Source organism: Pseudomonas sp. GCM10022186 (assembly GCF_042656385.1).
Classification (GTDB): Bacteria; Pseudomonadota; Gammaproteobacteria; order Pseudomonadales; family Pseudomonadaceae; genus Metapseudomonas.
Map to the genome: position 1 here is coordinate 166178 of NZ_JBHSOU010000010.1, position 53884 is coordinate 220061.

55 protein-coding genes and 1 pseudogene (2 of these 56 cut by a window edge) are annotated in these 53884 nt (G+C 66.4%); 24 read left to right on the forward strand and 32 right to left on the reverse strand.

The window, feature by feature from the left end; all coding sequences use genetic code 11:
* The 7 genes from ACFPU0_RS07315 to hpaI form a co-directional block, all read left to right on the forward strand.
* Positions 1-655 carry the 3' portion of a fumarylacetoacetate hydrolase family protein gene (locus ACFPU0_RS07315; RefSeq protein WP_377692190.1) on the forward strand. 5 nt of this gene lie to the left of the window's left edge, so the window shows 655 of its 660 coding nt (coding positions 6-660); its start codon lies beyond the left edge, outside the window; the stop codon is at positions 653-655.
* Positions 656-665: 10 nt separating this feature from the next.
* Positions 666-1436: a fumarylacetoacetate hydrolase family protein gene (locus ACFPU0_RS07320; protein ID WP_377692191.1), complete on the forward strand. Its 771-nt coding sequence runs from the start codon at positions 666-668 to the stop codon at positions 1434-1436.
* Positions 1437-1441: 5 nt separating this feature from the next.
* Positions 1442-2902 (forward strand): 5-carboxymethyl-2-hydroxymuconate semialdehyde dehydrogenase, encoded by a 1461-nt coding sequence (hpaE, locus tag ACFPU0_RS07325; protein ID WP_377692449.1) that lies wholly within the window; start codon positions 1442-1444, stop codon positions 2900-2902.
* Between the two features lie 86 nt (positions 2903-2988).
* Positions 2989-3912, forward strand: a complete 924-nt coding sequence (hpaD, locus tag ACFPU0_RS07330; protein WP_377692192.1) for a 3,4-dihydroxyphenylacetate 2,3-dioxygenase — start codon at positions 2989-2991, stop codon at positions 3910-3912.
* A gap of 11 nt (positions 3913-3923) precedes the next feature.
* On the forward strand, positions 3924-4316 hold the full coding sequence (locus ACFPU0_RS07335) for a 5-carboxymethyl-2-hydroxymuconate Delta-isomerase (protein WP_377692194.1): 393 nt from the start codon (positions 3924-3926) through the stop codon (positions 4314-4316).
* Between the two features lie 111 nt (positions 4317-4427).
* Positions 4428-5231: a 2-oxo-hept-4-ene-1,7-dioate hydratase gene (hpaH, locus tag ACFPU0_RS07340; RefSeq protein ID WP_377692195.1), complete on the forward strand. Its 804-nt coding sequence runs from the start codon at positions 4428-4430 to the stop codon at positions 5229-5231.
* 93 nt (positions 5232-5324) lie between these two features.
* Positions 5325-6128, forward strand: a complete 804-nt coding sequence (hpaI, locus tag ACFPU0_RS07345; protein ID WP_377692196.1) for a 4-hydroxy-2-oxoheptanedioate aldolase — start codon at positions 5325-5327, stop codon at positions 6126-6128.
* Positions 6129-6300: 172 nt separating this feature from the next.
* Here hpaI and ACFPU0_RS07350 read toward each other — a convergent pair whose 3' ends face one another.
* The 5 genes from ACFPU0_RS07350 to ACFPU0_RS07370 form a co-directional block, all read right to left on the reverse strand.
* A complete protein-coding gene (locus tag ACFPU0_RS07350) occupies positions 6301-7239 on the reverse strand; it encodes a p-hydroxyphenylacetate 3-hydroxylase reductase component (protein ID WP_377692197.1) in 939 nt (312 codons plus the stop codon).
* 101 nt (positions 7240-7340) lie between these two features.
* A complete protein-coding gene (locus ACFPU0_RS07355; protein ID WP_377692199.1) occupies positions 7341-8510 on the reverse strand; it encodes a p-hydroxyphenylacetate 3-hydroxylase oxygenase component in 1170 nt (389 codons plus the stop codon).
* 310 nt (positions 8511-8820) lie between these two features.
* The gene (gene hpaR / locus ACFPU0_RS07360) at positions 8821-9243 is read right to left on the reverse strand and encodes a homoprotocatechuate degradation operon regulator HpaR (RefSeq protein WP_377692200.1); all 423 of its coding nucleotides are present in this window, start codon (positions 9241-9243) and stop codon (positions 8821-8823) included.
* A 105-nt stretch (positions 9244-9348) separates the two neighbouring features.
* Entirely contained in the window at positions 9349-10671 is a 1323-nt protein-coding gene (locus ACFPU0_RS07365) for an APC family permease (RefSeq protein WP_377692201.1), read from the reverse strand.
* Positions 10672-10757: 86 nt separating this feature from the next.
* A complete protein-coding gene (locus ACFPU0_RS07370) occupies positions 10758-11573 on the reverse strand; it encodes a carbon-nitrogen hydrolase family protein (RefSeq protein ID WP_377692202.1) in 816 nt (271 codons plus the stop codon).
* Between the two features lie 134 nt (positions 11574-11707).
* Between ACFPU0_RS07370 and ACFPU0_RS07375 the strand changes: the two genes are divergently transcribed.
* Positions 11708-12496, forward strand: a complete 789-nt coding sequence (locus ACFPU0_RS07375) for a helix-turn-helix transcriptional regulator (RefSeq protein ID WP_377692203.1) — start codon at positions 11708-11710, stop codon at positions 12494-12496.
* 130 nt (positions 12497-12626) lie between these two features.
* Here the strand turns inward: ACFPU0_RS07375 and ACFPU0_RS07380 are convergent, their stop codons facing one another.
* The 5 genes from ACFPU0_RS07380 to ACFPU0_RS07400 form a co-directional block, all read right to left on the reverse strand.
* Positions 12627-12872, reverse strand: a complete 246-nt coding sequence (locus tag ACFPU0_RS07380; RefSeq protein WP_377692204.1) for a DUF2790 domain-containing protein — start codon at positions 12870-12872, stop codon at positions 12627-12629.
* 180 nt (positions 12873-13052) lie between these two features.
* Complete coding sequence (locus ACFPU0_RS07385; protein ID WP_377692205.1) at positions 13053-13964, reverse strand: efflux RND transporter periplasmic adaptor subunit; 912 nt, start codon at positions 13962-13964, stop codon at positions 13053-13055.
* Between the two features lie 7 nt (positions 13965-13971).
* Entirely contained in the window at positions 13972-14172 is a 201-nt protein-coding gene (locus ACFPU0_RS07390; protein WP_377692207.1) for a DUF1656 domain-containing protein, read from the reverse strand.
* Positions 14162-16402 carry an FUSC family protein gene (locus tag ACFPU0_RS07395; protein WP_377692208.1) on the reverse strand — a complete coding sequence of 747 codons (2241 nt, stop codon included), beginning with the start codon at positions 16400-16402 and terminating at the stop codon, positions 14162-14164. The genes ACFPU0_RS07390 and ACFPU0_RS07395 overlap by 11 nt, the downstream gene beginning before the upstream one ends.
* A 9-nt stretch (positions 16403-16411) precedes the next feature.
* A complete protein-coding gene (locus tag ACFPU0_RS07400; RefSeq protein ID WP_377692210.1) occupies positions 16412-17920 on the reverse strand; it encodes an efflux transporter outer membrane subunit in 1509 nt (502 codons plus the stop codon).
* Positions 17921-18099: 179 nt separating this feature from the next.
* Here ACFPU0_RS07400 and ACFPU0_RS07405 point away from each other — a divergent pair, with 179 nt between their 5' ends.
* A complete protein-coding gene (locus ACFPU0_RS07405; RefSeq protein WP_377692211.1) occupies positions 18100-19056 on the forward strand; it encodes a LysR family transcriptional regulator in 957 nt (318 codons plus the stop codon).
* A 275-nt stretch (positions 19057-19331) separates the two neighbouring features.
* Here the strand turns inward: ACFPU0_RS07405 and ACFPU0_RS07410 are convergent, their stop codons facing one another.
* Complete coding sequence (locus tag ACFPU0_RS07410) at positions 19332-20246, reverse strand: LysR family transcriptional regulator (RefSeq protein ID WP_377692212.1); 915 nt, start codon at positions 20244-20246, stop codon at positions 19332-19334.
* Between the two features lie 120 nt (positions 20247-20366).
* Here ACFPU0_RS07410 and ACFPU0_RS07415 point away from each other — a divergent pair, with 120 nt between their 5' ends.
* The gene (locus tag ACFPU0_RS07415) at positions 20367-20966 is read left to right on the forward strand and encodes a short chain dehydrogenase (RefSeq protein ID WP_377692213.1); all 600 of its coding nucleotides are present in this window, start codon (positions 20367-20369) and stop codon (positions 20964-20966) included.
* 7 nt (positions 20967-20973) lie between these two features.
* Here ACFPU0_RS07415 and ACFPU0_RS07420 read toward each other — a convergent pair whose 3' ends face one another.
* Complete coding sequence (locus ACFPU0_RS07420) at positions 20974-21369, reverse strand: DUF488 domain-containing protein (protein ID WP_377692215.1); 396 nt, start codon at positions 21367-21369, stop codon at positions 20974-20976.
* Positions 21370-21435: 66 nt separating this feature from the next.
* Here ACFPU0_RS07420 and ACFPU0_RS07425 point away from each other — a divergent pair, with 66 nt between their 5' ends.
* Positions 21436-22107 (forward strand): COG3650 family protein, encoded by a 672-nt coding sequence (locus tag ACFPU0_RS07425; RefSeq protein WP_377692216.1) that lies wholly within the window; start codon positions 21436-21438, stop codon positions 22105-22107.
* Positions 22108-22204: 97 nt separating this feature from the next.
* Positions 22205-23203: a type I glyceraldehyde-3-phosphate dehydrogenase gene (gene gap / locus ACFPU0_RS07430; protein ID WP_377692217.1), complete on the forward strand. Its 999-nt coding sequence runs from the start codon at positions 22205-22207 to the stop codon at positions 23201-23203.
* Here the strand turns inward: gap and ACFPU0_RS07435 are convergent.
* From ACFPU0_RS07435 to ACFPU0_RS07470, 8 genes are all read right to left on the reverse strand, one after another.
* Positions 23200-23766 (reverse strand): GNAT family N-acetyltransferase, encoded by a 567-nt coding sequence (locus ACFPU0_RS07435; protein ID WP_377692218.1) that lies wholly within the window; start codon positions 23764-23766, stop codon positions 23200-23202. The genes gap and ACFPU0_RS07435 overlap by 4 nt on opposite strands.
* An 83-nt stretch (positions 23767-23849) precedes the next feature.
* Positions 23850-24197, reverse strand: coding sequence for a Na+/H+ antiporter subunit G (locus tag ACFPU0_RS07440; RefSeq protein WP_377692219.1), 348 nt, complete (start codon positions 24195-24197; stop codon positions 23850-23852).
* Positions 24194-24463 carry a K+/H+ antiporter subunit F gene (locus tag ACFPU0_RS07445; protein WP_377692221.1) on the reverse strand — a complete coding sequence of 90 codons (270 nt, stop codon included), beginning with the start codon at positions 24461-24463 and terminating at the stop codon, positions 24194-24196. The genes ACFPU0_RS07440 and ACFPU0_RS07445 overlap by 4 nt, the downstream gene beginning before the upstream one ends.
* A complete protein-coding gene (locus ACFPU0_RS07450) occupies positions 24448-24948 on the reverse strand; it encodes a Na+/H+ antiporter subunit E (RefSeq protein WP_377692222.1) in 501 nt (166 codons plus the stop codon). The genes ACFPU0_RS07445 and ACFPU0_RS07450 overlap by 16 nt, the downstream gene beginning before the upstream one ends.
* Positions 24945-26444, reverse strand: a complete 1500-nt coding sequence (locus tag ACFPU0_RS07455) for a monovalent cation/H+ antiporter subunit D (RefSeq protein WP_377692224.1) — start codon at positions 26442-26444, stop codon at positions 24945-24947. Before ACFPU0_RS07455 ends, ACFPU0_RS07450 begins: the two co-directional genes overlap by 4 nt.
* A complete protein-coding gene (locus ACFPU0_RS07460; RefSeq protein ID WP_377692225.1) occupies positions 26441-26776 on the reverse strand; it encodes a Na+/H+ antiporter subunit C in 336 nt (111 codons plus the stop codon). Before ACFPU0_RS07460 ends, ACFPU0_RS07455 begins: the two co-directional genes overlap by 4 nt.
* On the reverse strand, positions 26776-29571 hold the full coding sequence (locus ACFPU0_RS07465; RefSeq protein ID WP_377692226.1) for a monovalent cation/H+ antiporter subunit A: 2796 nt from the start codon (positions 29569-29571) through the stop codon (positions 26776-26778). Before ACFPU0_RS07465 ends, ACFPU0_RS07460 begins: the two co-directional genes overlap by 1 nt.
* A gap of 231 nt (positions 29572-29802) precedes the next feature.
* Complete coding sequence (locus ACFPU0_RS07470; protein ID WP_377692228.1) at positions 29803-30267, reverse strand: glycine zipper 2TM domain-containing protein; 465 nt, start codon at positions 30265-30267, stop codon at positions 29803-29805.
* Positions 30268-30427: 160 nt separating this feature from the next.
* Between ACFPU0_RS07470 and ACFPU0_RS07475 the strand changes: the two genes are divergently transcribed.
* A complete protein-coding gene (locus ACFPU0_RS07475) occupies positions 30428-30661 on the forward strand; it encodes a hypothetical protein (protein WP_377692230.1) in 234 nt (77 codons plus the stop codon).
* Between the two features lie 6 nt (positions 30662-30667).
* Here the strand turns inward: ACFPU0_RS07475 and pdxH are convergent, their stop codons facing one another.
* The 5 genes and pseudogenes from pdxH to dinG form a co-directional block, all read right to left on the reverse strand.
* Positions 30668-31315, reverse strand: coding sequence for a pyridoxamine 5'-phosphate oxidase (pdxH, locus tag ACFPU0_RS07480; protein WP_377692232.1), 648 nt, complete (start codon positions 31313-31315; stop codon positions 30668-30670).
* Positions 31316-31367: 52 nt separating this feature from the next.
* A pseudogene (locus ACFPU0_RS07485) lies at positions 31368-31967 on the reverse strand (OmpA family protein); the annotation flags it as partial.
* Positions 31968-32199: 232 nt separating this feature from the next.
* Positions 32200-33348: a serine hydrolase domain-containing protein gene (locus ACFPU0_RS07490; RefSeq protein WP_377692234.1), complete on the reverse strand. Its 1149-nt coding sequence runs from the start codon at positions 33346-33348 to the stop codon at positions 32200-32202.
* Between the two features lie 82 nt (positions 33349-33430).
* Positions 33431-35809: a beta-galactosidase gene (locus ACFPU0_RS07495; protein WP_377692235.1), complete on the reverse strand. Its 2379-nt coding sequence runs from the start codon at positions 35807-35809 to the stop codon at positions 33431-33433.
* Positions 35810-35979: 170 nt separating this feature from the next.
* Complete coding sequence (gene dinG / locus ACFPU0_RS07500) at positions 35980-38124, reverse strand: ATP-dependent DNA helicase DinG (protein WP_377692236.1); 2145 nt, start codon at positions 38122-38124, stop codon at positions 35980-35982.
* Between the two features lie 97 nt (positions 38125-38221).
* Between dinG and ACFPU0_RS07505 the strand changes: the two genes are divergently transcribed.
* Entirely contained in the window at positions 38222-38686 is a 465-nt protein-coding gene (locus ACFPU0_RS07505; protein WP_377692237.1) for a CopD family protein, read from the forward strand.
* Positions 38687-38718: 32 nt separating this feature from the next.
* On the opposite strand, the gene ACFPU0_RS07510 is transcribed toward ACFPU0_RS07505, so the two are convergent.
* The 4 genes from ACFPU0_RS07510 to ACFPU0_RS07525 all read right to left on the reverse strand — a co-directional run bounded on the left by ACFPU0_RS07510 (position 38719) and on the right by ACFPU0_RS07525 (position 41389).
* On the reverse strand, positions 38719-39480 hold the full coding sequence (locus tag ACFPU0_RS07510) for a collagen-like protein (protein ID WP_377692238.1): 762 nt from the start codon (positions 39478-39480) through the stop codon (positions 38719-38721).
* A complete protein-coding gene (locus tag ACFPU0_RS07515; protein ID WP_377692239.1) occupies positions 39473-39751 on the reverse strand; it encodes a DUF1145 domain-containing protein in 279 nt (92 codons plus the stop codon). Before ACFPU0_RS07515 ends, ACFPU0_RS07510 begins: the two co-directional genes overlap by 8 nt.
* A 122-nt stretch (positions 39752-39873) precedes the next feature.
* Complete coding sequence (locus tag ACFPU0_RS07520; protein WP_377692240.1) at positions 39874-40599, reverse strand: OmpA family protein; 726 nt, start codon at positions 40597-40599, stop codon at positions 39874-39876.
* Between the two features lie 97 nt (positions 40600-40696).
* A complete protein-coding gene (locus tag ACFPU0_RS07525; RefSeq protein ID WP_377692241.1) occupies positions 40697-41389 on the reverse strand; it encodes an OmpA family protein in 693 nt (230 codons plus the stop codon).
* A 130-nt stretch (positions 41390-41519) separates the two neighbouring features.
* On the opposite strand from ACFPU0_RS07525, the gene ACFPU0_RS07530 reads away from it, so the two are divergent.
* A complete protein-coding gene (locus tag ACFPU0_RS07530; protein WP_377692243.1) occupies positions 41520-42017 on the forward strand; it encodes a DUF6231 family protein in 498 nt (165 codons plus the stop codon).
* A 3-nt stretch (positions 42018-42020) separates the two neighbouring features.
* Positions 42021-42491: a YchJ family protein gene (locus ACFPU0_RS07535; protein ID WP_377692244.1), complete on the forward strand. Its 471-nt coding sequence runs from the start codon at positions 42021-42023 to the stop codon at positions 42489-42491.
* A 44-nt stretch (positions 42492-42535) separates the two neighbouring features.
* Here the strand turns inward: ACFPU0_RS07535 and ACFPU0_RS07540 are convergent, their stop codons facing one another.
* Positions 42536-43105, reverse strand: a complete 570-nt coding sequence (locus ACFPU0_RS07540; RefSeq protein ID WP_377692245.1) for a hypothetical protein — start codon at positions 43103-43105, stop codon at positions 42536-42538.
* 117 nt (positions 43106-43222) lie between these two features.
* Between ACFPU0_RS07540 and ACFPU0_RS07545 the strand changes: the two genes are divergently transcribed.
* The 6 genes from ACFPU0_RS07545 (at position 43223) to nadE (ending at position 49612) form a co-directional block, all read left to right on the forward strand.
* A complete protein-coding gene (locus ACFPU0_RS07545; RefSeq protein WP_377692246.1) occupies positions 43223-43723 on the forward strand; it encodes an LEA type 2 family protein in 501 nt (166 codons plus the stop codon).
* Positions 43724-43730: 7 nt separating this feature from the next.
* Positions 43731-43922 carry an SEC-C metal-binding domain-containing protein gene (locus ACFPU0_RS07550; RefSeq protein ID WP_377692247.1) on the forward strand — a complete coding sequence of 64 codons (192 nt, stop codon included), beginning with the start codon at positions 43731-43733 and terminating at the stop codon, positions 43920-43922.
* Between the two features lie 61 nt (positions 43923-43983).
* The gene (locus ACFPU0_RS07555; protein WP_377692248.1) at positions 43984-44634 is read left to right on the forward strand and encodes a glutathione binding-like protein; all 651 of its coding nucleotides are present in this window, start codon (positions 43984-43986) and stop codon (positions 44632-44634) included.
* Positions 44635-44716: 82 nt separating this feature from the next.
* Positions 44717-47260 (forward strand): penicillin acylase family protein, encoded by a 2544-nt coding sequence (locus ACFPU0_RS07560; RefSeq protein WP_377692249.1) that lies wholly within the window; start codon positions 44717-44719, stop codon positions 47258-47260.
* A 306-nt stretch (positions 47261-47566) separates the two neighbouring features.
* Positions 47567-48772, forward strand: coding sequence for a nicotinate phosphoribosyltransferase (gene pncB / locus ACFPU0_RS07565; protein WP_377692250.1), 1206 nt, complete (start codon positions 47567-47569; stop codon positions 48770-48772).
* Positions 48773-48784: 12 nt separating this feature from the next.
* Complete coding sequence (nadE, locus tag ACFPU0_RS07570; protein ID WP_377692251.1) at positions 48785-49612, forward strand: ammonia-dependent NAD(+) synthetase; 828 nt, start codon at positions 48785-48787, stop codon at positions 49610-49612.
* Between the two features lie 101 nt (positions 49613-49713).
* Here the strand turns inward: nadE and dcd are convergent, their stop codons facing one another.
* Together dcd and apbC are read right to left on the reverse strand one after the other, a co-directional pair.
* Complete coding sequence (gene dcd, locus ACFPU0_RS07575; RefSeq protein WP_377692252.1) at positions 49714-50280, reverse strand: dCTP deaminase; 567 nt, start codon at positions 50278-50280, stop codon at positions 49714-49716.
* 90 nt (positions 50281-50370) lie between these two features.
* Positions 50371-51465: an iron-sulfur cluster carrier protein ApbC gene (apbC, locus tag ACFPU0_RS07580; RefSeq protein ID WP_377692254.1), complete on the reverse strand. Its 1095-nt coding sequence runs from the start codon at positions 51463-51465 to the stop codon at positions 50371-50373.
* 146 nt (positions 51466-51611) lie between these two features.
* Between apbC and metG the strand changes: the two genes are divergently transcribed.
* Positions 51612-53645: a methionine--tRNA ligase gene (gene metG, locus ACFPU0_RS07585; RefSeq protein WP_377692255.1), complete on the forward strand. Its 2034-nt coding sequence runs from the start codon at positions 51612-51614 to the stop codon at positions 53643-53645.
* Between the two features lie 213 nt (positions 53646-53858).
* Positions 53859-53884, forward strand: partial view of an Rnf-Nqr domain containing protein gene (locus ACFPU0_RS07590; RefSeq protein WP_377692257.1) — the 5' portion only. It continues 529 nt past the right edge of the window; only the first 26 of its 555 coding nucleotides appear in the window; its start codon is at positions 53859-53861; the stop codon falls past the right edge of the window.

Here is a 53884-nt window from a genome sequence, read left to right on the forward strand (position 1 = left end):
CCCCGCACTCGACCAAGTCGCCACCGGCACCCTGTTCGGCGTTGAGCTGAACTACCGGGGCCTGCTGGCGAGCCGTCTGGACGAATTCCAGCAGCCGCCCTACCAGAAGCCGCCGGTCAAGCCGGTGCTGTTCATCAAGACGCCGAACACCCGCAACGGCCATGGCCAGCCGGTGGTGTATCCGCAAGGCGTGGAGCACCTGCAGCCGGGCCCGGCCCTCGGCGTAGTGATCGGCCGGAGCGCCAGCCGCGTGCGTGCCGCAGACGCCCTGGCCCATGTGGCCGGCTATGTGATCGTCAACGAGTTCAGCCTGCCGGAAGAGAGCTACTACCGCCCGGCGGTGAAGGCCAAGTGCCGTGACGGCTTCTGCCCCCTCGGCCCGGAATTCGTCCCCGCCGCCGAGGTGCCGGACCCGCACGCCCTGACCCTCAAGCTCTTCGTCAACGGCCAGCTGCGCCAGGAGAACAGCACCGCCAACCTGGTGCGCGGCATCCCGCAGCTGATCGAGGAAATCAGCGAATTCATGACCCTGCACGAGGGCGATGTGCTGATCACCGGCACCCCGGAAGGCCGCGTCGACGTGCAGCCGGGTGATCTCGTGGAAGTGGAAATCAGCGGCCTCGGCCGCCTCGCCAACACCCTGGTCGCGGAATAAGGAGCCCGAGATGAAACACGCACGCATCCGTTACCAGGGCGAAGTCCACGCCGTGACCGTGGAAGCGGACAACGCCGTCCGCCTCACCGATGGTCGCCTGTTGGCCGAAGACCAGGTCCAGTGGCTGCCGCCAGCCACCGGCAGCATGTTCGCCCTGGGGCTGAACTACGCCGACCACGCCGCCGAACTGGCCTTCAAGGCGCCCACCGAGCCGCTGGCCTTCATCAAGTCGCCGGGCACCTACACCGGCCACAACCAGGTCAGCTGGCGCCCGGACAACGTCGCCTACATGCACTACGAGTGCGAACTGGTGGCGGTGATCGGCAAGCCGGCGCGCAACGTGAAGCGCGAAGACGCCCTCGCCTACCTGGCCGGCTACACGGTCTGCAACGACTACGCCATCCGCGACTATCTGGAGAACTACTACCGCCCCAACCTGCGGGTGAAGAACCGCGACGCCACCACCCCGGTCGGCCCCTGGATCGTCGACGCCGCCGATGTGGCCGACCCGATGAAGCTGAAGCTGCGCACCTGGGTGAACGGCGAGCTGAAGCAGGAAGGCACCACCGCGGACATGATCTTCGACATCCCCTACCTGATCGAATACTTCTCCAGCTTCATGACCCTGCAGCCGGGCGACATGATCGCCACCGGCACGCCGGAGGGCCTGGCCGACGTGGTGCCGGGCGATGAGGTGGTGGTGGAAGTCGAAGGCGTGGGTCGCCTGGTCAATCGCATCATCAGCGAAGGCGAGTTCTTCGCCCGCAAGCAAGAGGCATGAGCAGCATGATCAAGCACTGGATCAACGGCCAGGAAGTCGAAAGCAAAGAGACTTTCGTCAACTACAACCCGGCTACCATGGAGCCCATCGGTGAAGTCGCCAGCGGTGGTGCCGAAGAGATCGCCGCCGCCGTGGCCGCCGCCAAGGACGCTTTCCCCAAGTGGGCCAACACCCCGGCATCGGTCCGCGCCCGACTGATGCGCAAGCTGGGTGAGCTCATCGACCAGAACGTACCCCACCTGGCGGAGCTGGAGACCCTGGACACCGGCCTGCCGATCCACCAGACCAAGAACGTGCTGATTCCCCGCGCCTCGCACAACTTCGAGTTCTTCGCCGAGGTCTGCACCCGCATGGACGGCCACAGCTACCCGGTGGACGACCAGATGCTCAACTACACCCTGTACCAGCCGGTGGGTGTCTGTGGCCTGGTCTCGCCGTGGAACGTGCCGTTCATGACCGCCACCTGGAAGACCGCGCCTTGCCTGGCACTGGGCAACACCGCGGTGCTGAAGATGAGCGAGTTGTCTCCGCTGACCGCCAATGAGCTGGGTCGCCTGGCCCTGGAAGCGGGTATCCCGAAAGGCGTGCTGAACGTGGTGCAGGGCTTTGGGGCCACCGCTGGCGACGCCCTGGTCCGTCACCCGGACGTGCGCGCCATCTCCTTCACCGGCGGCACCGCCACCGGCCGCAAGATCATGCAGACCGCCGGCCTGAAGAAGTACTCCATGGAACTGGGCGGCAAGTCGCCGGTGCTGATCTTCGACGACGCCGACCTCGACCGCGCCCTGGACGCCGCGCTGTTCACCATCTTCTCGCTGAACGGCGAGCGCTGCACCGCAGGCTCGCGGATCTTCATCCAGGAGAGCGTCTACGACCGCTTCGTCGCCGAGTTCGCCGCCCGCGCCAGGCGCCTGATCGTCGGCGACCCGCAGGACCCGAAGACCCAGGTCGGCTCGATGATCACCCAGGCCCACTACGACAAGGTCACCGGCTACATCCGCATCGGCATCGAGGAAGGCGCCACCCTGCTGGCCGGCGGCCTGGAGCGCCCGGCCAACCTGCCGGCGCACCTGTCGCGCGGCCAGTTCATTCAGCCGACGGTGTTCGCCGATGTGGATAACCGCATGCGCATCGCCCAGGAAGAGATCTTCGGCCCGGTGGTCTGCCTGATGAAGTTCAAGGACGAGACCGAGGCGCTGCGCCTGGCCAACGACACCGAGTACGGCCTGGCCTCCTACATCTGGACCCAGGACATCGGCAAGGCCCATCGCCTGGCCCGTGGCATCGAGGCCGGCATGGTGTTCATCAACAGCCAGAACGTACGCGACCTGCGCCAGCCGTTCGGCGGCGTGAAGGGCTCCGGCACCGGCCGCGAGGGCGGCCAGTACAGCTTCGAGGTGTTCGCCGAGATCAAGAACGTGTGCATTTCCATGGGCAGCCATCACATTCCCCGTTGGGGCCTTTGAGGCAATCACCGAATAATGGAGGGGAATGCGTTCCCCTCCCGTGCCGGCGTGCAACCGACCGAACAACAAAATCAGGAGTCAACGTCATGGGCACTGTCGCTCTCGCCGCCAAGATCACCCACGTCCCGTCCATGTACCTGTCCGAACTGCCGGGCCCGCGCCAGGGCTTCCGCCAGGCCGCCATCGACGGGCACATCGAGATCGGCCGCCGCTGCCGCGAACTGGGGGTGGACACCATCGTGGTGTTCGACACCCACTGGCTGGTCAACGCCAACTACCACATCAACTGCGGCCCACACTTCAAGGGCCTGTACACCAGCAACGAGCTGCCGCACTTCATCAGCAACATGGAGTACGAGTTCCCCGGCAACCCGCAGCTGGGCCGCCTGCTGGCCGAGGAATGCAACCGCCTCGGCGTGGAAACCATGGCCCACGACGCCACCACCCTGGCCCCGGAATACGGCACCCTGGTGCCCATGCGCTACATGAACGCCGACCAGCACTTCAAGGTCATCTCGGTCTCGGCGCTGTGCACCTCCCATTACCTGAACGACAGCGCCCGTCTCGGCTGGGCCATGCGCAAGGCGGTGGAAGAACACTACGACGGCACGGTCGCCTTCCTCGCCAGCGGCTCGCTGTCCCACCGCTTCGCGCAGAACGGCCAGGCGCCGGAGTTCGCCACCCGGGTCTGGAGCCCCTTCCTGGAAACCCTCGACCACCGCGTGATCCAGATGTGGCAGGACGGCGACTGGGAAGACTTCTGCGCCATGCTCCCGGAGTACGCGGCGAAGGGCCACGGCGAAGGCTTCATGCACGACACCGCGATGCTGCTGGGCGCCCTGGGCTGGTCGAAGTACGACGGCAAGGCCGAGATCGTCACCCCCTACTTCGGCTCCTCCGGCACCGGCCAGCTCAACGCCGTGTTCCCGGTCACCCCGCAGGACGGCTCCGCCATCCCCGCCGCCCAGGCCTCGAATCCGGCCGGCAACACGTCCGGCAGCCGCCTCTGAGGAGCGCCGTCATGCCCCACTTCATCGCCGAATACACCGACAACATCGAAGCCGACGCCGACCTGCCGGGCCTGTTCGAGAAGGTCCACGCCTGCCTGGACGAGTCCGGGGTGTTTCCCCTCGGCGGCATCCGCAGCCGCGGCGTGCGCCTGGACACCTGGCGGATGGCCGACGGCAGGCACGACTACGCCTTCGTCCACATGAGCCTGAAGGTTGGCAGCGGCCGCAGCCTGGAAACCCGCCGACAGGTCGCCGACGCGCTGTTCGAAGTGATCAAGGCGCACTTCGCCGAACTCCAGGCTCGCCGCCTGCTGGCACTGTCCTTGGAGATGAGCGAGCTGAACGCCGAGCTCAACTACAGGCAGAACAACGTCCACGCCTTCCTCAAGAACCAGGGCGCGTAGCCCCTGTAGGAGCGAGTTCTACTCGCGATCCCGGTCGTTGGGGTTATTCGCGAGCAGAGCTCGCTCCTACAGAAGCAATCCTGGCACCACAGCCGATCCAAGGAACCCCCCATGCTCGACGCATCCATCATTCAACAGGCCGCCGCCCGCCTCGACGCCGCCGAGCGTTCCCGCGAGCAGGTGCGCCAGTTCTCCCTGGACCATCCATCCATCAGCATCGACGACGCCTACGCCATCCAGCGCGCCTGGGTGCAGCAGAAAATCCGTGACGGCCGCAAGCTGGTCGGCCACAAGATCGGCCTCACCTCCCGCGCCATGCAGGTGTCGTCCAACATCACCGAGCCGGATTACGGTGCGCTGCTGGACGACATGCTGTTCGACGAAGGCAGCGACATCCCCTTCGAGCGCTTCATCGTGCCGCGCGTGGAAGTGGAGCTAGCCTTTATCCTCGGCAAGCCCCTGCGCGGCCCCAACTGCACCGTCTTTGACGTGCTGGACGCCACCGAATGGGTGATCCCGGCGCTGGAGATCATCGACGCGCGCATCCAGCAGGTGGACCCGGACACCAAGGTCACCCGCAAGGTGTTCGACACCATCTCCGACAACGCCGCCAACGCCGGCGTGGTGATGGGCGGCCGCGCCGTGCGCCCCAGCGAGATCGACCTGCGCCGGGTGCCCGCCATTCTCTACCGCAACGGCGTGATCGAGGAATCCGGCGTCTCCGCCGCCGTGCTCAACCACCCGGCCAAGGGCGTCGCCTGGCTGGCCAACAAGCTGGCGCCCTACGACGTCACCCTGGAAGCCGGGCAGATCATCCTCGGCGGCTCCTTCACCCGCCCGGTGGCGGCCGCCCCCGGCGACACCTTCCACGTCGACTACGACCAGCTGGGCTCCATCGCCTGCCGCTTCGTCTAATGGGGCGTCGGCCCGGTGCTGGCTGTAGAGAGTGTGGCAGCTCCTCCCACCGCCAGCGCCGGCGCCGCCCCCACCTTCTTCATGGAGATGCCAATGTCACTCCCCATCAATCGCTTCAAGGCCCTCCTACATTCCGGCCAGCCTCAGATCGGTCTCTGGCTCGGACTCGCCGACGCCTATTGCGCAGAGCTGGCGGCCAACGCCGGCTTCGACTGGCTGCTGCTGGACGGCGAGCATGCGCCGAACGACCTGCGCAGCCTGCTGGCCCAGCTCCAGGCCATCGCGCCCTACCCCGCCCAGCCGATCATTCGCCCACCCGTTGGTGATGCGGTACTGATCAAGCAACTGCTGGACATCGGCGCCCAGACCTTGCTGGTGCCCATGGTGGAGTCCGCTGAGCAGGCCGCCGAGCTGGTACGTGCCATGCGCTATCCACCCTTCGGCATCCGCGGTGTCGGCAGTGCTCTGGCCCGCGCCTCGCGCTGGAACAGCATCCCCGGCTACCTCGACCAGGCTGACGAGCAGATGTGCCTGCTGGTGCAGATCGAGAACCTCGAAGGCCTGGCCAACCTGGACGTCATCGCCGCCGTGGACGGCGTCGACGGCGTGTTCATCGGCCCAGCCGACCTCTCCGCCGCCATGGGCCACCGCGGCAACCCCGGCCACCCGGAAGTTCAGGCCGCCATCGAAGACGCCATCGTCCGCATCCGCGCCGCCGGCAAGGCCGCGGGCATCCTCTCGGCCGACCAGGCCCTGGCACGCCGCTACATCGAGCTTGGCGCCGCGTTCGTCGCGGTGGGGGTGGATGCCACAGTGCTGATGCGCGGGCTGCAGAGCCTGGCGGGAGCGTTCAAGGGGACGCAGGAACCGGTGGGCGGGGGTGGTGGGGTGTATTGAGCGCCCCGGCAGCTTCCTGTAGGGGCGAATTCATTCGCCAAGCAGGACGCAGTCCTGCCGAACGAAGCCCGACGTCCAGACACGCCCCTGATTCGTTGGGCTTCGCAAGCTCAGCCACAACCCACAAAAATGGCGCCCCATGGGGCGCCATTGTCTTTTCCGGGTAATGCCTTCACCCCAACGCAATCACCGCCCTGAGCATCTGCTTGAAGGTCTCCACCTGCTCCTCGCTGAACTGCGCGAACACCTTGTCCTGCTGCTCGCGGGCGATGCGCCAGAGCGCCTCGGCCTGCTCCACCCCGGCCGGGGTGAGCACATAGCGCTCGCCGGCATCGGCCACCATGCCCTTGCGCTTGAGGATGGCCACGGCTTCCTCGATCTCGCGCCTGGGCATCGCCACTTCCCGCTGCAGGTCGCAGAGGTCGAGGCCGGCGTCGTTCTCCAGGACCATCAGCATGCGCGCCTCGCTAGTGCGCAGGCCGGTGGAAAGCTGTTTGGGCTGGTAGTCGGCCTGGTAGCCGCGCACCGCCTGGGTCATCAGGTAGTAGAGGTTGTGGGAAAGGCGTCCCTGGAAGGCGCTGGAAGCCGGCTGGCCTTCCGTCTTCTGGGTCATGCGGGTATGCGGCAGGACCATGGAATAGGCGCCCTGGTGATAGAGCAGCGGTGAGCGGCCGAGATCGTCGAAGGCCAGCACCTTGCCGATGAGGATGACGTGGTCGCCGCCATCCACCTGCTGGTGCATCTCGCACTGGAAGCGCGCCGCGCAGTCGGGGAACAGCGGCGCGCCGCCGATGCCGCTGTCGAAGGCGACGCCCTCGAACTTGTCGTCGCGCGGGCGGGCGAACTGGTTGGACAGGTCGATCTGATCGGCGGCGAGGATGTTCACCGCGAAATGGCTGGCCTGCTGGAACACCGCCAGGCTGCTGGAGCGCTTGTCGATGCTCCAGAGGATCAGCGGCGGTTCCAGGGACACCGAGTTGAAGCTGTTGGCGGTGACCCCGGCGCGGGTGCCGTCGGGCGCGGTAGCGGTGACTATGGTGACGCCGGTGGCGAAGTTGCCCAGGGCGCGGCGGAAGGCACGGGAATCGAAAAGGCTTTCTTGGGAGGACATGGCGCAGCTCCTGGCGGCCGCCTCATGGGACGGCCGCGCAATCGTTCGAAGGGGGCGGCGCGGAGCCGCCCGGCAAGCAGGTGAGGGATGGGGGCCAGGACTCAGACCATGGAAGGATCGGGCTCCAGGCCCATCAACTCGCGGCCGAGGATCTGCGCGCAGACGTCGTAGTCGGTATAGGCATGGGCACCGGTCATGTGCGAGTCGCGGAACAGCCGCTGCATCTCGTTGTTCTCGAACCAGGCGGTGCCGCCGGCCGCTTCGAACAGGCGGCCCACGGCCTGGATGCACATCTTCACCGCATAGGCCTGGTTGGTGCGCCAGAAGGCCAGGGTCTCGCGGCTCGGGTACTGGTGGCGCTCGCCGTGCTCGGCGTGCTCCTGCCAGGTCTTCTCGAGGAAGGCGCGGGCGGCGGCCACCTGGTGGGTGGACTCGGCCAGGCGCATCAGCGCCGGGGTGGCGGTGCCGACGCTGACGCCGGTGTAGGCGCGCACGCGGTTCCTGGTCTTCTCCTTGAAGGCCTCCAGCATGCGCTCGGCGATGCCCAGGCTGATGGCGGCGAAACCGCTGGCGAAGTACGGGCGGTAAGGCGCGTAGAAGATCTTGCTGTCCGGGTAGAGGCCGAAACCGGCGGACTTGCCTTCCATCATGTCCTTGGCCGCCTGGATGCGGTGGTTGGGCACGAAGGCATCCTTGACGATCAGGGTCTTGGTGCCGCTGCCCTTCATGCCGGCGGCGAACCAGTCGTCGCGGATCTGGTAGTCGCTGCGCGGCAGCACGGCGAAGCAGTAGCTGAGCTCGCCTTCGGCGCTCTTCCGACGGCAGCCGACGATGGCCCACTCGGCGTGGTCGCTGCCGCTGCTCCAGCCCATCTCGCCGTTGAAGATCACCCCGCCTTCCACTTCCTCCACCTTGCCGAACGGCGCGATGGAGCTGCTGGCGGTGGCGTCGGGATTCTCGCCCCAGACCTCTTCCTGCAACTGCGCGGGGAACATCGCCAACTGGTGGCTGTGGGTGCACAGCAGGCTGAAGGCCCAGGCGGTGCTGGCGCAGGCGCCGGCCAGGGCGACCACGCAATCGGCGAACTCCGGCAGGGAGATTTCCATGCCGCCGTACTTCTTCGGCTGCAGGGCCCGGTGCAGGCCGATGCCCTTGAGCATGGCGATGTTCTCGTCCGGAACCTGGCGAAGCTGCTCCGCCTTCGAGGCGTTGGCGGCAATGGCCGGCAGGATGGCCTTCAGGTCATCGAGGAGAGGGTTTGGCTTTTTCATGTCGGAGCCCTGCTTATTGTTAGAGGTGGCGCCGCCGGGCCGAAGCGGTCCTGATAGCCGGATCAGGCGCTGCCGAGAGGCGATAACCCAGGTGGGTGCAGGGCGATTATGGGATGGAGGGCAAGCCCTCAGAATGGACGTTACGAAGTCTCGATTGCACTTTTCATGGGGATGGTCTCGCACAGAACAGGTAGGGTGAAAATCCTCGAAGAGGATTTCCACCATCAGCGAACTGCGAGAACCTCGCCCTATCCTGCCGGCAAAAGCCGGTGGACCGGTAAAGCGTGGTCCACCCTACATGGGCCTGGCCTCAGGGCTTGATCTGCTTGAACTCGTTGAGCAGGTCGAAGAGCTGCTTGAGCTTGGCCTCGCCGAACTGGTCCTGGATCTTCTGGTAGTTGGCTTCCATCCCTGAGCTCATGGAGACGAAGCACTGCTGGCCCTTCTCGGTCAGGTTCACCAGCACGCGGCGCTGGTCCTGCGGGGCCTTGCGCCGCGCCACCATGCCGTCGCGTTCCAGGCGCGCCAGCACGCCGGTCATGCTCGGCTTGAGGATGCAGGCGAGGTCGGCCAGTTGGTAGCTCTCCAACTCGCCGTGCTGGCGCAGGAGACGGATCACCCGCCATTGCTGTTCGGTCAGGTCGTGCTGGTTGAGCAACGGGCGGAAGAAACTCATGGCCGCTTCGCGGGCCTGCAGCAGGGTAAGGGTCAGGGAGGGGCGGGTTTCGGGCATGTTGGAGAGGGTCCGGGACTGTATCGTGAAGATTTTAATGAAAATATCCGCACTCTCGCAGCCCGGCAAGACGAAGGGGCGAACCGGCTGGCCGCCCCTTTTGCCTCAAGCCTCCTCGAAACTCAGCTCCGGCGGCTGGCGGCGGAAGCCGCCGGTGAGCCAGCCGAGGTAGATCACGCCGATGGCCAGCCAGGACAGGCCGAGGATGATCGCCAGGTGGTCCAGGCTGACCATCAGCCAGAGCGTCGCGACCATTCCCGTCAGGGGGAACAGCAGGAACTGCACCAGCTCGCGAGGGCCGCGGCGCTGGCCGTTCAGCCAGTAGTGGAAGATCACCGAGAGGTTCACCAGGGTGAAGGCCAGGAAGGCGCCGAAGTTGATGAAGGAAGTGGAAGTGGTCACATCCATCCGCAGTGCCAGCAGCGCTACCACGCCGCAGAGGACAATGCTGCCCACGGGGGTGCCGAAGCGCTCGCTCAGGCGGCCGAACAGGGATTGCGGCAGTACCCCGTCGCGGCCCATGGCGAACAGCAGGCGCGAGGCGCTGGCCTGGGCCGAGAGCCCCGAGGTGAACTGCCCGACGATCAGGCCGATGAGGAAGATCGACACGAAGACATCACCGCCGATATTGCGGGCGATTTCATAGGCCGCCGAATCCGCGCTCTGGAATTCGGTGGAAGGATGGGCCAGCTGCACGAAGTAGGAGGTAGCGATGAAGATCAGCCCGCCGATCAGGGTGATCAGCAGGATGGCCCTGGGGATGGTGCGGCGCGGGTCGCGGGTTTCCTCGGTGAGGGTGCTCACCGCGTCGAAGCCGAGGAAGGAATAGCAGGCGATGGCCGCCCCGCTCATGATCAGCGGCAACTGCATGCCTTCCCTGAGGAAGGGTTCGAGCGACCACAACGGCTTGCTTGCATCCCCCAGCACGTAGTGGACGCAGAGCGCGACGAAGGCCAGCAGTACCAGGAACTGCACCAGCATCAGCGCGCCATTGACATTCTTCGCCAGGCGCAGGCCCACCACGTTGATCGCGGTGGTCACGCCGATGAAGGCCAGCACCCAGACCGCCTGGGGCACCGCCGGGAAGGCCGAGTGCAGGTAGGCCGCGCCGATCAGCCAGATGGCCATGGGCAGGAACAGGTAGTCCAGCAGTACTGCCCAGCCGGCGAGGAAGCCCAGCTTGGGATTGATGGCCTTGCGCACGTAGCTGTAGGCCGAGCCGGCCACCGGGAAGGCGGCGGCCATGCGCGCATAGCTCAGGGCGGTGAAGAGCATGGCCACGGAAGCCGCCACGTAGGCCGCCGGTACCAGGCCGCCCGTGGTGTCGGCGAGGATGCCGAAGGTGCCGAGGACGATGATCGGGGTCATGTAGGCGATGCCGAAAAGCACCACCGACCCCAGCGACAGGGTGCGCTGAAGATGAGCCATTACCGCTACTCCGAATTGTTGGTTGTTGTGGCAGAGCCGATGTCGGCGTGAAACGACCGCCCTGCGGATGGGGCGACCAAAAGGAATCAGGGAATCAGCAGCTCGCGGCGGCCATCGGCGTGCTCGATGCGCTCGCCCGGCAGCTGCAGGCGGCGCTCGTCGAGGTAGCGGTAGTCGCTGCGCGCGGTCTCGAGTCGGTCGAGGTCCAGCTCGACGATCTGCCGGCACTCGTCACGGCCGGCCTCGCAGAGCAACTGGCCGAAGGGGTCGACCACCGCGCTGCCGCCGGCGAACACCAGGCCGCCGTCGCCTTCGCCGACGCGGTTCACCATCACCGCGAAGGCCTGGTTTTCCTGGGCGCGGGCCATGATCGCGGTGCGATGGGTGGGGCCGTAGGGGTCCATGTTGCCGTTGGTCACCAGGATCAGCTCGGTACCCAGTTGGCCGAGGGCGCGGGCGCTTTCCGGGAACTCGATGTCGAAGCAGATCAGGATGCCGACGCGGATGCCCTTCCACAGCGCCGTGGCATAGCGATCTCCGGGGGTGAAGACGCCACGGTCCGACGCCCAGAGGTGGGTCTTGCGGTAGCGCAGGGCGATGCCTTCCGGGGTGATCAGCAGCGTGGTGTTGTAGAAGGTGCCGGCGTCGTTCTCCGCCACGCCCACCACCACCGCGACGTTGCGCTCGCGAGCGGCGCGCTGCACCGCTCGCACGCTGGGGCCATCCAGCGGCTCGGCGATGGCGGCGACGTTCCCGGCGGTGGGGAAGCCGGTCAACTGGGTTTCCGGGAAGACCACCAGGTCGGTATCCGGCGCACAGGCGGCGATGGCCGCCAGGGTGCGTTCGAGGTTGTAGGCGGTATCGCCGTCACGGCCGGCGAGTTGGACGAGTTCGACCTTCATGGGTGCTCCTGGTTCTTGTCAGCGGGCGGGCAGGCGTCACAATGCTCGGCACTCGCCCTGGCATGTCCGGAGTATGGTGCGCGTCGGGGCCTGGGGTAATTACGCAGGCGTGGTAACCCATCGGGGGTAGAAACATGAGTCTGACCTTGCAGGACATCGCCTGGCACCAGGCCGTCGGCCGACTGATCGAGCAGCTCGACCGGCCCGGATTCTGGCTGGCCCTGGTGCGCCTGCTGGAGCAGTACGTGCCCTTCGACAGTTGGGTCGCCCTGCTCTTCAGCGACGGCCGGCCCCAGGTATTCGCCGAATGCCCGGGCGCCGACGGCGGGCCCGACCCGCTGTTCCAGGACTACCTGCGCGGCCTCTACCAGCTGGACCCCTTCTATATCGCCAGCCGCGAGCACAACACCGGCGGCCTGTTCCGCCTGGCCGACGTGGCACCGGAATGCTTCGAACAGACCGATTACTACCAGCGTTACTTCCGCCTCAATGTGGTGGCCGACGAGGTGCAGCTAAACGTGCCGCTGGAGGGCGGACGCACCCTTTGCCTGTCCCTGGGCTCGCGGCAGGCGTTCAGCCCGGAACAGCTCGCCCTGCTCGGCCTGATCCAGCCCTGGGTCGCCGGGCTGATGCGCCAGCGCATGGGCTTCGAGAAGGAACTCATGGCCAGCCCGCCACCGCCCGCGCCGGCCTGGCAGGAGCAGTTGGAGGCGGCCGGGCAGAAGGTGGAAACCGCCCTCACCGCCCGGGAACTGGAAGTCGCCCGGCTGATGCTCAGCGGCTGCTCCAGCAAGGAGGTGGCGCGCAAGCTGGATATCTCCGCCGAGACGGTGAAGGTCCACCGCAAGCACATCTACAGCAAGCTGGGGATCAAGTCGCAGTCGGAGCTGTTCGGGCTGTTCCTGAAGGCGCAGCAGGGGTGAACCGGGAACAATGGGGCGGGTTTGTCTGTAGGGGCGAATTCATTCGCCAAGCAAACCGAAGGTTTGCCCTGCGACCTCAATGGGGCCGCGTTGCGGCCCTTGGCGAATAAATTCGCCCCTACAATTCAAATCAACCGTTACTGCAACCCTTGCCGAAGACCATATATTCGATGCGGTGAACTTTCCCCTGATGGTCTTCGTAAGTCATATAGGCGGGTACTATTCCGCAAACATCTGGAATTTCGCTGCGCGAGAGGACCTTGGCGATATCCAGTTCCATCCCGTAGTGATACTGCTCAATGGCAGAGTCCACCGGCTCTTCAGCCAGAGCGAACGCGGACATGCCGGCCAGCGCCAGCAAGGCAAAAGCTTTCATTGGATAGTTTCCCGAGTGCCTGGAAGTTAGAACTTCGACCAGCTCTCCACGAACTGGCCGAAGGTACAGCGCAACACCTTTCGGTGATGTTTTACGGCAGCAAGCGCCTCGTCGTGGGAGGCGGGATCATTTTATTTATCGGGAAACTTTCTAAACAGCGTCGAATACAACAAGGACTATTTACTGTGCGAACAACAATCCGTTGAGAAAGCCGGAAGTTTCCGGTTCACGGCCCTTCTCCCCGATCACCACGGTGCAGGTCATGCCGGCGGCCAGCAGTACGCCTTCGGGTACCTCGTCCAGGTGGATGCGCACCGGCACCCGCTGGGCCAGGCGCACCCAGTTGAAGGTGGGGTTCACGTCGGCGATCAGTTCGCGGCTTTCCGGGTTGTCGCGGTCGTAGATGCCCCGGGCGATGCTGTCCACATGGCCGAGGATGCGCTCGCCGCTCATCAGCCGCAGCTCGGCGCGATCGCCCACGCGGATGTGCGGCAGGCGGGTCTCCTCGAAGTAGCCATTGACGTAGAAGGAGCGGTCGTCCACCAGGGCCATGCTGGCTTCGCCACGTTCGGCGTAATCGCCCTTGTAGACGTTGAGGTTGGTGATATGCCCGGCTACCGGCGCGCGGACTTCGGTGCGCGCCAGGTTGAGCTTCGCCGCATCCAGCGCGGCCAGTGCCTCCTGGTACTCGGCCAGGGCGGCGGCAGCCAGGTGGCCGGCATCCTCGCGGCTTTCGCGGGACACCACCAGGTCGTCCATATCGGCGCGGCGGTCGGCGTTGACCTTGCGCATCTCCAGCGCCGCCTTGCGTGCCGCCACCAAGGCCTCGGCCTGTTTCACCGCCACCTCGTAGTGGGACGGATCGATGCGCAACAGCAGGTCGCCGGCCTCGACCTGCTGGTTGTCGCGCGCCGGCACCTCCATGACCAGCCCGGCCACATCAGGGGCGATGTTGATCACGTCGGCGCGTACCCGGCCGTCGCGGGTCCAGGGGGAGTCCATGTAGTGCAGCCAGAGGGTCCGTACCAATAGCGCCGCCAGCGCGAGGATGAGCAGGGTCGCGCCGACACTGATGATTCGTTTCAGGGACATGGGGGCCTCAACGGTAGATGGTCAGCGCCAGGGCGCCATACAGACAGGTGAACAGGCCTACGCGCAGCAGCGCCGGGTGCCAGGCGTGGCGGTAGAGACCGCACCAGGCGAAGAGGCGGTCCAGCCCCCAGCCGAGCAGGAAGGCGACCAGGAACAGGACGGTCAGGCTCGGCAGGTAGACGCCGTGCAGGGCGATTTCACGCGGCATGGGCGACTCCTTGCAGGCGCGCTGGTTCGTCTTCGCCGGCCAGGGGATTCTGCGGGTCGAGCAAAGACGTACGAATGAAGTGCAGGTAGCTCTGCAGTCGGCGCAGGGGCGAGGTGTCGAACTGCGGCGCGCAGGGCTCCGCGGTGCCGCGCACGCTGTCGATGGCCTGCTCCACGGCGAGCAGGGCGCGCTGGCGGTTGGCTTCCGAGGGCTGGATGAACAGCCGCACCAGGGCCCGCCCCATGGCGCGGATGGCATTGCGCCAGGGCATGGATTCGGCATAGCAGGACAGCGCCGGCAGGCGTGCCTGCTCCAGGCGCAGTTCGATTACCGCGTGGCCCACCTCCTGCACCAGGAACATCCAGCGCAGCAGCTGCCGCTGCACGTCGGGACGGCCGGCGGAGTACAGGTAGGCCTGGTTCAGCAGGTCGCGGGTGCCGCTTTCGAAGCCGGATACCAGGCCCTTCATCCGCCCGCTCACGGCACGCACCACGCACATGCGCAGGTCGCGCTCCAGGCGCCGCCAGAGCCAGGGGCGGTCGGGCGGCAGGAGCACGGCGGCGGCGGCGGTGGCCAGCGCCATGGACAGCACCGAGGCGAGGTACTCGTTGAGCACCCGGTGCGGATCGAACAGGGCCTGGTTGGCCGGCATGGAGGTCATGCTGAACCACACCAGCAGGCCCAGCCCGGCGCCGGCCCACTGCGGCCGCGCGAGCAGGTAGGCGCCGAGGGCGACCACCGGGGCCAGGGCGCAACAGAGCAAGGCGAAGCCATCGATCTCGGGCAGCACCCGGAAGGTCATGAAGATGCCGAGGAGCGCGCCAGCGCTGGCGCCCAGGGTGAGTTGCAGCGACAGGCGCCTGGGGTTCGAGGACGAGGACGCCAGGGCCGAGACCATGCCGATGGTCATGGCGAAGGTGCCGCCGCTGGACCAGGCGGTGGCCATCCAGAACACACTGAGCAGCAGGATCAGCAGGCTGCTGCGCAGCCCGGCCACCGCGGCGGCCACGGCGTTGGCGCGGGGCCGGAAGCTTTCCCGCCATTGCTCGCGGACATGGTGGTCCTCCAGCAGCGAGGCATGGGTCTGGGCGTAGTTGTGCAGGTCGTCGGCGAAGCGGTAGAGCAGTTCGGCGGCGGTGTCGTAGTCCAGGCCCTGGGCCTCGCTGGGCTGCTGCATGGCCAGTCGTGCGCGGCCAACGCGGATCAGTTGCATCAGCTCCTGCTTGCAGGCTTCCAGGCGAGTGGCCAGTTGCGCCGCGTCGGCCTCGCTGCTGAGGCGGTAGCGCAGCGGCGCCAGCAGGCCGGAAACTTCGGCGAGGCAAGGCTGCAGCGCCTCCAGCACCACACCACCACCGTAGGAGCCAGCTCTGCTGGCGAAATTCTCCGACGCGGAGCCTTCGCGAGCAGAGCTCGCTCCTACAGAAGCGCCCGGGTTGCCGGCCAGGCGCCGCAGCAACTGGTGCAGGCCGTGGAAGCGGGTGGAGAGCACCATGAACTCGTTGTTCAGCCGCGCCAGGCGACCGCTGCGCATACGCATGTGCGGGTCTTCGAAGGCGGTGGCGCTGCGCATGTTCTCCAGGCTGACGGCCGCGGCGGCGAAGCGCGCGTTGCTGGCATCGAAGCGCGCGGTATCCAGCCCGCCGGCCAGCCCTTCGCAGGCGAAGGCGGCGAAGTCGCGAAAGCGTCCGTGCAGGGTATTGCGCAGGTCGGTGCTGGTGCTCTGCGGCAGGATCAGGCCATTGACCAGGCCGGTGCAGAGAATGCCCAGGCTGATTTCCAGCACTCGCCAGAGCGCCAGCATGAAGGCGTCGTCGGGGTGGCTGGTGGCCGGCAGGCCGATCATCACCGCCGTGTAGCCGGCCAGCACGCAGGCGTAGCCGCGAAAGTCGCGATAGCGTGCGGCACCGGCGGTGCACAGGCCGATCCAGATGGCCAGGCAGAGCATGAACAGCACCCGCTCCTGATTGAACAGGGCGATCAGCGCCACCATCACCGTCAGCCCCAGCAGGGTGCCGATGATGCGGTAGAAGCTCTTGGCCAGGACCTGGCCGCTCTGCGGCTGCATGACGATGAACACGGTGACCAGCACAGTGCCCGGCTGCGGCAGCTCCAGCCGGTAGGCCAGCCAGAGGGCGAGGAAGGCGGTGAGCAAGGCCTTGAAGATGAAGGCCCAGGTCAGGCCGTCACTGCGCGCCCACTCGGCCAGCGCGCGGTTGAAGGTTTTCACCATGGAGAGTCCTCAGGGCTTGGGGAGAAAGCGCAGGCGCGGTTCCTGCGGCGCCAGGCTGGCGTCGGAAGGACCGGAGGGCTCGGCCAGCGCGCCGCCGCCGAGCGCCAGCAACAGGTCGGCCTGGGCGCCCAGCAGCGCCGCGCGCACCTGCTGTTGCTGGAGCTGGCGCTGGAACAAGGTGGGCTGGGTTTCCAGCACGGTATCGAAGCCGGTGAGGCCACGCTGCTGGGCCAGCAGGGCGAGGTCGCAGGTCTTCTGCGCGGCGGCCACCCCCTCGGCGGCGAGCTCCTGTTGCTGATGCAAGGACTCGATGCGCACCAGGGCGTCGGCCACCTGTTGCAGGGCATCGACCAGGGTCTGGTTGTACGCCTCCACCGCCAGGTCGTAGTCGGCGGCGGCGACGCCCAGCTGACCGCGGCGCAGTCCGCCGTCGAACACCGGCAGGCTGAGGGCAGGGCCGAGGTTGTAGGTGAGCTTGTCGTAGCGCAGGAAATCCAGCACACCGCCCTGGGTGGCATTGGAACCGATGCCGCCCAGCAGGTTGACGTTGGGGTAGAAGCCGGCCTCGACGACCTCGATGCCGCGGGCCTCGGCCGCCACCTGCCAGCGGCTGGCCACCAGGTCCGGACGACGGCCGAGCAGTTCCAGCGGCAGTTGCGCCGGCAAGCCGGGCAGGCGTTGCAGATCCAGGCTTGGCCGCGCCAGGCGGGCGCCCTCCCCCGGGCCCTTGCCGGCCAGGGCGGCCAACTGGTTGCGCGTGAGGGCGATGGACTCGTTCAGGGCGTCGAGCTGCCGATGGGTTTCCGGCAGCGGCGCCTCGGCGCGGCTGACTTCCAGCCGGGTGCCGATACCGTCGCGCAGTCGCTGTTCGGCCAGGCGCAGGATTTGTTCCTGCTGTGCAAGACTGGCTTCGGTTATGTCTTTCTCGGCATGCAGCAGGGCCAGGCGGATGTAGCTGCGCACCAGGTTGCCCTGCAGTTCCAGCGCTGCCAGGCGCGCCTCGGCCACGGCCACCCGGGCCTGGTCCAGGGCCCGGTGGCTGCGGCTGCGCTCACGGCCCCAGAGGTCGAGGTCATAGGAGAAACCCAGCAGGCTGGTGTTGTTCCAGCTGGTGGTACGGGCCAGTTCGCCGGGGCCGTAGAAGAAATCGTGGGGCCAGCGCTTGCGCTGCAGGTTGGCCTCGAGATCGACCTGGGGCTGCTCGGCGGACTCCACCACCCCGGCCAGGGCGCGTGCCCGACGCACCCGTGCGGCGGCCATGGCGAGGGTCGGGCTGCCGGCCAGGGCCTGTTCCATCCAGGCGTCCAGTTGCGGGTCGCCATAGGCACGCCACCACTGGGCACTGGGCCAGGCGGCGTCCCGTTCGGCACGGCGCAGGGCCGGGCCGGGGTCGAGCCGGGCGGCGTCCAGGCGCTCGGACTGGGGCGCGATACCCTGGCTGTCGATACAGGCGGAGAGGAGCGAAACAACGGCGAACAGACTGGCACGGGCGACACCGGGCCAAGGATTGCGGTGCACTGCGGCATATCCTGAGGGCTGGGAAACCAGGGGTGGAACCTGGAACGGCGGCGATTCTATTGCTGGGGATTGCCCAGGATAAGGCGACGGATAGATAAAGGATTGTGTACTGAATCGGCCATAATCCACCGACATACTTCGTGACAAAATTTGCGTCCCTTCCCGGGCCAGGACCCTAAATGGACATCCTTTTCAACATGCGCGCCTTCGTCTGCGTGGCGGAGACCGGCAGCTTCACCGCTGCTGCCCAGCGCATGGACCTCACCACCTCCTACATTTCCCGCGCGGTGGCCACCCTCGAAACCCACCTGCGCACCCGCCTGCTGCACCGCACCACCCGCCGCATCGCCCTGACCGAGGCCGGCCAGCGCTACCTGCTGCGCTGCGAGCAGATCCTCGCCTACATCGAGGAGGCTGAAGCCGAGGCCAGCGAGGCCCACGCGCGGCCGGTGGGCAACCTCAAGGTCCATGCCATGACCGGTATCGGCCAGCATTACCTGATCAAGGCCATCGCCCAGTACAGCGAGAAGTACCCGGACGTGAGCTTCGACCTGACCCTGGCCAACCGCACCACCGACATCCTCGACGAGGGTTACGACATCTCCGTGGTGATCGCCCAGGAGCTGCCGGACTCAGGTTTCATTTCCAAGCAGTTGGGCACCACCTACAGCGTGCTCTGCGCTTCCCCCGGCTACATCGAGAAGCACGGCGCACCGCGCCTGCCCTCGGAGCTGTCGAAGCACCGCTGCCTGCGCCTGGTGAACAACGTGATGTCCCTGGACAAGTGGCTGTTCGACGGCCCGGACGGCCAGGAGATGGTCAGCGTCAACCAGACGCATTTCCAGGTGAACACCGCGGACGCCATGACCGAGGCCATCAAGGCCGGCATGGGCGTCGGCGTGCTGCCCGTGTACTCGGCCATCAGCGGCCTCAAGGACGGCAGCCTGGTGCGCGTGCTGCCCAACCACAGCCTGTTCCCGCTGGGCATCTACGCCCTCTACCCGTCGCGGCAGTTCCTCGATGCGAAGATCCGCACCTGGGTGGAATTCCTCCGCGAGTTCCTGCCGGAACGGGTCGCCGCGGATGAGAAGTCGGTGGCGGAGTACAGCTTGCGCCTGGGAACCCCTCGCTCCTGATTTCGGACGCCCCTACAGGAAGAGCCCGACCGTCGCCCCCTGCCCCATCCCCCCACCTGGTCAAGGACCGTAGGATGGGTTGAGCCTGCGATACCCATCGATTGGAGTTGATGGGTATCGCTTCGCTCAACCCATCCTACGAGCTGATTTCGGACGATCCGTTGTAGGGGCGAATTCATTCGCCAAGGACAGCGCAGCTGGCCCATTGGCAGTCAGCAGGGCAGCCCTTCGGCCTGCTTGGCGAATGAATTCGCCCCTACAGGAAAAGCGGCTCCTTACATCTGCGCCTTGTCCAGCATCCGCCGGCTGCGCTCGAACCAGGCCAGCAGGTAGTCCGCCAGCACCTGGGTGCGGCGTGGCAGGCCGGCCTGCCAGGGATGCACCAGGAACACCGGGGTCTGCCGGGTCTGGTAGTCCCGCAGCAGCCAGACCAGGCGGCCATCGGCCAGTTCGTCGTAGACCATGTAGGACGGCAGCCGGGCTATGCCGGCGCCGGCCATGGCGGCCTTCTTCAGCAGGCTGTAGTGGTTGCTGGCCAGCGCACCGGCCACCTTGACCCGCTCCAGGCGGTGCTGGCGATGGTAGAGCCATTCCTCGAAGCCACTGTAATGGGTGTTCAGCAGGCACTGGTGCCCCGCCAGGTCCGCCGGCTGCAATGGCTCGCCATGGCTGGCCAGGTACGCTGGAGTCGCGCAGGTGATTTCCTGCAGGGAGAACAGCGGCCGTGCCACCAGGCGCTCATCGAGGTCCATACCCGAGCGGATGGCCAAGTCGAAGCCTTCGGCCAGCAGGTCGCGGTAGCCGTTGTGCAGGTCCAGTTCGACGCGGATCTGGCCGTACTGGCGGGTGAAGTCCAGCAGCAGCGCATCGAAGAAGGTTTCGCCAAGGGACACCGGCACGGTGAGGCGCACGCAGCCCGCCAGCTCCTCCTGCAGCCGACGCACCGATCGCCGCGCCCGTTCGGCCTGGGCCGACAGCGCCTGGGCTTCAGGCAGCAGCGCCGCACCGGCGGCGGTCAGGTCCAGGCGGCGGGTGGTGCGGTGCAGCAGTGCGGCGCCCAGGCCCTGTTCCAGCAACCGCATGCGCTTGGACAACTGCCCTTTGCTGCAGCCCAGGCGCTCCGCCGCGGCGGTGAAGCTGCCGGCCTCCACCAGCACTGCGAAAGCTGCCAGATCGTCCATTTCGCTCATGATGAATGCTGCCCCATTGTTTCCATCTGAAAACCAAAGTTTTCCAATTGAATGGATTATCGACCATAGATGGGACTCTACACTTAACAGAACGACATCGGACAACCCTGGAGCCACCCCATGAAAATCATCCTCGTCGGTGCCAGCGGCACCATCGGCAGGGCCATCGACAATGAACTGAAGGAGCGCCATGAGATCGTTCGCGTCGGCCATAGCAGCGGCGCCCTGCAGGTGAACATCACCGATTCGGCATCGATACGCCGCATGTTCGAGCAGGCCGGTCCCTTCGACGCGCTGATCAGCGCGGTGGGCAAGGTGCATTTCGGCGCGCTGGCTGAAATGAGCGAAGTGGAATTCGCCATCGGCCTGAAGGACAAGCTGATGGGCCAGGTGAACCTGGTGCTGATCGGTCGCGAGTTCGCCAACGATGGCGCCTCCTTCACCCTGACCTCCGGAATCCTCAGCGATGACCCTATCCGCTATGGCACTTCGGCCAGCCTGGTCAACGGTGCCATCGACGCCTTCGTGCGCAGCGCCGCCCTTGAGCTGCCCCGCGGCATGCGCATCAACAGCGTCAGTCCGACGGTGATCGAGGAGTCCCTGCCGGGTTACGCGCCCTTCTTCCGCGGCTACAAGGCAGTGCCGGCGGCCCTCGCCGCGCTGGCATACGCCAAAAGTGCCGAAGGCGCACAGACCGGCCAGACCTATCGCGTCTGGTAACCGCCTCCTACAGCTCGCCGGCGTAGCACACCGGCGAGCTGGGCGGCCCGCCCCGTTCCAGTTCCTCCTCGAGGAACTCGGCCAGCACCACGGCATTGTTGTGCGACTCGTCCTTCGCCGCGAAGAGCAGCGTCAGGGTGCCTTTGCGCGCCATCTCCAGCAGTCCTTGCCAGTGCTCGGGATGGGCCGCCAGCTCGGCGCGGTAAAGCAGGCGGAACTCGTCGAACAGTGCCGGATCGTGGCAGAACTGCTTGCGCAGGTTGTCCGACGGTGCCACCTCGCGCAGCCAGGCGGCCAGCCCCAGGGCGTCCTTGCGGCAGCCGCGGGGCCAGAGACGGTCCACCAGCACCCGTAAGCCATCCTTCGCCTCCACCGCTTCATACACCCGCTTGCATTGGATCATCCGCCTTCACCCTTGAGCTGGGCGCCGCGCACCGGTACCTTGGCCGCTCCCTGAAGGAGACCCCCGATGCGCCTTGCCCGCCCCCTGTTGTTCAGCCTCTTGCCCCTCTTCGGCGCCTGCCAGATGTTCGCCGAGAAAGCCCCTGCCCCCGCCGCCAACCTGGTGCGCCTGCAGGGTGAGCTGAGCGTAGACGCTGGCCAGGTGATGTTCAGCCCCTGTGGCGAGAAACGCCGCTTCGCCCTGGTGGACAGCGGCGCCACCGGCCTCCTGCCCGAGGCGGCCAACCTCGCGGCGGATGGTCCCGGCACCCTGTTCGCGGATATCCGCGCGAGCATGGGGCCGCCCCGGGTACAGGGCGCCGACGGCCAGTTGGACCTGCAGAAGCTCTACCGTCTGCAACGGGAAGGCCATGGCTGCGACGACCTCAACTTCAAGCGCCTGCTGCTGCGCGCCAACGGCCACGAGCCGGATTGGCACATCAGCGTCAGTGGCAAGGGACTGGTGCTGGACCGCCCGGGACAACCGTCCCTGGCCCTGCCCTACATGGAAGAACAGCTGCCGGACGGCCGCTTCAACCTGTCCAGCGAAGCCAACGGCCAGCGCCTGGAGCTCTGGGTGGCCCCGCAACGCTGCGTCGATGGCATGAGCGGCGCAGTCCAGCACCTGACCGCCGAGCTGCGCCTGGACGGCAGGCCGCAACGAGGCTGTGCGTCCTTCGGCGGCTCCCGCGACGACTGATCCGGCGGCAGCTGCCGGGCGTTTCCCGCACAACCGCGGCCACCCTTCCGGCCCTTCGTCGCTAAGCTGAACGAAGGACAACCGGAAGGAGAACACCATGCTGCGTATCGCCCTGAATGGATACGGGCGCATCGGTCGCGCCCTGGTTCGTGCATCGTTCGAGCGCGGCCTCGACCAGCGCCTGCGTATCGAAGCCATCAACGACCTCGGCGACTTCGAGTCGCTGGCCCACCTCACCCGCTTCGACTCCACCTTCGGCCGCTTCCACGGCCATGTCGCCCTGCACGACGAGCATCTGCAGATAAACGGCCAGACCATCCGCCTGCTGCGCGAACGCGACCCGGTGAACCTGCCCTGGCACCAGCTGGGCGTGGACCTGGTGCTGGAGTGCTCGGGCAAGATGAAGAAACGCCCACAGGTGGAACAGCACCTCACCGCAGGGGCGCCCCGCGTGCTGCTCTCCCACCCGCTGGACAGCGCTGACCTGACGGTGGTCTATGGCGTCAACCATGAGCAGTTGGGCAGTCAGCAGATCGTCTCCAACGCGTCCTGCACCACCAACTGCCTGGCCCCCCTGGCCATGCTGCTGCACCGCGGGATAGGCATCCGCAGTGGCCTGGTGACCACGGTGCATGCCTACACCAACGACCAGAACCTCCTCGACAAGAGCCACAGCGACCTGTATCGCGCCCGTGCAGCGGCCGTCTCGATGATCCCCACCAGCACGGGCGCGGCCAAGGCCATTGGCCTGGTGTTGCCGGAACTGGCCGGTCGCCTGGACGGGCTGGCGGTACGGGTGCCGATCCCCAACGTGTCGCTGCTCGATCTTTCCTTCATCGCCGAACGCCCGGCCAGCTGCGAGGCCATCAACGCCACCCTGGAAGCCGGCGCCCGCGACCTGCCGCCAGGGGTGATGGAGTGCAATGCGCTGCCGCTGGTGTCCAGCGACTTCAACGGCCACCCGGTTTCCTGCGTGGTCGACCTCAATCACACCCGGGTGCAGGGGGACCTGGTGAAGGTCCTGGCCTGGTACGACAACGAATGGGCGTTCGCCAACCGCATGCTGGATGTGGTGCTGGCCTGGCTGACCCCCTAGCGGACAGCCTCGTCCGCGCACCAGTGACAGAGGGTGGTACGGCGTGAACCATTGGGACGACGGGACGGATCGTCGAAGGTCGTCACTTCGCGGAAGCCGGCCTTGCGCATCATGCCCGCCGACCCGAGGTTCTCCTCGTGCCGCTCGATGTAGATATCCGCCGCCCCCGACGCCGCCAGGCGCGCCATGGCGGCCTGCAGCAGGCGAGTGCCCAGCCCCTTGCCTGCCAGGTCGCGACGCACGACCGCCTCGCACACATAGCCCTGCGGCAGGTCCCGGCGTTCGTCGGGCTGATGGGCATGGAAATCCCGGCAGAGATAGAAGCTGACGAAGCCCACGGGCCCACCCTCCAGCTCCGCCAGCATCGCGCCGACCGAACCATCGGCGATGCCTTCCAGGTGGGCGCGCACCTCGTCCGGGGGCAGGTGGTTCCAGGGATTGGGACCGTGCTCGAGGATCAGGGCGTACAGCTCGGGGATATCGCCGGTCCCGGCCGGGCGAATGGGGGGCTCCCCGGCCGTGGCGTTCAGTCCGGTACGTCGATCGGCGCCCTGCTGCTCCATGCTTCACCTCCGGGAGAAAACGCCAGTCTAGTCAGGCGATCTCCAGCGCCAGTAGGCACAGCGGGGCGAAAAAACTGTAGCGCTCACTGGTTCCAGGGCTTGCCGCGGGTGCGCTGGTCCAGGGGCAGCTGCTGCAGCACCGCGGCCTTGGCCAGCATGTAGGCGCTCACCGGGGCGCTGATGAAAAGGAACAGGCTGATCAACAGCTCATGCAGGCTGAGGCCATCGGCGTCGGCGGAAAAGAACACCAGCGAGGCGATGACCACGCCGCCCACCCCCAGGGTGGTGGCCTTGGTCGGGCCGTGCAGGCGCATGAAGAAGTCCGGCAGGCGGTACAGGCCGATGGCGCCGATCAGCACGAAGGCGCTGCCGAGGAGCAGCAGCGCCGAAACGAGGATTTCCACCCAGAGGGCCAGGGGTTCGCCGGTCATTCGATGATGTCTCCGCGCAGCATGTACTTGGCCACCGCCACGGTGCTGACGAAGCCGAGCACGGCGATCAGCAGCGCCACTTCGAAGAACAGGTCGCTGCCCTTCCAGATTCCGTAGAGCACCAGCATGGCGATGGCGTTGATGTAGAGAGTGTCCAGCGCCAGCACGCGGTCCGGCAGGCAAGGCCCCTTGATGAGCCGGGCCAGGGCCAGCAGCAACGCCAGGCCGAGCATGGCCAGGCAGAGCGGTATCACGTAGGCGAGCATGGGAAGATCTCCTTCAGCGGCGCCTCGTAGCGCGACTTGATCTCGGCCACCATGGCGGCGGTGTCCGGCACGTCCAGGCCGTGTACCAGCAGGGTCCGGCGGTCGGCGCTGAGATCGGCGGCCAGTGAGCCGGGCGTCAGGGACACCACGCTCACCAGCACGCTGATCGCCAGCTCGTTGTCCAGTTCGATGGGCACCTCGACGAAGGCCGGGCGCAACGCCTCGACGCGGCCCAGGGTCCGGCGGGCCACCTGGAAATTGGCCACCAGCACGTCGCCTATCACCATCAGCAGGAAGCGCATCAGCTTGAGCGGGTGCCAGCGCCTGGGCCGCTCGATCAGCAGCGGCTTGAAACAGAAGGGGATCGCCCAGCCGAGAAAGCCCCCCAGCAGCCATTGGCCGAAGGCGAAGGAATCCACCAGCAGCAGCCAGACCAACAGCAGCAGCAGGCTTTCGGCGGGATGGGGAAAGAGTCGTCGCATCATGCTCCGGCCTCCCCGAGGATCGAACGGTAGAGCTTCAGGTCATGCAACTGCGTGGCGCTGGCCTGTGCGTAGTCCAGCAGCGGCTGGGCGAAGGCCACCAGCACCAGGCTGCCGGCCAGCAGCAGCAAGGTGGCGAGCAGCCGGCCCGGATCCAGCTCGGCGCTGCCCAGCACCTGGTGGCCGGTACGCCAGAACAGGGTGCTGCCGGCGCGGCTCAAGGCCACCAGGCTGATGAAACCGCCGATCAGCAGCACGCTCCACAAGGGCAGCGCACCGGAGCCCGGGGGCACCGCCTGTAGCAGCAGGAGCTTGGCGAAGAAACCGGACAGCGGCGGCAGGCCGGCCACGGCGATGGCGGCGAAGAAGAACGCCGCGCCGAGGATGGCCGGATTCTCCAGGGCCGGGCCCTGAACCAGGTTGCCCGCCTTGTCGCCACGCTGGCGGCTGACCAGGTCGGCGAGCAGGAACAGCCCGCCGGCCACCCAGGTGCTGTGCAGCAGGTAGAACAGCGCGGCGCCCTGCGCCTCGGGGGTGCCCAGGGCGATGGCCGCCAGCAGGGTGCCGGCGGAGACCACCACCAGGTAGGCCAGCAGGCCCTGCAGGGTGGTGGCGGCCAGGGTGCCGAAGGCGCCGAGGATTACGCTGGCCAGGGCCAGCGGCCAGAGCCAGGGCTGCGCCAGGTTGGCCAGCTCGCCGGCCTCCGGGCCGAAGATCAGGCTGTAGACCCGCAGGATGGAGTAGATGCCCACCTTGGTCATGATGGCGAAGAGCGCGGCCACCGGGGCACTGGCGGCGGCATAGGCGCGCGGCAGCCAGAAGTACAGGGGCAGCAGCGCCGCCTTGAGGGCGAACACCAGCAGCAGTACCAGGCCGGCCGCCGCCAGCACCGGAGCGTTCTCCGGCCCGGCGGCGGCCACCTGGCGGGCCATGTCGGCCATGTTCAGGGTGCCGGTGATGCCGTAGAGGGCGCCGACCGCGATCAGGAACAGGGCCGAGCCGGCAAGGTTGAGAATCACGTAGTGCAGGCCCGCCCTCACCCGCTCCGCGCCACCGCCATGCATCAACAGCGCATAGGACGCGATCAGCAGGATCTCGAAGAAGACGAAGAGGTTGAACAGGTCACCGGTGAGGAAGGCGCCGTTGATCCCCAGCAACTGGAACTGGAACAGGGCGTGGAAACGCATGCCGTTGCGATCGTCGCCGCGCACCGCGTAGAGCACCGCGGCGCTGGCCAGCACAGCGGTGGCCAGCAACATCAGCGCGGCCAGCCGATCCAGCATCAGCACGATGCCGAAGGGCGGCTGCCAGCTGCCCAGGGCGTAGACACGCAGCTGGCCGTCGTCGGCCTGTTGCATCAGCAGCAGCGCGAGCGGCACCAGGGCCAGGGTGGACGACACCGAGATGCTGCGCTTGAGGCGTTCCATGGAGGGCAGCATCAGCAGCAGCGCCCCGGCGAACAGCGGAATCAGGATGGGCAGGATCGGCAGGTGCGTCATGGCGCGGACTCCTGCTCGGGGCCACCGTCCACATGATCGCTGCCCAGTTCAGCCACACCGCGCAGGGCCAGGACCACCACGAAGGCGGTCATGGCGAAGCCGATGACGATGGCGGTGAGCACCAGGGCCTGGGGCACTGGGTCGGCGTGCTGCACGTCGCGCCCGAGCACGGCGGCCTCGCCGGCCAGGCGTCCCATGGCGAAGAGGAACAGGTTGACGGCGTAGGACAGCAGGGTCAGCCCCAGCACCACGGGGAAGGTCCGTCCCCGCAGCAGCAGGAAGACGCCGCTGGCGGTGAGCAGGCCCAGGGTGACGGCGAAGAGGGCCTCCATCAGTGAATCTCCTTGCTCGCGGCCGGGGCCAGGCTCACCCGGCCCAGGTTGACCAGCACCAGCAGCGTGGAACCGACCACGGCCAGGTAGACGCCGAGGTCGAACAGCATGGCGGTGGCCAGTTCGAATTCGCCCACCAGCGGCAACTCGAAGTGGCCAAAGGCGGAGGTGAGGAAGTTGTAGCCGAAGGCCCAGCTGCCCAGGCCGGTGAGGCCGGCGATGGTCACGCCGGCGCCGGCCATGCGCTGGTACTTCAGGTTCATGCGCCGTTCCACCCAGGCGATGCCGCTGGCGATGTACTGCAGCAGCAGCGCCACGGCGGTGATCAGCCCGGCGATGAAGCCGCCACCCGGAAGGTTGTGCCCACGCAGGAAGATGAACACCGAGATCAGCAGCGCCAGGGGCAGCAGGAGGCGCGACAGGGTTTCGAGGATCAGCGGGTGCTTGGCGTGGGCCCAGTTGCGGCCCTGGGGATCGCAGGTGGGGTTGGTCAGGCGCAGGCCGGACAGCATGGCGTAGATGCCCACTGCGGCGATGGTCAGGACGGTGATCTCGCCCAGGGTGTCGAAACCGCGGAAGTCCACCAGTATCACGTTGACCACGTTGCTGCCGCCGCCACCGGAAAGGCTGTTGGCGAGGAAGAACCCGGCGATGCCGTCGTAGGGGCGGGTCAGCACCGCGTAGGCCAGCAGGGCCACCATCACGCCCAGCGCGCAGGCCAGGATGAAGTCGCGCAGCCCGCGCAGGCTGGAGCCCTCCTCCGGCGTGCGGGATGGCAGGTAGTAGAGCGCCAGTATCAACAGCACCAGGGTCACCACCTCCACCACCAGTTGGGTCAGGGCCAGATCAGGTGCGGAGTAACGGGCGAAGGCCAGGGCCACCAGCAGGCCGGCGACGCCGAGGATCATCAGGGCAATCAGACGCTGGCGATGGAAGATCGCGGTCAGCACGCCGGACAGCGCCAGCACCGCCAGGCCCAGGGTGGTGATGCCATCCAGCGGGGTCAGCGGCCGCCCGCCGGCGATCTGCGGAAGCGGCGCCAGGGACAGCGCCACCACCAGTATGGCGCTGCCCAGCAGCCAGGCCAGGTAGCGCTGCAGCGAGCCGTTCTCCAGGTGCGCGGTGATCCAGCGGGCCGCTGCGGTGACCCGCTGCACCTGCTGCTCGAATACCTCCTTGGCATCGGCGTCGGGCAGTCCGGCGTACCAGCTGAACAGCGGTTTGCGCAGCACGTAGACCAGCACCCCGCCGACCAGCGCCACGAAGCTCATGGCCAGCGGCAGGTTGAAGCCATGCCAGATGGCCAGGCTGTACTCCGGCAGCTCGCCCCCCAGGCTCGCGGAGGCGGCCGCCGCCAGCATCGGCGCGACCGTGAAGTTGGGGAACATGCCCACCATCAGGCAGAGGGTCACGAGTATCTCCACCGGCACCTTCATGTAGCGCGGCGGCTCGTGGGGCGGGAACTTGGGCAGGGAAACCGGCTCGCCATTGAAGAAGACGTCGTGGACGAAACGCAGGGAATAGGCCACCGAGAAGACCCCGGCCAGCGTCGCCGTCGCCGGCAATACCCAGCTGAAGCTGCCCAGCAGCTCCTGCTGCAGGGTTTCGCTGAAGAACATCTCCTTGCTCAGGAAGCCGTTGAGCAACGGCACCCCGGCCATGGCCAGGGACGCCACCATGGCCAGCACCGCGGTGTGCGGCATGTACTTCCACAATCCGTTGACCAGGCGCATGTCGCGACTGCCGGTCTCGTGGTCGATGATGCCGGCGGCCATGAACAGCGAGGCCTTGAAGGTGGCGTGGTTGATGAGGTGGAACACCGCCGCGACGTTGGACAGCTGCGAATCCAGGCCGAACAGCAGGGTGATCAACCCCAGGTGGCTGATGGTCGAGTAGGCCAGCAGCCCCTTGAGGTCATGCTGGAACAGCGCCATGCCGGCGCCGAACAGCAGGGTCGCCAGGCCGCTCAGGCTGACCAGGTAGAACCAGAGGTCGGAGCCGGCCAATGCCGGGTAGAGTCGCGCCAGCAGGAACACCCCCGCCTTGACCATGGTCGCGGAGTGCAGGTAGGCGGACACCGGCGTCGGCGCCGCCATGGCGTGGGGCAGCCAGAAATGGAAGGGGAACTGCGCCGACTTGGTGAATACCCCCAGCAGCACCAGTACCAGCGCCACCGGATAAAGGTCGTGGGCGCGGATATGCTCGCCCGCCGCGAGCACCTGGCTCAGTTCGAAGCTGCCGGCGATATGCCCCAGCAGCAGCACGCCGGCGAACAGCGCCAGGCCACCACCGCCCGTGACCGCCAGGGCCATGCGCGCGCCCCGGCGCGCATCGGATCGATGCCCCCAGAAACCGATCAGGAGAAAGGACGACAAGCTGGTCAGTTCCCAGAACACCAGCATCAGCAGCAGGTTCTCGGACAGCACCACGCCGAGCATTGCGCCCATGAACAGCAGCAGGAAAGCGAAGAAGCGCCCCATGGGCTCTTCCGTCGACAGGTAGTAGCGGGCGTAAAGGATGACCAGCAGGCCGATGCCGAGGATCAGCAAGGCGAAAAGAAAGCCCAGGCCGTCCAGGCGCAGACTGAAGCTCAGGCCGAAGCCTGGCAGCCAGGGCAACGCCAGCTTCAGCAGTTCGCCCGAGAAGACGCTGTCAGCCTGGGCCAGCAGCAGGACCAGGCCGGTCAGCGGCACCAGCGCGGCGGCACCCGCGCAAACGGAACGGCCATGGCGCTCGGCCAGTAGCGGAAGGATTGCCCCGAGAAAGGGCAGCGCGACTATGAGCGCCAATATCATCCATAACTCCCCTGGGTTGGCGCCATTTCCTCGCAAGTATCGGAAATGGCAAGCAAAAAACCCGCCGATTATCCATTACTATCGATCCATCGCGATAGATTGAATTATTTCAAAACGCTAGCGATATAGGGAAACGCCCATCCCAGAGCGCGACAGGCTCGAAGCGCTATCGCCCCTGGGACCGGATGGGGATGGGAAAGAATCAGCTGCCCCGATCGGGACAGCTTAGCCTCAGTGGCTGACGCGGCTGGTGCCGTTCACCGTCACGATGCGTACGCGCTCGCCGACGCGGAAGACTTCATTGGGTTGGACTTCCTGTACGTAGGCACGCATCGAGCCGTCGTCCTCGCGCACAGTGACTTCCACGCCCTGGGTGCGGGTCATGCCTTCTTCGGCTGCCGCACCGAGCAGGCCGCCGGCCACCGCACCGATCACCGCAGCCACGGCGCTGCCGCGACCATGGCCGATGGTACTGCCGCCGATACCGCCAACCACCGCGCCAGCACCGGCGCCGACCGGCGTCTTGGTGCCTTCGATCTTCACCGGCCGCAGGGATTCGATGGTGCCCATGCGCACGGTCTGTACTTGACGAGCCTCTTCGCGGGAATAGGTGTCACCGGTCAGACTCGACTGACAGCCACCCAGCGCCAGTGCCACAGCCGTGAAAGAGGCCACCAGCAGAACGGGTTTACGCATAGCATTTCCTCCAGAATTGATTACTCATCCATTAGACTCCGCGCCGCAGAAGCTGTCATCAGACAGCCCCTGCAACTCAGCGCCCATTCAGCCTGAATTCAGCTTCGTGGCAGACATCGGGGAGCCGCTCCGGAACGTCCCTGTCACACAAGGTTAGCCCATGGACTATTTCATCATCGTCATCACCACCGCTGCCGGCCTGTACTTCCACTGGTGGCTGTACGTCCGCATCAAGCGCTGGATGGATCGCGACCTCGCGCTGTCCCTCGCCGGCAGCGACAAGGCCAAGCAGGCCTTCATGCTGGAACAACTGGCCCACGCGCAAAAGGCCGGCATCCCACGGCGCCGGCTTCCCGACTGGCTGCGTCAGCAAGCCGATGATTACCACGCCTGACCTCTATCAGGGCGCCAGGCGCTCACGCGTCCACGCGCCATCCACGAGGCGATAGTTGAGACGGTCGTGCAGACGGCTCGGCCGGCCCTGCCAGAACTCGATGCGTTCCGGCAGAAGACGATAGCCGCCCCAGTGCGGCGGGCAGCTTGGCGCGCTGTCGAGGAATCGTTGTTCGGCACTGGCCAGCAGGGACTCGAGTTCGGCGCGGTCGCGGATCACCTGGCTCTGGGGCGATGCCCAGGCACCCAGGCGGCTACCCAGCGGGCGCACCTGGTAGTAGGCGTCGGACTCGGCCTGGGTCACTCGCTCCACCCGCCCCTCGATGCGTACCTGGCGCTCCAGGGCCGGCCAGAAGAAGGTCATGGCAGCGAAGGGATTGGCCGCGAGCTGCTCGCCCTTGGCACTGTCGTAGTTGCTGAAGAAGGTGAAGCCGCGTTCGTCCAGGCCCTTGAGCAACAGCACCCGGCAGTGCGGGCGGCCATCGGCATCAACGGTGGCCAGGGTCATGGCATTGGGTTCGACCGGCAGTTGCTCGGTCTTCACCGCGTCGCCGAACCAGCTCTGGAACAGGCTGAAGGGCTCGGCGGGAGCCTGTTCCTCGCTGAGCCCGTCACGGGTGTAGTCACGGCGCATGTCGGCCAGGGTCTGGGTCATGGTTGGCGATCCTGTTTGCGGAAAGCCAATAGCTTACCCAAGCTCCGGCTTATTTGGCTTGATCTGCCGCAACCACCGCTTCGGCCTTGGCCGGCTTGCTGTACTGGGCGATCAGCGCCACCAGCGTATCCTGGGGCGTCAGGACCATCTCGACGCGGCGGTTGAGGGCACGGCCTTGCTGGCTGTCGTTGGCCGCACGCGGCATGTCCGAACCCAGCCCCTTGAGGTACAGGCGATCACGCTGCAAGCCACTCAGGCGGAAGATGGCGGCCACGGACTGGGCGCGTTCCTGGCTGAGCTTGCGGTTGAGTTCTTCCTTGCCGGAAGCATCCGCGTGCCCGAGGACCAGCACCGCGGTCTTGGCGTCGCCTTCCACCAGCTTGGCCACCTTGGTGATGGGACCCAGGGTAATAGGCAGCAGCATGCTCGGGCGGTCCGGGTTGAACGACGGATCCACCGGCATGGTCACCACCAGCACGTTCTCGCGGCGCTCCACATCCAGCTTGCTGCCCTTCACCGCCTCGCGCAGGCGCGGTTCGTACTGGTCGAGCCAGGCCTGGGTCGCCTTGGCATCCACCTTGGCCACCTTGGGCGCCTTGGCCTTCTTGTCACCACCGAAGGGCCACCACCCCTGGCTGGCCGATGCGGCCTTCTGGGGCTGGGCAGGGGATTCAGCCTTCTGCAGGCCGGGCACGCTGCATCCGGCCGCAGCCATGCAGAGAATCAAGGTGGAAATCTTGAACAGTTTCATGGGCAGGGCTCCGTAATCGCTGAGGCCTCACGCCAGCACTGCAATGATGGCGATCTAATTTCACAACTGGTGTTAAATTTTCTCGCCAACCCATTAATCTGAAAAGAAAAAAAGGGCCTATCAGACGAGTGGCTCAACCCAGGCAACCTTTGACAACACGCGCCAGTTTCTGTGCGCGTGGATCCATCAGCACATAGGGCCCAAGGGTGTTGGTGACGAAGCCGAAAGCCAGGTCGCGTTCGGGGTCGGCGAAGCCGGTGGAGCCGCCGGCACCGGGATGGCCGAAGGCATAACGGCCGAGGCCGTAGTTGGCGTTGGCCACATCGGGCTGGTCGAGCATGCAGCCAAGCCCGAAACGCGTTGCGGTCTGCAGGGTAAGGTCCTCGCCCTGACTATGCTCGCGGGTCAGCTCGGCGAGCAGTTCCGAATCCAGCAGCTGGCCGTCCAGCAAGGCCGCGTAGAAGCCCGCCAGACTGCGCGCGTTACCGTGGCCGTTCGCCGCTGGTTGCTGCATGCGCCGCCATTCCGGCTTGTTGGTACTGGTCATGATCGACGGCGGATTGGTGAAGGCGCGGGTACTCAGGGACGTGGGCTCGGTCATCATGCACTTGAGCAGTCGCTGCGCCGCGGCGTCCCCCAGGTTGCCCTTGGCGCGGGCGATATGGGCGACGCGATGGAACTCGTCATCGGCCAGCCCGACATGGAAATCCAGCCCGAGGGGCCGCGCCACCCGCGCAACGATGGAGTCGCCCGGACCACGGCCGTCGGCACGGCGGATCAGTTCGCCAACCAGCCAGCCGTAGGTGATGGGCGCATAGCCATGGGCCTCGCCCGGCGTCCACCAGGGTTCCTCGGCAGCCAGTGCGGTGGTCATGGCTTCCCAGTCGTAGAGCGCCTCCGCCGGCAGCGGCGCACGGATCGCCGGCAGTCCGGCGCGGTGACAGAGCAGCTGACGCACGCTGATACGCGCCTTGCCGGCGGCGGCGAACTCGGGCCAGTAGCGCGCCACGGGCGCATCCAGCTCCAGCTTGCCCTCCGCCACCAGCTGCAGCAGGGTCACTGCGGTGAAGGTCTTGGTGCAGGAAAACAGGTTGAGGATGGTGTCGCTGTGCCAGGCCTGCTGGCCGTCCTTGTCGGCCACACCGGCCCAGAGGTCGAGCACGGTTTCCCCGCCGACCTGTACGCAGAGGGCGGCGCCGCGCTCCTGGGGGTCGGCGAAGAGTTCGGCGAAGGCGTCCCTCGCCGCCTCGAAACGCAAGTCGAAATAGCCCTGGATCTGCACCGGCGTGCTCCTGAAGAGAATGGAGGCGGCATTGTTCCAGCCTTGCCGCCCCTTGTGAACCGTGCCGAAGTCAGGTCGACCTTCAGGGTTTCCCGTTCTCCTCCGCTTGCGCCGCCGATTGCGCAGGCGCCTCCGCCGCGGGCTGCTCGGCAGCCTGCGCCGGTTCTGCAGGTTTGACGGGCTCGGCCGGCTTGGCCGGTTCCGGCTGCTTGCCGGGTTCCGCCGGCCTGGTAGCTTCAGCCGCCTTCTTCGCCGCCTCTTCCGGTTGCTTGGTCTCTCCCTTGGCTACCAGCGGCTTGTTGAAGTCGGTGGCCAGCGCCAGGTTGGCCTTGCGCACCGAGCCAACGAAGCCTTGCCAGGGACGGTCGGTGATGCCCACCAGGCCGAGGTGGCCGTTCTCGCCATCCAGCAGGCGACCGGTGGCGGGCTGGTCGAGGTACTGGAACCAGTGGACGCCGACGATCAGCGGCTCCTCGGCGGCCTTCTTCAGGAAGGTGGCATAGGCCGGGCCGCGCTCCTCTTCCTTGTAGACCTCGCTCACGCCGCCCCAGAACGGGCCGCGGTCACGGGAACCGAAGTGGAATTCGGTGATCAGCAGCGGCTTGTCCAGCTTGCGCAGCAGGTCCAGGTCAAGTCCGTGCTGCGGCTCGCGGGTATAGCGGTTGAAGCTGATCACGTCGCAGTACTGGGCGCAGGACTCTATGGCCTCGGGTACTGTGACGGCGAAGCGCCCACCCAGCAGCATGTGGTTGGGCGCATGCCACTTGATCGAGTCGGCGATGGTCTTGAAATAGGTGTCGGCATAGAAGCGCTGGAAGCGCTTGAAGTCTTCCTCGATGGCTGGATGCTCGGGGTTCGGCATAGGCGGCTCGAAGCCCGGGTCCTCCATCAATTCCCAGGCCTGCAGTTCGATGCCCCAGGCCTTGGACAGGCCCTGCTGGTTGCGGTACTTGTCGCGCAGCTGCTTGAGGAAGGCGCGCTTGGCCGGCACGTCGGTGGTCAGGCGCAGGGTGCCGTAGGCCAGGGCGTAACGGGCCTTCGGGCCGTCACCATGGCCACCCCAGGCCAGCTCGTTGTCCGCGAAGAAGCCCAGCAGCCAGGGATCGTCGCGATGGTCGCGGGCGGCGATGGCGATAGCACGCTCGGCGGCCATGGCGAAACGCGGGTCGAAGGGGTCGGGCATGCCACCCCACCAGTCGAAGCCGGTCTTGATGGTGGCGAAGTCGCCCTGGATCGACAGCGGCAGGGTGTAGGGAATGCGCTTGCTGGTGTTGAACGCCGGGTCGCTCCAGTTGCCCAGGGTGTTGAAGCCCCAGGCCTTGAGGCGATCCAGAGTCTGGCCGACCCAGCGTTGCGGGTCGTTGCCGCCATAGGTTCGTTCCAGGTTGGCGCCGTAGAAGTCGTACCAGCGGCCCTGATTGAAGGCGCGCCCCTTGTTGGCGTCGGTCCCGTCGCGGTTGTCGCTCTTGCCGAAATGGGTGGCAAGCGGTTCGTTGTCCTTCGGCAGCGCCTTGAACATGGCCTCGCGCCCCTCGACGTAGGTCTGGCTCAGGCCGGCGGTCACCGCATTGACCCCGAGGGAGAAGAAAGGATTGCCGTCAGGCGTCACCAGGAACCAGCGACCGTTCCTTTTCTCGGTGCGGAAGAAGCCGCTGGCCTCGAAGGTTTCGCCTCCCAGCCAACCGCCGTAAGGGTCCTGCTGCGGCAGCTTGGAAGTCCAGTCGGCGAGCTGCTTGCGCTCATCCTCGGCGCCCTTCTTCAGTTGCTCGTCATTCTTGATCTTGCCCGGCCAATCACCTCGGGCGTACTGGCCATAGGCATCCAGCAGGCCGTCGTAGAGGGCCTCCTGCTGGTCATCCTCGACCGTGCCGAAGCGCCCCAGCAGCACGTTCTGGGCTGCGTTCGGCTGGTTCAGGGAGAGGGTGACGGAGGCGACCTTGCTGCGGTCCAGCTCGCCATTGACCAGGGTCGCCGGCAGCCAGCGCTGGCCGTCGCGAGTCCAGGGCACGGGCGGCGCCGCACGCATGCCATGGGCGTTGGGCGAGGTGGCGGCCAGCGGCACCAGCAGCGTCTGCGCCGGGCCGGCCGGCAACGCCACCTGGGTGGTCAGGACCTTGCCATCGGCACTTTCGATGGCGACATCGAGGGTGATGGCCCAGTCCTGCGCACTCTGGATACGCAGGCTCATGGCCTCGGCCTTGGACCAGTCCCAGCTGCCGGACTGAGGAGTCAGGCGCAGGCTCGGCTTCTCTGCCGGGTTGAAGGTGAGCCGGCGAAGGATCTCGCCATTGGCGGTGGATTCAGCGGTCACGCTCGGCAGGCTGGCGTCCTGGGTAACCACCTGGACGGCGTCCAGCGGGCGCACGAAGTTGAACAAGGTCTCTGCCTGGGCAGCCAGGGGGATTCCCGACATCCCGAGGAGGATGGCCAGGGCAAGGGGGCGTGTTGGTGTCGAAAGCATCGGACCGGGGTTCCCAAGAGAATGCTGTGCATAGACCGCAAAAAGTTCGTATCGCGCCATGGATGCGACGAAACGAAGCGGGACAACGCGAGCGCCGGCGGGGCACTCGCAAAAAACCCCGGCATCATCGCAGATGGGGGGCGCACAGCGTCAAGGGCAGTCCGCCGGGATCAACCGATCTCGCGGCGGAACGGCGGAAGGGCATCCAGGATGGCCCGGCCATAGCGCTGGGTGACCACGCGTCGGTCCAGCAGCGTGATGGTGCCGCGGTCGGACTCGGTGCGCAGCAGGCGGCCGCAGGCCTGCACCAGGCGCAGGGAGGCATCGGGCACGGCGATCTCCATGAAGGGGTTGCCGCCGCGGGCTTCGATCCAGTCGGACAGGGCGGCCTCCACCGGGTCGTCCGGCACGGCGAAGGGGATCTTGGCGATCACCACATGCTCGCAGTAGGCACCCGGCAGGTCGACGCCCTCGGCGAAGCTGGCCAGGCCGAAGAGCACGCTGGGTTCGCCATCGTCTACCCGTGCCTTGTGCTTGTTCAGGGTTTCCTGCTTGGACAGATTGCCCTGGATCAGCACACGCTTGCGCCAATCGCGGTCCAGTCCTTCAAACACATCCTGCATCTGCCTGCGGGAGGCGAAGAGCACCAGGGTGCCGCGCGCGCCCTCCACCAGATTCGGCAGTTCGCGGACGATGGCCGCGGTATGGGCAGCGGCATCGCGGGGGTCGGCCTTGAGGTCGGGCACCCGCAGCAGGCCGGCATCGGCATGCTGGAAGGGGCTGGGAACCACGGCGGTGACCGCGACCTTCGGCAGCCCGGCGCGCATGCGGAAGCGATCGAACTTGCCCAGGGCGGTGAGGGTGGCCGAGGTCACCAGGGCGCCATAGGCCACGTTCCACAGGTTGCGGCGCAGGGTCTCGGCCGCCAGGATCGGGCTGGCGTTGACCTCGATGTCATGCAGCGCGCCACTTTCCGCCAGGGTCAGCCAACGGGCCATGGGTGGACTGTCTTCCGGGTCTTCGGCAGTGAAGGCGGTCCACAGCTCCCAGTTGCCCTGGGCACGGGACAGCAGGCTGCCGAACAGCGGATACCACTCCTCTGCCTGATGACTGGCGACGCCGGTGCTGGCTTCGCCATCCATGGCTTCCTTGAGCAGTTCGGTGAGGCGGGTGAAGACATCGTTGAGCTTCGAGAAACCCTTCTTCAGCTCGATACCCAGCTCCCGCAGGTGCTCAGGCACCACTCCGGCCTCGAACCGGTGGCGCGGGCGGTCGCGCCCTTCCATATCCTCGCCGGCACGGAAGTCGGCGATTTCCTCGCAGGCGTTGAACATGAATTGCTGGTGGGTACGGATTTCCCGCGCCAGTTCGGGAACGCCCTCGACCAGGCGGCCGAAATCCCCCGGCAGCGGGTTCTGCGCCAGCAGCTTGGTCAGGTTCTTGGCCACCTGCTCCAGCCAGTCGCCGGTGGAGCGCAGGCGGGTGTAGTGGGCGAAGTGGCCGATAGCCTTGTCCGGCAGGTGGTGGCCTTCGTCGAAGACGTAGAGGGTATCGCGCGGGTCCGGCAGCACGGCACCGCCGCCCAGGGCCAGGTCCGCCAGCACCATGTCGTGGTTGGTGACGATGATGTCCACCTTGGTCATGCCTTCCCGCGCCTTGTAGAAGGCGCACTGCTGGAAGTTCGGGCAATGGCGCTTGGTGCACTGGCTGTGGTCGGTGGTGACCCGGGCCCAGTCCTGGTCCTCGATGGCTTCGGGCCAGGAGTCGCGGTCGCCGTCCCAGCGATTGCCGGCGAGGCGCTCGATCATCTGGTTGAGCAGCTTCTGGCCTTTCTCGTCGACGTCGATCCTGAAGCCTTCATCGGCGAACAGCTGGGCGGTGGCGCTCTGCGCCTGGCCTTCCTGCAGCAGCATGTCGAGCTTGGACAGGCAGAGGTAGCGGCCACGGCCCTTGGCCAGGGCGAAACTGAAGTTGAGGCCGCTGTTGCGCATGAGGTCGGGCAGGTCCTTGTGGACGATCTGCTCCTGCAGGGCCACGGTCGCCGTGGCGATGACCAGGCGCTTGCCGGCGGCCTTGGCCGCGGGAATGGTCGCGAGACTGTAGGCCACCGTCTTGCCAGTACCGGTACCCGCCTCCACCGCCACCACGGCCGGCTCACCCTCGCGGTGCCCCTCGTCATCCACCGGGATGGCCCCCAGGGCCTTGGCCACCTCGGCGATCATCAGGCGCTGGCCATAGCGGGCCTTGAGCCCCTTGGCTTCGAGGAAACGGCTGTAGGCGCCCTGGATCTGGGACTTGAGTTCGGTGCTTAGCATGGAGACTGACAAGAGAGATGCTGGATAAATTTTCAGTACTTTAACAGGCCGGCTATGATAGCGCGCCTTCTTTTCCCCGCCGAATGGAGTTGACCGGATGACTGCCCACGCCGCCCTTTACGCCCTGCACCTGCTGGCCGCCCTGATCTGGGTCGGTGGCATGTTCTTCGCCTGGATGATCCTGCGGCCGGCGGCCGTGACCACGCTGGAACCGCCGGCGCGCCTGCGCCTGTGGCTGGAGGTATTCCGTCGCTTCTTCCAGTGGGTCTGGCCGGCGGTACTGGTGCTGCCCTTCACCGGGGTCGGCATGCTGCACCTGTCGTTCGCCAGCCTGGAAGCGGCGCCGCGCTATGTGCACATGATGATCGGCCTCTACGTGGCGATGCTCGCGCTCTTCGTGCGGGTCAGCGCCCTGCTGCTGCCGCAGCTGCGAACGGCGGTGAATGCCGAGAACTGGCCGGAGGGCGGCGCGGTGCTGGGCCGCATCCGCCGGGTGGTGGGGTTCAACCTGCTGATCGGGCTCGCCCTGGTGACCGTGGTCGCCCTCCGGCCGAGCTTCTGAAGCCGGCGCACATCGCTGTACGCCGTCCTCGATCAGAAACGCACGACCTTGATGCTGCCTGCGCTGCCGGCAACACCAGGCAGGCCGGGTTGCCCGGCACGACCGCCCTTGGCGCCATCGGCCTTGTAGAGCAGGCAGCCCTTTCCTGCACCGCCATCGCCGCCGGCGCCGCCCTCGCCCGCCGCTCCGCCAGCCCCACCTTCCAGGCGAACGCGCACCTGCTCCACCGGAAAGGACTCGGGCACCTCCAGACGAATCTGACCACCGGCACCGCCCGTTTCGCCGTTGCCGCCGGGTTGGCCATCCCAGCCACGCTCGGCTCGGCCCCAGAGGCATCCAGCCGCGTCGCCGTCGGCGCCATCCAGCCCCGGATGGCCAGGGGCACCTATGCCACCACGCACATCCACGGTCATATCACTCACCTGGACGTCCACCAGGCGCAGCTCCAGGTTGCGGCCGGCGGTGGCCGGCTTGCTCATGCTGCCCGCCGAGCCCGATGCGGTGATATGGCTGCCGGTGCCTATTTCGCCCCGCGCGACTTCCAGGCGGAAGCCCTGGTCGGCCGGTGCGATGCCCAGGCGCGCCTCGCGCCCCATGCGCAGCTCACCGATACGCAACTCGGTGACGCCGGCCGGGATCAGCAGGGTGGCGTAGTCGGCCACCTCGACCTGGTCGAGGCTGAGGCTGCCGGTCCGCGGCGGCAGCTTGAGAAGGTTGTGCGCCTCCACCTTGACCTGGCCCTGTGCCAGGACGACGGGGGCGATCAGCGCGGCCAGCAGGCAGAGCTTACGCATGGCCGGCCCCCTTGGCGCCGTGACGCGGGATGCTGAGCAGATGGAAGACACCGAACAGCAGCAGCTGCAGGCGATCCAGCCAGGGCCGGGCACGCTGGCGCAGCAGGGAATTGAACAGGACGATTTCGAACAGGTGCACCAGGATCAGCAGGACTCCGGCACCGTTGAGCAGCATCTCGAATGGCCGGGCGAAAGGTGAAACCAGGTTGGCGATCACCACCAGCCAGAACAACAGGGCAATCACCTTGCCCAGCCCCATGAATAAGCGCATGCCTCCCCTCCTGGCATTTTTTAGTTTTGCGGAACATACGCCGATGCCCGGCGACGCACCAGTGCGTCGCCGGGAAAAGCACGGGGCCAGGGTCAGCCCCTGGGGCGCGCCGCTGGAATCGTTCAGCGATCGACGTGGATCTCGACCCGGCGGTTGCGCGCCCGGCCTTCGTCGCTGCCGTTATCCGCCACCGGCTGGCTCTCGCCCATGCCTTCGGTGGTGAGCTTGTCGGCCGGTACGCCCTGGCTCGCCAGGAAGTCGGCCACGCTCCGCGCACGGCGCTCGGACAGGCCCTGGTTGTAGGTGTCCGAGCCGCTACTGTCGGTATGGCCGACCACCTTGACGCTGACCAGGTTCGCGCCGGTCAGGCGGTTGGCGATGCCCGCCAGTTGATCCCGCGCCGAGGCGGTGAGCTCGGCGGAATCGAAGTCGAAGAGGACATTGCCCATATCGCTCAGCACTATCACCTCGTCCTGGGCCGGCGGCGCTTCGGCCGGGGCCTGGGGATACGTGCGTTCCGGGCATCCGTTGACGTTGACCGGCATGTTCGGCGGTGTGTTGGGACAGGTGTCGCGACGGTCGAAGACGCCATCGCCATCGGCATCGCCATCCTGGGCATAGCAGATGAGGCCGCCGGCTATGGCACCGGCCGCGGCACCGCCGGCCGCCCAGGCCGAGCTTTCGATGGCGCCCAGCCCGCCGCCGACGAGACCGCCGACCAGGCTGCAGATAGGCCAATTCCCCTGGTTCACCAGCGCACCGCCATCGCTGGAGGTGGAGGCGCAACCGGAGAGGAAACTGCTGGCCAGAAGAAGGGAAAGCGCAACCCGGTGAAGGTGGTCGCTCATGATGGGGTTCTCCTGTGCCACCGGCGAGGCCGGTAACACAGGAGTAAAGACCCGGAGCCCCCGGGGCACAAGGCGTGCGCCGGGGTAGGCCCGGGCGTCAGCGGTCGATCTGGATTTCCACGCGACGGTTCATCGCACGGCCATCCTTGGTGGAGTTGTCGGCCACCGGCTGGCTTTCACCCGCACCACCGACACTGACGATGCTGGAGGCCGGGATGCCGCTGCGAACCAGGTAGTCGGCAACCGCCTGGGCACGGCGTTCCGAGAGTTTCTGGTTGTAGGTATCCGAACCAACGCTATCGGTATGGCCGGTAACGGTCAGCTTGGCGTCCGGTGCTTCGTTCTTCAGGCGGCTGACGACGGTATCCAGCTTGGCTTCGTCGGCTGGGTCGAGTTTGGAGGAGTCGAATGCGAACAGCAGGTCGCGAACGACAATGGTTTCGTGCTCGACCACGACCACTTCCTCTACCACCGGCTCTTCCTTCGGCGGGCAACCATCGGCGTCCACAGGTGTGCCGGGCGGAGTACCGGGGCACTTGTCGCGGCTATCGGGTACGCCATCGCCATCTTCGTCGCCGTCGCCATGCACCCAGCAGAAGGCTGCCGCGGTGCCGGCACCGATCAGGGCGCCCCAGCCGGCGTAGGTACTGCTTTCGATCGCACCCAGTCCCGCACCTACCACACCCCCTACTGCTGCACACTTGGGCCAGTCGGTCTTCTGCAGGCCGGCGCAGCCTGTCAGCATGCTGGTCGCTAGTACAAGGGGTAAAGCTGTCCGTGTAATGCTCATAAGCAGGTCTCCTCTTAGAATCGGCCCATACCGACAACTAGGGAGTAAAGACGCCAGCCCCAGAAACCGCCAGCACTAGGCCATGACTCGCCTTCAGGCTAGTCTTGCCCTACCTGTTCGAGGATTTTCGATGACTGATAGCTTTTCTTCCCGTACGCCCCAGCAAGCCCTCGCCGCCCTGCTCGAACGCTATGCCCCCAGGAGCCTGCTGCTGGTCGGCAACAGTCCGCTTCCTGCGCTCGAGGCCTTCGCCACCGCCCACCCGGACAGCCAGGTGGTGCAGGTGCCTGCCGGCCCCCTGCCGCCGGAACAGGCTGCGCGCCGCTTCGATCTCGCCTTGCTGGCGGACTGCCTGGAACACCTGCCCAAGCGCGACGGCCTGCAACTGCTGGGGGGCATCCGCAATCTCAATGCCAGCCGCGTGGCGGTGCTGGCGGACCTCGGCGCCTGCGGCTGGCAGGATACCGACTTCTTCGCCCTGGCCCTGCAGGCCAGCGAACGCTTCCGTCGCGAGCAGCAGACCCTGACCCTGTTCACCTACGACCTGCGCGAATACAAGCAGGTCCCCGACTGGCTGAACGCCAAGTTCTGGGCCAACCCGCAGAACTTCGGCAAGTACTGGTGGTAAGCCATGAGCACTGCGATCTGTCCCTGCGGTAGCGGCGATTTCCTCGAAGTCTGCTGCGGCCGCCATCACGCCGGCCACCCCGCCGCCAGCGCCGAAGCGCTGATGCGTTCGCGCTACAGCGCCTATGTACTGGGCCTGGTGGACTACCTGGTGGATACCACCCTCCCCGCCCAGCGCGATGGCCTCGACCTGGAGGCGATCCGCGCCTGGAGCCTGTCCAGCACCTGGCTCGGCCTCGAAGTGGAAGGCCACGAATTGCTGGGCGGCCAACCCGAACACGCCTTCGTCACCTTCACCGCGCGCTGGCATGACCAGAGCGGCGAACACGGTCACCGCGAACGTTCGGCCTTCGTCCAGGCCGATGGCCACTGGTACTTCCTCGACCCGACCGTACCGGTCAAGGCCGGACGCAACGACCCCTGCCCCTGCGGAAGCGGGCTGAAGTTCAAGAAATGCTGTTCGAGCTATTTCTGAGGCGCTGACGAAGAACGGCCCGCATGATGCGGGCCTCCTTCCGGCTACTTGCGCTCTTCCAGGTGCAGATGGGACGTATCCGGGGGCGGTCCGGCCGGAGCTGCCTTGGCCTGGCCCATGTCGCTTCCCGCCGGTGCCACGCTGAGACTGGAGAAATCGAAGCGCGGCGGCGGAGTCTGCGGCTTGGCGTCCTGCAGGTCGGCGCCGATCGGGGCGATGCCGAAGTCCGGGGCATCCACCCCGACGAAGGCGGCCATGTATTCATCGCGCGGCACCACCTTCAGGCGCCCCGGAGCCGTGCCCTGCGCCTCGACGGGAGCGGGCGCCCGTTCACGGGAAGCCTCGGGCTCAGGCGGCGGCGCCAGTTCCACCTCCTCGATCTCCGGCTCCATGGACAGCACCTCGACCAGCGCCCCGGCGCGCTCCAGGGCCGCGCGGTATTTCTCCGCGGCGGCATCATCCAGGTTGTTCTTGAGGATCACGCGCCGTCCGGAGAACAGCAGGGCGATCCGCTGGGCATCGGCCTGGAACAGCTTGGCCAGGTTGGCCTGTACCAGTTCCAGCCGCGCTCCGGGGACCAGCTTCCCGGAGAAGGCGATCTCGTAACGACCCATTGTTGGTCACACTCCTGTCCGAATCGCCCTGCAGTATGGCGCAGCTTTTTTTCGGCCTACAACAGGTTGCGGCCGAGCAGTTGCTTGTTACACTGGAGCCTCACTCGGAGTAATGCAATGTTTTACCAGGCGCAAACGATAAGAATTCTCAGCCTACTGTTTTTCTTCGCCCTTCCTTTTTCGGGCCTCAGTGGATGCTCCACCTGGATCAGCGGCAGCTTCCAGGACCCCGACGTGCGCCTGATCAAGGTGGACGTGGTGCGCGCCAAGCTACTGGAACAACAGTTCGTGCTGCGTTTTCGCATCGACAATCCCAACGACGTCAGCCTGCCGGTGCGCGGACTGGTCTATACCGTGCACCTCAATGACGTGAAACTCGCCTCGGGTGAGTCCAGCACCTGGTTCACCGTTCCCGCCCGTGGCAGCCAGACCTTCGAAGTGCCCGTGCGCACCAATCTCTGGCGGCACATGAAGTACATCGTCAAGCTCCTGGAAAAACCCGATGAGCCCATCAAGTACCGCCTGCAGGGCGAAGTGAAGACCGGGCTGATGTTCGGCAAGAGCGTGCACCTCAGCCGCAATGGCGAGATAATCCCCGGCAGTTACATCCCGGAGTAGAACCTTCATGAGTCAAGAACCCCACGTCCATGGTCCGAACTGCAACCACGACCATGACCACGATCACCACCACGTGCACGGCCCGCACTGCAACCATGGCCCCCAGGAGCCGGTGCGCAACCCGCTGAAGGAAGTGGGCCGCAACGATCCCTGCCCCTGCGGCAGCCAGAAGAAATTCAAGAAGTGCCACGGCGCCTGATGCCCGCGTACTGTTCCAGGCCCGCCTAGTGCGGGCCTGTTCATTTCAGGACCACGCAACGATGATCGACCTCTATTACTGGACCACCCCCAACGGCCACAAGGTCACCCTGTTCCTCGAAGAAACCGGCCTGCCCTACCGCATCCACCCGATCAACATCGGCAAGGACGAGCAGTTCCAGCCGCACTTCCTGAAGATCTCGCCGAACAACCGCATTCCCGCCATCGTCGACCATGAGCCCGCAGACGGCGGTGAACCACTGTCGCTGTTCGAATCCGGTGCCATCCTGCTCTACCTGGCCGAGAAGACCGGGCGATTCATCCCGCAGGACCTGCGCGGCCGCCAGGATTGCCTGCAATGGCTGTTCTGGCAGATGGGCGGCCTCGGCCCCATGGCCGGGCAGAACCACCACTTCAACCGCTTCGCCCCGGAGAAACTGCCCTACGCCATCCAGCGCTACGTCAAGGAAACCGCGCGCCTCTACGGCGTGCTGGACAAGCGCCTGGCCGACCGCACCTTCGTGGCCGGCGACCAATACAGCATCGCCGACATGGCCATCTATCCCTGGATCGACCGCCACCCCTGGCAGGAGCAGGACCTGGACGACTTCCCCAATCTCAAGCGCTGGTATCAGGCGATCAAGGCCCGCCCGGCCACCGCCCGCGCCTATGCCCTGGTGGAACAGGTGAACCCCGCCACCGTGAAAAAGTAGCCCGGGCGGCGCTTGCGCGGCGCGGGGCGGCTCACTAACGTAGCGCGTTTCATCCGATGCCCTCGCAAGGAGAGCCCGCTCCATGGCTTCGCCAGCCCCCAAGCGCTTCCTTCCCCGGTTCTGCGTTGCCGCCGCCGCTGGCGCCATGATCGGCCTCGGCGGCTGCCAGCCCTGGCTGGACAAACGCTACGCCGACAGCCTGCCGCCCACTTCCGGCTTCCAGCCGGTCAAGGGCCTGGCACAGAGCGTGTCGATCCGCCGCAACCCGCTGGGCATGCCGCTGATCGAAACCACCACTTTCCACGACGCCCTGTTCACCCTCGGCTACGTCCACGCCTCCGACCGCCTCAGCCAGATGGTCGGGATGCGCCTGATGGCCGAAGGCCGCCTGGCCGAGATGGCCGGCCCCGGCGTGCTGGAAATCGACCGCTTCATGCGCGCGGTGAACCTGCGCAAGAGCGCCGACATCCTCTACAAGAACGCTTCGCCGCGCCTTAAGGAGTTCTTCGCGGTCTACGCCCGTGGCGTCAACGCCTACCTCTACCGCTACCGCGACAAGTTGCCGATGGACCTGGCCGAGTCCGGCTACCAGCCCGCCTACTGGAAGCCGGAGGACTCGGTGCTGGTCTTCACCCTGCTGAACTTCGGCCTGGCGGTGAACCTGCAGGAAGAGATCGCCTCCCTGGCCCTGGCGCAGAAGGTCGGCGCCGACAAGCTGGCCTGGCTGACGCCGGTCTACCCGGACGAACCACTGCCCTTCGAGGAGGCCGAAAAGCTCGAGGGCCTGCAACTGGGCGGACAGATCCCGGGCCTCGCGGCGCTGAACGACACCGCCTCGCAGATCGCCGCGCTGAACATGCTCGGCGTCGCCGCCTCCAACAACTGGGCCATCGCTCCGCAGAAGAGCCGCACCGGCCGCAGCATCCTGGCCAACGACACCCACCTGCCCATCGCCATGCCCTCGGTGTGGAACTTCGTGCAGATCCGTTCGCCGAAGTTCCAGGCCGCGGGGGTTTCCATCGCCGGCGTGCCGGCCGTGGTCGCCGGGTTCAACGGCAAGCTCGCCTGGGGCATGACCATGGTCATGGGCGACAACCAGGACCTGTTCCTGGAGAAGATCAAGCGCGAAGGCAACAACCTCTACTACCAGGCGGATGGCAAGTGGGTGGCGGCCAGCCAGCGGATGGAAACCTTCATCATCAAGGGCGAGCGCCCGGTGCGTGAGGTGATCTTCGAGACCCGCCACGGCCCGCTGCTGAACTCCGTCCTCGGCCAGCGCAAGCATCCGCTGCAACCGCTGGAGCTCAAGAGCGGCTACGGCATCGCCCTGCAGACCAGCCAGTTCGAGGCCGACCAATCCCTGGACGCCTTCTTCGCCCTGTCCCGCGCCCAGTCGGTGGAACAGGCCCACGAGGCCACTCGCGAAATCCGCGCCGTGGGCCTGAACATCCTCTACGCCGATGCCAGGCACATCGCCTGGCAGGTCACCGGCCGCTACCCCAACCGCCGCGAAGGCCGCGGCCTGCTGCCCTCCCCCGGCTGGGACGGCCGCTACGACTGGGACGGCTATGCCGACCCCATGCTCCATCCCTACGACCAGGACCCGGCCCAGGGCTGGCTCGGCACCGCCAACCACCGCACCGTGCAGGGCGGCTATGGCGTGCAGCTGTCCAACTCCTGGTACTACCCGGAACGCGCCGAACGCATCGCCGAACTGGCCGGCGGCAGCGGCAAGCATGACTGGCAGAGCATGATCGCCATGCAGTACGACCAGACCAGCCCCTTCCCTGCCAAGCTCAAGGCCATGCTCAAGGACCCGGGCATGGCCCAGCCGCTCAAGCAGGCCATCGACGCCCTACCGCCCGCCGACCGCAGCAAGGCCCAGGAAGCCCTCGGCCGCCTGCTGGCCTTCGACGGCCGCCTCAGTCCCACCTCGGCGGACGCCGCCTACTACGGCGCCTTCCTCCACGAGAGCGCGCGGCAGATCTTCCTCGACGAACTGGGCCCGGAAACCTCCCCGGCCTGGCGCGCCCTGGTGCAGACCGCCGACCTCTCCTACTCGGCCCAGGCCGACCACCTGCTGGGCCGCATCGACAGCCCCTTCTGGGACGACGTGCGCACCCCGCAGCAGGAAGACAAGCCGGCCATCCTCGCCCGCAGCCTGGCCGCCGCCGTGAGCTTCGCAGAAAGCCGCCTGGGCGCCGACCGCAAGGCCTGGCAGTGGGGCAAGCTGCACAGCTACGAGTGGGTCACCGAGAGCACCCAGCTGGCGCCTTACATGAGCGCCAGCCAGCGCACCGGCCTCAACGCCCTGAAGGGCTACCTGGACCGCGGCCCCTACCCGGCCGGCGGCGACCACAGCACCCTCAATGTCTCGGCCTACCACTGGGGGCAGGACTTCGATACCTGGCTGATCCCGGCCATGCGCATCATCGTCGACTTCGGCCAGCCCGAACCCATGATCGGCATGAACAGCTCCGGCCAGTCCGGCAATCCGGCCAGCCCGCACTATGCCGATGGCATCGATGCCTGGCTCAAGGCGCGCTACATGAAGTTCCCCTTCCAGCCGCAGAACCTCGATGCCGTCTACGGCAGCAAGCGCCTGACGCTGACCCCGCAAAAATGATCGCCAAGCGGCGGAACTTCCCGCCGGCGACCCGATCTGATCCGGTGGACTTACTCCATAGATCACATTTCAAGGCGCCCCTGGGCGCCTTTTCTTTTGCCCGGCAGACGTGGGCGGCTTTTCCTGTAGGGGCGAATTCATTCGCCAAGGGATGCGCAGCGTCCCCAAAAAAACCCAGGCCGGAACTGCGTTCCGGTTGGCGAATGAATTCGCCCCTACAACAGGTTTCCCCCCAACCTTGCGCATCACCTGACCTTGCCGCATCCTGCGCCCTTCACCGCCTGCCAGGAGCCTCGAGAACCGACCATGCCCGACAGCGCCTTTTCCGGCCGCATCATCCAGAACCTGCTGGACACGGACTTCTACAAGCTGACCATGATGCAGGCGGTGCTGCACAACTACCCCAACGCCGAAGTCGAATGGGAATTCCGCTGCCGCAACGACGAGGACCTGACGCCCTACCTCGCGGAAATCCGCTACCAGATCGAACAACTGGCGGACATCTCCATCACCCCCGACCAGTTGAACTTCCTCGAAAGCATCCCCTTCATCAAGCCGGACTTCACCCGCTTCCTCAGCCTGTTCCGCTTCAACCTGCGCTACCTCCAGCTGGGCATCGAGGACGGCCAGCTCTGCGTGCGCCTGCGCGGCCCCTGGCTGCACGTGATCCTCTTCGAGATCCCGTTGCTGGCCATCATCAGCGAAGTGCGCAACCGCTACCGCTACCGCGACATCAAGCTCATCCAGGCCCGCGAGCAGCTCTACCGCAAACTCGACTGGTTGCGCGCCAACGCCACGGACGAAGAGCTGGACGGCTTCCAGCTGGCCGACTTCGGCACCCGCCGGCGCTTCTCCTACAAGGTCCAGGAAGAAGTGGTGCATATCCTCAAGCGTGACTTCCCCGGCCGCTTCGTCGGCACCAGCAACGTGCACCTGGCCCGCGAGTACGACATCAAGCCCATCGGCACCATGGCCCACGAATGGCTGATGGCCCACCAGCAGCTCGGCCCGCGCCTGATCGACAGCCAGATCGCCGCCCTCGACTGCTGGGTGCGCGAGTACCGCGGCCTGCTGGGCATCGCCCTGACCGACTGCATCACCATGCAGGCCTTCCTCCAGGACTTCGACCTGTACTTCGCCAAGCTCTTCGACGGCCTGCGCCACGACTCCGGCGACCCGCTGGCCTGGGCGGAAAAAGCCATCGCCCATTACGAGAAGCTGGGCATAGACCCGCTGACCAAGACCCTCGTATTCTCCGACGGCCTCGACCTGCCACGGGCGCTGGCCCTCTACCGTGCCCTGCGCGGGCGAATCCACGTCAGCTTCGGCATAGGCACCAACCTGACCTGCGACATTCCCGGCGTCGCCCCCATGAACATCGTGATCAAGATGACCGCCTGCAATGGCCAGCCGGTGGCGAAGATCTCCGATGAGCCGGGCAAGACCCAATGCCGCGACGAGAACTTCGTCGCCTACCTGAAACACGTTTTCCGCGTCACCGACGCCCAGTAAAGGACTCCGCACATGAGCAATCGCCAGCAAGAAATCGCCAAGGCCCTGGACGTTGTCCCGCCCTTCGCCGACGAAGCCGCCCTGATCGCCGAAGTAGAGCGGCGCAAGGCCTTCATCAAGGACTGCCTGCGCAAGTCCGGCCTCAAGGTCCTGGTGCTGGGCATCAGCGGCGGCGTCGACTCCACCACCGCCGGCCGCCTGGCCCAGTTGAGCGTCGAGGAACTGCGCGCCGAGACCGGCGACGCCGGCTACCGCTTCATCGCCGTGCGCCTGCCCTACAACGTGCAGCACGACGAATCCGACGCCCAGGTGGCGATGAACTTCATCCGCGCCGACGAAGAAGAGACCGTGAACATCGCCGACAGCGTGACCGGCCTCGCCGACCAGGTGACCCACCTGAACCACCTGACCGACGCCCGCCGCGACTTCGTCACCGGCAACATCAAGGCGCGTATCCGCATGGTGGCCCAGTTCGCCATCGCCAATGCCAACAACGGCCTGGTGATCGGCACCGACCACGCCGCCGAGGCGGTGATGGGCTTCTTCACCAAGTTCGGCGACGGCGCCTGCGACCTGGCCCCGCTCTCCGGCCTGGTGAAGAACCAGGTGCGCGCCATCGCCCGCTACCTGGGCGCGCCGGACAGCCTGGTGCACAAGGTGCCCACCGCCGACCTGGAAGAACTGCGCCCCGGCAAGCCGGACGAGGAAGCCCACGGTGTCACCTATGCCGAGATCGACGCCTTCCTCCACGGCCAGGAGGTCAGCCCGGAGGCCTACGCGATCATCGTCCGCACCTACGACAACAGCCAGCACAAGCGCGACCTGCCGCTGGTGCCCTGAGCCCGGCGAGGTCTTTCCTCCGTCCCTGACTCCCCCGAGCCCGGCTTTACAGGCACAAAAAAGCCGGGCAAACGCCCGGCTCCTTCTTTGCCAGACAGGCCTCAGGCCTTGGGCAGGGTCACCCCGGTCTGGCCCTGGTACTTGCCGCCGCGGTCCTTGTAGGACACTTCACAGGCTTCGTCCGACTGCAGGAAAAGCATCTGCGCCACGCCTTCGTTGGCGTAGATCTTCGCCGGCAGGTTGGTGGTGTTGGAGAACTCCAGGGTCACGTGGCCTTCCCACTCGGGCTCCAGCGGGGTCACGTTGACGATGATGCCGCAACGGGCATAGGTGCTCTTGCCGAGGCAAATGGTCAGCACATCGCGGGGAATGCGGAAGTACTCCACTGTGCGGGCCAGGGCGAAGGAGTTCGGCGGGATGATGCAGACATCGCTCTTGATGTCGACGAAGCTCTTCTCGTCGAAGTTCTTCGGGTCCACCACGGCCGAATAGATGTTGGTGAACACCTTGAATTCATCGGCGCAGCGTACGTCGTAGCCGTAGCTGGACACCCCGTAGGAAATCACCCGGCTCTGGTCCAAGCCGCGCACCTGGCGCTCGACGAAGGGCTCGATCATGCCGTGCTCCTGGGCCATGCGGCGAATCCACTTGTCCGATTTGATGCTCATGGCGGTGTTCCTGTCAGGGCTTGAAAATTGACCGCGAATCTTACAGTCCGGCGCAAGCCTCGGCAAAGGTCCCGCCGGATGGCCGGGCCGTCAGTCGTCGCTGATGCTGATGCTCGGCATGGCCGTGGCGGCCTGGTCGGACTGCGCGATGCGCGCGCCGACCAGGCGGGCCATCTGCTGGTAGATCATGGCGATCTGGCTTTCCGGGTCGGCGATGGTGGTGGGCCGGCCGCCGTCGGATTGCATGCGGATAGCCATGGACAGCGGCAGGGACGCCAACAGCTCCACGCCGTACTGGGTGGCCAGCTTCTCGCCACCGCCCTCGCCGAACAGGTGCTCGGCATGGCCGCAGTTGGAGCAGATGTGCACCGCCATGTTCTCCACCACGCCCAGCACCGGGATGTTCACCTTGCGGAACATCTCCACGCCCTTCTTGGCATCGAGCAATGCCAGGTCCTGCGGGGTGGTGACGATCACGCTGCCGGCCACCGGCACCTTCTGCGCCAGGGTCAGCTGGATGTCACCGGTACCCGGCGGCATGTCCACCACCAGGTAGTCGAGGTTGTCCCAGGCGGTCTGGGTGATCAGCTGGATCAACGCGCCGGAGACCATGGGGCCGCGCCAGACCACCGGGGTGTTCTCGTCGGTGAGGAAGGCCATGGACATGACCTCCACGCCATGGGCCTCGATCGGCACGAAGAACTTCTGGTCACGGACCTTGGGCCGGGTACCGTCCGGAATGCCGAACATGATGCCCTGGCTTGGGCCGTAGATATCGGCGTCGAGGATGCCGACGCGGGCGCCTTCGCGGGCCAGCGCCAGGGCCAGGTTGGCGGCGGTGGTGGACTTGCCCACGCCGCCCTTGCCGGAGGCCACGGCAATGATGTTCTTCACGTTGGTCAGGGCCGGCACCTGGTCCTGGGCCTTGTGCGCCGCGATCACGCAGTCCACCTGCACTTCGGCGCTGTCCACGCCGTCCAGGTTCTCCAGGGCCATCTTCAGGGTCTGCGCCCAGCCGGCCTTGAACAGGCCGGCGGCATAGCCCAGCTCCAGGCGCACGCGGAGCTTGCCGCCCTGGATGTCGACCTCGCGCAGGCAACCGGCGCTGACCGGGTCCTGGTCGAGGTGGGGATCGGTGAACTGGCGCAGGGTGGCTTCGACCAGTGCGCGGGTAACGGTGCTCATGGCAGGGCTCCAAGGAATAACCGAGCAAATCAGGCGGCTATCCTAACCGACCGCCTGGCCGCTGGGTCGCCCACGGGTGAAAAAATCGCGCCGGGCCTATATAGTTGCCGACTTCCCTTTCGTTCCAGATCCGGTAACCGAGCACCATGACCGAGCCCCGCAAGATCCTTGTGACAAGCGCCCTCCCCTATGCCAACGGGTCCATCCACCTCGGGCATATGGTCGAGTACATCCAGACCGACATCTGGGTGCGCTTCCAGAAGATGCGCGGCAACCAGGCCGTCTATGTCTGCGCCGACGACGCCCACGGCTCGGCCATCATGCTGCGCGCCGAGAAGGAAGGCATCACCTCCGAGCAACTGATCGACAACGTCCGCGCCGAGCACACCGCCGACTTCGCCGACTTCCTGGTGGACTTCGACAACTACCACTCGACCCACTCGGAAGAGAACCGCGTGCTGTCCAGCGGCATCTACACCAAGCTGCGCGACGCCGGCCACATCGCCACCCGCCCGGTGACCCAGTACTACGACCCGGACAAGCAGATGTTCCTGGCCGACCGCTTCATCAAGGGCACCTGCCCGAAATGCGCGGCCGAGGACCAGTACGGCGACAACTGCGAAGTGTGCGGCGCCACCTACGCGCCCACCGAACTGAAGAACCCGAAATCCGCCATCTCCGGCGCCACCCCGGTGCTCAAGGAGTCCCTGCACTACTTCTTCAAGCTGCCCGACTTCGACGCCATGCTCAAGGAGTGGACCCGCAGCGGCGCCCTGCAGGAATCGGTGGCCAACAAGATCGCCGAGTGGCTGGACGCCGGCCTGCAGGAGTGGGACATCAGCCGTGACGCGCCCTACTTCGGTTTCGAGATCCCGGACGCCCCCGGCAAGTACTTCTATGTCTGGCTGGACGCCCCCATCGGCTACATGGCCAGCTTCCAGAACCTCTGCGCGCGTCGCCCCGAGCTGGACTTCGACGCCTTCTGGAACAAGGGCTCCAACGCCGAGCTGTACCACTTCATCGGCAAGGACATCGTCAACTTCCACGCCCTGTTCTGGCCCGCCATGCTCGAAGGCGCCGGCTACCGCAAGCCCACCGCGCTCAATGTGCACGGCTACCTGACGGTGAACGGGCAGAAGATGTCCAAGTCCCGCGGCACCTTCATCAAGGCGCGCACCTACCTCGACCACCTGTGCCCGGAATACCTGCGCTACTACTACGCGTCCAAGCTGAGCCGCAGCGTCGACGACCTCGACCTGAACCTCGAGGACTTCGTGCAGAAGGTCAACTCCGACCTGGTGGGCAAGGTGGTCAATATCGCCAGCCGCTGCGCCGGTTTCATCCACAAGGGCAACGCCGGCAAGCTGGTGGCCGGGAACGCCGCGCCCGAGCTGTTCGCAGAGTTCGCCGCCGCCGCCCCGAGCATCGCCGAAGCCTTCGAAAACCGTGATTTCGCCCGCGCCATGCGCGAGATCATGGCCCTGGCCGACCGCGCCAACGCCTGGATCGCCGACAAGGCGCCCTGGGCCCTGGCCAAGCAGGAAGGCAAGCAGGCCGAGGTCCAGGCCGTGTGCGCCGCCGGCATCAACCTGTTCCGCCAGCTGGTGATCTTCCTCAAGCCGGTGCTGCCGAAGCTGGCCGCCGACGCCGAAGCCTTCCTCAACGTCGCCCCGCTGACCTGGGACGACCACAAGGTGCTGCTCGCCGACCATCAGCTGAACCCCTTCAACCCGCTGATGACCCGCATCGAGCCGGCGAAGATCGAAGCCATGGTCGCCGCGTCCAAGGAAGACCTGGCCGCCGCGTCCGCGCCCAAGGGCAACGGCGAACTGGTGAAGGACCCGCTGGCGGCGGAAATCGCCTTCGACACCTTCGCCGCTGTCGACCTGCGTATCGCCCTGATCGAGAAGGCCGAATTCGTCGAAGGCGCCGACAAGCTGCTGCGCCTGACCCTGGATATCGGCGACGCCAAGCGCAATGTCTTCTCCGGCATCAAGAGCGCCTACCCGGACCCGAGCCAGCTGGAAGGCCGCCTGACCCTGTACGTCGCCAACCTGGCGGCGCGCAAGATGAAGTTCGGCGTGTCCGAAGGCATGGTCCTGGCCGCCGGCCCCGGCGGCGAGGAAATCTACCTGCTCAGCCCCGACAGCGGCGCCAAGCCGGGCCAGCGCGTCAAGTAAGGCCCCGAGCTCCAGCACAACGCCCGCTTCTGCGGGCGTTTTGTTTACCGATGGGTTGAGCGAAGCGAAACCCATCAGCTAGGGTCGGCCCCGGCAAGGCCCTGGGCTAGCCTTGTAGCAGGACGCAGGCCGTTGCGGCTGCGCCCCTGTACCACTCCGGTTGCATCCCGGATAATACGCGGCCCTTTTTCCAGCCCGGCGACACCACGCCCTATGACCGATTTCATCTTCGCCCTGCT

What these genes read in the sequence shown, in the direction of transcription:
- ACFPU0_RS07540 (WP_377692245.1), bottom strand. Translation starts at nt 43,105, where the DNA reads ATGGGTCGTTACGAGATCGCCTTCTCCGGGAAGCTGGTCCCCGGAGCG.
- hpaD (WP_377692192.1), top strand. Translation starts at nt 2,989, where the DNA reads ATGGGCACTGTCGCTCTCGCCGCCAAGATCACCCACGTCCCGTCCATG.
- ACFPU0_RS07450 (WP_377692222.1), bottom strand. Translation starts at nt 24,948, where the DNA reads ATGATGCGACGACTCTTTCCCCATCCCGCCGAAAGCCTGCTGCTGCTG.
- ACFPU0_RS07475 (WP_377692230.1), top strand. Translation starts at nt 30,428, where the DNA reads ATGGACTATTTCATCATCGTCATCACCACCGCTGCCGGCCTGTACTTC.
- ACFPU0_RS07525 (WP_377692241.1), bottom strand. Translation starts at nt 41,389, where the DNA reads ATGAGCATTACACGGACAGCTTTACCCCTTGTACTAGCGACCAGCATG.
- ACFPU0_RS07395 (WP_377692208.1), bottom strand. Translation starts at nt 16,402, where the DNA reads ATGGTGAAAACCTTCAACCGCGCGCTGGCCGAGTGGGCGCGCAGTGAC.
- ACFPU0_RS07545 (WP_377692246.1), top strand. Translation starts at nt 43,223, where the DNA reads ATGTTTTACCAGGCGCAAACGATAAGAATTCTCAGCCTACTGTTTTTC.
- ACFPU0_RS07420 (WP_377692215.1), bottom strand. Translation starts at nt 21,369, where the DNA reads ATGATCCAATGCAAGCGGGTGTATGAAGCGGTGGAGGCGAAGGATGGC.
- ACFPU0_RS07435 (WP_377692218.1), bottom strand. Translation starts at nt 23,766, where the DNA reads ATGGAGCAGCAGGGCGCCGATCGACGTACCGGACTGAACGCCACGGCC.
- ACFPU0_RS07520 (WP_377692240.1), bottom strand. Translation starts at nt 40,599, where the DNA reads ATGAGCGACCACCTTCACCGGGTTGCGCTTTCCCTTCTTCTGGCCAGC.
- gap (WP_377692217.1), top strand. Translation starts at nt 22,205, where the DNA reads ATGCTGCGTATCGCCCTGAATGGATACGGGCGCATCGGTCGCGCCCTG.
- apbC (WP_377692254.1), bottom strand. Translation starts at nt 51,465, where the DNA reads ATGAGCACCGTTACCCGCGCACTGGTCGAAGCCACCCTGCGCCAGTTC.
- dcd (WP_377692252.1), bottom strand. Translation starts at nt 50,280, where the DNA reads ATGAGCATCAAATCGGACAAGTGGATTCGCCGCATGGCCCAGGAGCAC.
- ACFPU0_RS07405 (WP_377692211.1), top strand. Translation starts at nt 18,100, where the DNA reads ATGGACATCCTTTTCAACATGCGCGCCTTCGTCTGCGTGGCGGAGACC.
- ACFPU0_RS07385 (WP_377692205.1), bottom strand. Translation starts at nt 13,964, where the DNA reads ATGTCCCTGAAACGAATCATCAGTGTCGGCGCGACCCTGCTCATCCTC.
- ACFPU0_RS07455 (WP_377692224.1), bottom strand. Translation starts at nt 26,444, where the DNA reads ATGACGCACCTGCCGATCCTGCCCATCCTGATTCCGCTGTTCGCCGGG.
- ACFPU0_RS07440 (WP_377692219.1), bottom strand. Translation starts at nt 24,197, where the DNA reads ATGACCGGCGAACCCCTGGCCCTCTGGGTGGAAATCCTCGTTTCGGCG.
- ACFPU0_RS07445 (WP_377692221.1), bottom strand. Translation starts at nt 24,463, where the DNA reads ATGCTCGCCTACGTGATACCGCTCTGCCTGGCCATGCTCGGCCTGGCG.
- hpaR (WP_377692200.1), bottom strand. Translation starts at nt 9,243, where the DNA reads ATGCCCGAAACCCGCCCCTCCCTGACCCTTACCCTGCTGCAGGCCCGC.
- ACFPU0_RS07355 (WP_377692199.1), bottom strand. Translation starts at nt 8,510, where the DNA reads ATGAAAAAGCCAAACCCTCTCCTCGATGACCTGAAGGCCATCCTGCCG.
- ACFPU0_RS07365 (WP_377692201.1), bottom strand. Translation starts at nt 10,671, where the DNA reads ATGGCTCATCTTCAGCGCACCCTGTCGCTGGGGTCGGTGGTGCTTTTC.
- ACFPU0_RS07495 (WP_377692235.1), bottom strand. Translation starts at nt 35,809, where the DNA reads ATGCTTTCGACACCAACACGCCCCCTTGCCCTGGCCATCCTCCTCGGG.
- ACFPU0_RS07425 (WP_377692216.1), top strand. Translation starts at nt 21,436, where the DNA reads ATGCGCCTTGCCCGCCCCCTGTTGTTCAGCCTCTTGCCCCTCTTCGGC.
- ACFPU0_RS07380 (WP_377692204.1), bottom strand. Translation starts at nt 12,872, where the DNA reads ATGAAAGCTTTTGCCTTGCTGGCGCTGGCCGGCATGTCCGCGTTCGCT.
- dinG (WP_377692236.1), bottom strand. Translation starts at nt 38,124, where the DNA reads ATGCTAAGCACCGAACTCAAGTCCCAGATCCAGGGCGCCTACAGCCGT.
- ACFPU0_RS07415 (WP_377692213.1), top strand. Translation starts at nt 20,367, where the DNA reads ATGAAAATCATCCTCGTCGGTGCCAGCGGCACCATCGGCAGGGCCATC.
- ACFPU0_RS07515 (WP_377692239.1), bottom strand. Translation starts at nt 39,751, where the DNA reads ATGCGCTTATTCATGGGGCTGGGCAAGGTGATTGCCCTGTTGTTCTGG.
- ACFPU0_RS07390 (WP_377692207.1), bottom strand. Translation starts at nt 14,172, where the DNA reads ATGCCGCGTGAAATCGCCCTGCACGGCGTCTACCTGCCGAGCCTGACC.
- nadE (WP_377692251.1), top strand. Translation starts at nt 48,785, where the DNA reads ATGAGCAATCGCCAGCAAGAAATCGCCAAGGCCCTGGACGTTGTCCCG.
- ACFPU0_RS07350 (WP_377692197.1), bottom strand. Translation starts at nt 7,239, where the DNA reads ATGTCCTCCCAAGAAAGCCTTTTCGATTCCCGTGCCTTCCGCCGCGCC.
- hpaH (WP_377692195.1), top strand. Translation starts at nt 4,428, where the DNA reads ATGCTCGACGCATCCATCATTCAACAGGCCGCCGCCCGCCTCGACGCC.
- ACFPU0_RS07535 (WP_377692244.1), top strand. Translation starts at nt 42,021, where the DNA reads ATGAGCACTGCGATCTGTCCCTGCGGTAGCGGCGATTTCCTCGAAGTC.
- ACFPU0_RS07460 (WP_377692225.1), bottom strand. Translation starts at nt 26,776, where the DNA reads ATGGAGGCCCTCTTCGCCGTCACCCTGGGCCTGCTCACCGCCAGCGGC.
- pncB (WP_377692250.1), top strand. Translation starts at nt 47,567, where the DNA reads ATGCCCGACAGCGCCTTTTCCGGCCGCATCATCCAGAACCTGCTGGAC.
- ACFPU0_RS07375 (WP_377692203.1), top strand. Translation starts at nt 11,708, where the DNA reads ATGAGTCTGACCTTGCAGGACATCGCCTGGCACCAGGCCGTCGGCCGA.
- ACFPU0_RS07530 (WP_377692243.1), top strand. Translation starts at nt 41,520, where the DNA reads ATGACTGATAGCTTTTCTTCCCGTACGCCCCAGCAAGCCCTCGCCGCC.
- hpaI (WP_377692196.1), top strand. Translation starts at nt 5,325, where the DNA reads ATGTCACTCCCCATCAATCGCTTCAAGGCCCTCCTACATTCCGGCCAG.
- ACFPU0_RS07465 (WP_377692226.1), bottom strand. Translation starts at nt 29,571, where the DNA reads ATGATATTGGCGCTCATAGTCGCGCTGCCCTTTCTCGGGGCAATCCTT.
- ACFPU0_RS07550 (WP_377692247.1), top strand. Translation starts at nt 43,731, where the DNA reads ATGAGTCAAGAACCCCACGTCCATGGTCCGAACTGCAACCACGACCAT.
- ACFPU0_RS07335 (WP_377692194.1), top strand. Translation starts at nt 3,924, where the DNA reads ATGCCCCACTTCATCGCCGAATACACCGACAACATCGAAGCCGACGCC.
- metG (WP_377692255.1), top strand. Translation starts at nt 51,612, where the DNA reads ATGACCGAGCCCCGCAAGATCCTTGTGACAAGCGCCCTCCCCTATGCC.
- ACFPU0_RS07510 (WP_377692238.1), bottom strand. Translation starts at nt 39,480, where the DNA reads ATGCGTAAGCTCTGCCTGCTGGCCGCGCTGATCGCCCCCGTCGTCCTG.
- ACFPU0_RS07410 (WP_377692212.1), bottom strand. Translation starts at nt 20,246, where the DNA reads ATGAGCGAAATGGACGATCTGGCAGCTTTCGCAGTGCTGGTGGAGGCC.
- ACFPU0_RS07505 (WP_377692237.1), top strand. Translation starts at nt 38,222, where the DNA reads ATGACTGCCCACGCCGCCCTTTACGCCCTGCACCTGCTGGCCGCCCTG.
- ACFPU0_RS07320 (WP_377692191.1), top strand. Translation starts at nt 666, where the DNA reads ATGAAACACGCACGCATCCGTTACCAGGGCGAAGTCCACGCCGTGACC.
- hpaE (WP_377692449.1), top strand. Translation starts at nt 1,442, where the DNA reads ATGATCAAGCACTGGATCAACGGCCAGGAAGTCGAAAGCAAAGAGACT.
- ACFPU0_RS07560 (WP_377692249.1), top strand. Translation starts at nt 44,717, where the DNA reads ATGGCTTCGCCAGCCCCCAAGCGCTTCCTTCCCCGGTTCTGCGTTGCC.
- ACFPU0_RS07370 (WP_377692202.1), bottom strand. Translation starts at nt 11,573, where the DNA reads ATGAAGGTCGAACTCGTCCAACTCGCCGGCCGTGACGGCGATACCGCC.
- pdxH (WP_377692232.1), bottom strand. Translation starts at nt 31,315, where the DNA reads ATGACCCAGACCCTGGCCGACATGCGCCGTGACTACACCCGTGACGGG.
- ACFPU0_RS07470 (WP_377692228.1), bottom strand. Translation starts at nt 30,267, where the DNA reads ATGCGTAAACCCGTTCTGCTGGTGGCCTCTTTCACGGCTGTGGCACTG.
- ACFPU0_RS07555 (WP_377692248.1), top strand. Translation starts at nt 43,984, where the DNA reads ATGATCGACCTCTATTACTGGACCACCCCCAACGGCCACAAGGTCACC.